50 protein-coding genes and 3 pseudogenes (1 of these 53 running past the window's edge) are annotated in these 56056 nt (G+C 66.6%); 31 read left to right on the plus strand and 22 right to left on the minus strand.

The window, feature by feature from the left end:
• Window positions 1-714: the 3' portion of a bifunctional diaminohydroxyphosphoribosylaminopyrimidine deaminase/5-amino-6-(5-phosphoribosylamino)uracil reductase RibD gene (ribD, locus tag LU671_RS18400; protein ID WP_232856477.1), read on the plus strand. The gene continues 201 nt to the left of window position 1, outside the view; the window shows 714 of its 915 coding nt (coding positions 202-915); the start codon falls outside the window, past its left edge; its stop codon occupies window positions 712-714.
• 250 nt (window positions 715-964) lie between these two features.
• On the opposite strand, the gene LU671_RS18405 is transcribed toward ribD, so the two are convergent.
• Window positions 965-1693: a class I SAM-dependent methyltransferase gene (locus LU671_RS18405; protein WP_203647083.1), complete on the minus strand. Its 729-nt coding sequence runs from the start codon at window positions 1691-1693 to the stop codon at window positions 965-967.
• A complete protein-coding gene (locus LU671_RS18410) occupies window positions 1690-3117 on the minus strand; it encodes an MFS transporter (RefSeq protein ID WP_232856478.1) in 1428 nt (475 codons plus the stop codon). Before LU671_RS18410 ends, LU671_RS18405 begins: the two co-directional genes overlap by 4 nt.
• Window positions 3118-3251: 134 nt before the next feature.
• On the opposite strand from LU671_RS18410, the gene LU671_RS18415 reads away from it, so the two are divergent.
• From LU671_RS18415 to LU671_RS18425, 3 genes and pseudogenes are all read left to right on the plus strand, one after another.
• Window positions 3252-3572: a heavy metal-binding domain-containing protein gene (locus LU671_RS18415; protein WP_050705861.1), complete on the plus strand. Its 321-nt coding sequence runs from the start codon at window positions 3252-3254 to the stop codon at window positions 3570-3572.
• Between the two features lie 140 nt (window positions 3573-3712).
• Window positions 3713-3901: a hypothetical protein gene (locus LU671_RS18420; RefSeq protein ID WP_028691681.1), complete on the plus strand. Its 189-nt coding sequence runs from the start codon at window positions 3713-3715 to the stop codon at window positions 3899-3901.
• 141 nt (window positions 3902-4042) lie between these two features.
• A pseudogene (locus LU671_RS18425) lies at window positions 4043-4138 on the plus strand (DUF1330 domain-containing protein); the annotation flags it as partial.
• Here LU671_RS18425 and LU671_RS18430 read toward each other — a convergent pair.
• Window positions 4139-5230, minus strand: coding sequence for a TerC family protein (locus LU671_RS18430; RefSeq protein ID WP_232856479.1), 1092 nt, complete (start codon window positions 5228-5230; stop codon window positions 4139-4141).
• A 420-nt stretch (window positions 5231-5650) separates the two neighbouring features.
• Window positions 5651-6542: pseudogene (locus tag LU671_RS18435) on the minus strand (bile acid:sodium symporter family protein); the annotation flags it as partial.
• Window positions 6543-6716: 174 nt separating this feature from the next.
• Here LU671_RS18435 and LU671_RS18440 point away from each other — a divergent pair.
• Window positions 6717-7595, plus strand: coding sequence for a Dyp-type peroxidase (locus LU671_RS18440; RefSeq protein WP_232856481.1), 879 nt, complete (start codon window positions 6717-6719; stop codon window positions 7593-7595).
• Window positions 7596-7716: 121 nt separating this feature from the next.
• On the opposite strand, the gene LU671_RS18445 is transcribed toward LU671_RS18440, so the two are convergent.
• The 6 genes from LU671_RS18445 to LU671_RS18470 all read right to left on the minus strand — a co-directional run bounded on the left by LU671_RS18445 (window position 7717) and on the right by LU671_RS18470 (window position 13768).
• Complete coding sequence (locus LU671_RS18445) at window positions 7717-9003, minus strand: alginate export family protein (RefSeq protein ID WP_232856515.1); 1287 nt, start codon at window positions 9001-9003, stop codon at window positions 7717-7719.
• Between the two features lie 168 nt (window positions 9004-9171).
• Entirely contained in the window at window positions 9172-9939 is a 768-nt protein-coding gene (locus tag LU671_RS18450; protein WP_232856482.1) for an SDR family oxidoreductase, read from the minus strand.
• Window positions 9936-10727, minus strand: a complete 792-nt coding sequence (locus tag LU671_RS18455; RefSeq protein ID WP_232856483.1) for an SDR family NAD(P)-dependent oxidoreductase — start codon at window positions 10725-10727, stop codon at window positions 9936-9938. Before LU671_RS18455 ends, LU671_RS18450 begins: the two co-directional genes overlap by 4 nt.
• Window positions 10724-11542 (minus strand): molybdenum cofactor biosynthesis F family protein, encoded by an 819-nt coding sequence (locus LU671_RS18460; RefSeq protein WP_232856484.1) that lies wholly within the window; start codon window positions 11540-11542, stop codon window positions 10724-10726. The genes LU671_RS18455 and LU671_RS18460 overlap by 4 nt, the downstream gene beginning before the upstream one ends.
• 76 nt (window positions 11543-11618) lie before the next feature.
• Window positions 11619-12278 (minus strand): helix-turn-helix transcriptional regulator, encoded by a 660-nt coding sequence (locus LU671_RS18465; RefSeq protein ID WP_232856485.1) that lies wholly within the window; start codon window positions 12276-12278, stop codon window positions 11619-11621.
• 2 nt (window positions 12279-12280) lie between these two features.
• Entirely contained in the window at window positions 12281-13768 is a 1488-nt protein-coding gene (locus tag LU671_RS18470) for an aldehyde dehydrogenase family protein (protein WP_232856486.1), read from the minus strand.
• A 325-nt stretch (window positions 13769-14093) separates the two neighbouring features.
• On the opposite strand from LU671_RS18470, the gene LU671_RS18475 reads away from it, so the two are divergent.
• From LU671_RS18475 to LU671_RS18505, 7 genes and pseudogenes are all read left to right on the plus strand, one after another.
• Entirely contained in the window at window positions 14094-15263 is a 1170-nt protein-coding gene (locus LU671_RS18475; protein WP_203647068.1) for a p-hydroxyphenylacetate 3-hydroxylase oxygenase component, read from the plus strand.
• A 120-nt stretch (window positions 15264-15383) separates the two neighbouring features.
• A pseudogene (locus tag LU671_RS18480) lies at window positions 15384-15890 on the plus strand (flavin reductase family protein); the annotation flags it as partial.
• 302 nt (window positions 15891-16192) lie between these two features.
• Window positions 16193-17539, plus strand: coding sequence for a hypothetical protein (locus tag LU671_RS18485; RefSeq protein ID WP_232856487.1), 1347 nt, complete (start codon window positions 16193-16195; stop codon window positions 17537-17539).
• A 26-nt stretch (window positions 17540-17565) separates the two neighbouring features.
• On the plus strand, window positions 17566-19800 hold the full coding sequence (locus tag LU671_RS18490) for an Ig-like domain-containing protein (protein WP_232856488.1): 2235 nt from the start codon (window positions 17566-17568) through the stop codon (window positions 19798-19800).
• Between the two features lie 13 nt (window positions 19801-19813).
• Window positions 19814-20284: a curlin gene (locus LU671_RS18495; protein ID WP_232856489.1), complete on the plus strand. Its 471-nt coding sequence runs from the start codon at window positions 19814-19816 to the stop codon at window positions 20282-20284.
• A gap of 30 nt (window positions 20285-20314) precedes the next feature.
• The gene (locus tag LU671_RS18500; protein WP_232856490.1) at window positions 20315-21760 is read left to right on the plus strand and encodes a curlin; all 1446 of its coding nucleotides are present in this window, start codon (window positions 20315-20317) and stop codon (window positions 21758-21760) included.
• Window positions 21761-21916: 156 nt separating this feature from the next.
• The gene (locus tag LU671_RS18505; protein WP_203647061.1) at window positions 21917-22645 is read left to right on the plus strand and encodes a DUF899 domain-containing protein; all 729 of its coding nucleotides are present in this window, start codon (window positions 21917-21919) and stop codon (window positions 22643-22645) included.
• A gap of 36 nt (window positions 22646-22681) precedes the next feature.
• Here LU671_RS18505 and LU671_RS18510 read toward each other — a convergent pair whose 3' ends face one another.
• Entirely contained in the window at window positions 22682-23563 is an 882-nt protein-coding gene (locus LU671_RS18510) for a LysR substrate-binding domain-containing protein (protein ID WP_203647059.1), read from the minus strand.
• 158 nt (window positions 23564-23721) lie between these two features.
• Between LU671_RS18510 and LU671_RS18515 the strand changes: the two genes are divergently transcribed.
• Complete coding sequence (locus tag LU671_RS18515) at window positions 23722-24366, plus strand: ankyrin repeat domain-containing protein (protein ID WP_203647056.1); 645 nt, start codon at window positions 23722-23724, stop codon at window positions 24364-24366.
• A gap of 48 nt (window positions 24367-24414) precedes the next feature.
• On the opposite strand, the gene LU671_RS18520 is transcribed toward LU671_RS18515, so the two are convergent.
• Complete coding sequence (locus tag LU671_RS18520) at window positions 24415-24987, minus strand: LuxR C-terminal-related transcriptional regulator (RefSeq protein ID WP_203647054.1); 573 nt, start codon at window positions 24985-24987, stop codon at window positions 24415-24417.
• 141 nt (window positions 24988-25128) lie between these two features.
• Here LU671_RS18520 and LU671_RS18525 point away from each other — a divergent pair, with 141 nt between their 5' ends.
• The 5 genes from LU671_RS18525 to LU671_RS18545 all read left to right on the plus strand — a co-directional run bounded on the left by LU671_RS18525 (window position 25129) and on the right by LU671_RS18545 (window position 30792).
• Window positions 25129-26307: an acetyl-CoA acetyltransferase gene (locus tag LU671_RS18525; protein ID WP_203647052.1), complete on the plus strand. Its 1179-nt coding sequence runs from the start codon at window positions 25129-25131 to the stop codon at window positions 26305-26307.
• Between the two features lie 2 nt (window positions 26308-26309).
• On the plus strand, window positions 26310-27851 hold the full coding sequence (locus LU671_RS18530) for a class I adenylate-forming enzyme family protein (RefSeq protein WP_232856491.1): 1542 nt from the start codon (window positions 26310-26312) through the stop codon (window positions 27849-27851).
• A gap of 42 nt (window positions 27852-27893) precedes the next feature.
• Entirely contained in the window at window positions 27894-29228 is a 1335-nt protein-coding gene (locus tag LU671_RS18535; RefSeq protein ID WP_203647050.1) for an MFS transporter, read from the plus strand.
• 288 nt (window positions 29229-29516) lie between these two features.
• Window positions 29517-29813: a DUF3144 domain-containing protein gene (locus tag LU671_RS18540; RefSeq protein ID WP_110737748.1), complete on the plus strand. Its 297-nt coding sequence runs from the start codon at window positions 29517-29519 to the stop codon at window positions 29811-29813.
• Between the two features lie 157 nt (window positions 29814-29970).
• Window positions 29971-30792 (plus strand): MipA/OmpV family protein, encoded by an 822-nt coding sequence (locus LU671_RS18545; protein WP_232856492.1) that lies wholly within the window; start codon window positions 29971-29973, stop codon window positions 30790-30792.
• Window position 30793: 1 nt separating this feature from the next.
• On the opposite strand, the gene LU671_RS18550 is transcribed toward LU671_RS18545, so the two are convergent.
• Window positions 30794-31258, minus strand: coding sequence for a VOC family protein (locus LU671_RS18550; RefSeq protein WP_232856493.1), 465 nt, complete (start codon window positions 31256-31258; stop codon window positions 30794-30796).
• A gap of 41 nt (window positions 31259-31299) precedes the next feature.
• The gene (locus LU671_RS18555; RefSeq protein WP_232856494.1) at window positions 31300-31482 is read right to left on the minus strand and encodes a DUF2986 domain-containing protein; all 183 of its coding nucleotides are present in this window, start codon (window positions 31480-31482) and stop codon (window positions 31300-31302) included.
• Window positions 31483-31636: 154 nt separating this feature from the next.
• Between LU671_RS18555 and LU671_RS18560 the strand changes: the two genes are divergently transcribed.
• The 5 genes from LU671_RS18560 to LU671_RS18580 all read left to right on the plus strand — a co-directional run bounded on the left by LU671_RS18560 (window position 31637) and on the right by LU671_RS18580 (window position 37849).
• Window positions 31637-32404: a ribonuclease T2 family protein gene (locus LU671_RS18560; RefSeq protein WP_203647039.1), complete on the plus strand. Its 768-nt coding sequence runs from the start codon at window positions 31637-31639 to the stop codon at window positions 32402-32404.
• Window positions 32405-32426: 22 nt separating this feature from the next.
• Window positions 32427-34118: a phospholipase D-like domain-containing protein gene (locus tag LU671_RS18565; protein WP_232856495.1), complete on the plus strand. Its 1692-nt coding sequence runs from the start codon at window positions 32427-32429 to the stop codon at window positions 34116-34118.
• Between the two features lie 358 nt (window positions 34119-34476).
• On the plus strand, window positions 34477-35112 hold the full coding sequence (locus LU671_RS18570) for a lytic polysaccharide monooxygenase auxiliary activity family 9 protein (protein WP_232856496.1): 636 nt from the start codon (window positions 34477-34479) through the stop codon (window positions 35110-35112).
• 37 nt (window positions 35113-35149) lie between these two features.
• Entirely contained in the window at window positions 35150-36196 is a 1047-nt protein-coding gene (locus LU671_RS18575) for a chitinase (RefSeq protein WP_203647036.1), read from the plus strand.
• 186 nt (window positions 36197-36382) lie between these two features.
• A complete protein-coding gene (locus LU671_RS18580) occupies window positions 36383-37849 on the plus strand; it encodes a DNA-3-methyladenine glycosylase 2 family protein (RefSeq protein WP_232856497.1) in 1467 nt (488 codons plus the stop codon).
• 28 nt (window positions 37850-37877) lie between these two features.
• Here the strand turns inward: LU671_RS18580 and LU671_RS18585 are convergent, their stop codons facing one another.
• A complete protein-coding gene (locus LU671_RS18585) occupies window positions 37878-38675 on the minus strand; it encodes a helix-turn-helix transcriptional regulator (protein ID WP_232856498.1) in 798 nt (265 codons plus the stop codon).
• A 300-nt stretch (window positions 38676-38975) separates the two neighbouring features.
• On the opposite strand from LU671_RS18585, the gene LU671_RS18590 reads away from it, so the two are divergent.
• Window positions 38976-40340, plus strand: a complete 1365-nt coding sequence (locus LU671_RS18590; protein WP_232856499.1) for an APC family permease — start codon at window positions 38976-38978, stop codon at window positions 40338-40340.
• 17 nt (window positions 40341-40357) lie between these two features.
• On the plus strand, window positions 40358-41467 hold the full coding sequence (locus LU671_RS18595; RefSeq protein ID WP_232856500.1) for a DmpA family aminopeptidase: 1110 nt from the start codon (window positions 40358-40360) through the stop codon (window positions 41465-41467).
• A 140-nt stretch (window positions 41468-41607) separates the two neighbouring features.
• Here LU671_RS18595 and LU671_RS18600 read toward each other — a convergent pair whose 3' ends face one another.
• On the minus strand, window positions 41608-42939 hold the full coding sequence (locus LU671_RS18600) for an MFS transporter (RefSeq protein WP_203647025.1): 1332 nt from the start codon (window positions 42937-42939) through the stop codon (window positions 41608-41610).
• Between the two features lie 154 nt (window positions 42940-43093).
• Between LU671_RS18600 and LU671_RS18605 the strand changes: the two genes are divergently transcribed.
• Both LU671_RS18605 and LU671_RS18610 read left to right on the plus strand, forming a co-directional pair.
• Complete coding sequence (locus tag LU671_RS18605; RefSeq protein WP_232856501.1) at window positions 43094-44197, plus strand: sugar diacid recognition domain-containing protein; 1104 nt, start codon at window positions 43094-43096, stop codon at window positions 44195-44197.
• A 101-nt stretch (window positions 44198-44298) separates the two neighbouring features.
• Window positions 44299-45438: a glycerate kinase gene (locus LU671_RS18610; RefSeq protein ID WP_232856502.1), complete on the plus strand. Its 1140-nt coding sequence runs from the start codon at window positions 44299-44301 to the stop codon at window positions 45436-45438.
• Between the two features lie 84 nt (window positions 45439-45522).
• Here the strand turns inward: LU671_RS18610 and LU671_RS18615 are convergent, their stop codons facing one another.
• Together LU671_RS18615 and LU671_RS18620 are read right to left on the minus strand one after the other, a co-directional pair.
• Complete coding sequence (locus tag LU671_RS18615) at window positions 45523-46413, minus strand: dihydrodipicolinate synthase family protein (protein WP_203647019.1); 891 nt, start codon at window positions 46411-46413, stop codon at window positions 45523-45525.
• Window positions 46414-46446: 33 nt separating this feature from the next.
• Window positions 46447-47229 (minus strand): aldolase, encoded by a 783-nt coding sequence (locus tag LU671_RS18620; protein ID WP_232856503.1) that lies wholly within the window; start codon window positions 47227-47229, stop codon window positions 46447-46449.
• 154 nt (window positions 47230-47383) lie between these two features.
• On the opposite strand from LU671_RS18620, the gene LU671_RS18625 reads away from it, so the two are divergent.
• Window positions 47384-47926, plus strand: coding sequence for a helix-turn-helix domain-containing protein (locus tag LU671_RS18625; protein WP_198743306.1), 543 nt, complete (start codon window positions 47384-47386; stop codon window positions 47924-47926).
• Window positions 47927-47936: 10 nt separating this feature from the next.
• Entirely contained in the window at window positions 47937-48713 is a 777-nt protein-coding gene (locus LU671_RS18630; protein WP_232856504.1) for an AraC family transcriptional regulator, read from the plus strand.
• Between the two features lie 227 nt (window positions 48714-48940).
• On the opposite strand, the gene LU671_RS18635 is transcribed toward LU671_RS18630, so the two are convergent.
• Window positions 48941-49522, minus strand: coding sequence for a LysE family translocator (locus LU671_RS18635; protein ID WP_232856505.1), 582 nt, complete (start codon window positions 49520-49522; stop codon window positions 48941-48943).
• Window positions 49523-49782: 260 nt separating this feature from the next.
• On the opposite strand from LU671_RS18635, the gene LU671_RS18640 reads away from it, so the two are divergent.
• Entirely contained in the window at window positions 49783-51354 is a 1572-nt protein-coding gene (locus tag LU671_RS18640) for a TerC family protein (RefSeq protein WP_232856506.1), read from the plus strand.
• Here the strand turns inward: LU671_RS18640 and rarD are convergent.
• Both rarD and LU671_RS18650 read right to left on the minus strand, forming a co-directional pair.
• Window positions 51317-52204 carry an EamA family transporter RarD gene (gene rarD, locus LU671_RS18645; protein ID WP_232856507.1) on the minus strand — a complete coding sequence of 296 codons (888 nt, stop codon included), beginning with the start codon at window positions 52202-52204 and terminating at the stop codon, window positions 51317-51319. The genes LU671_RS18640 and rarD overlap by 38 nt on opposite strands.
• 34 nt (window positions 52205-52238) lie before the next feature.
• Window positions 52239-53834, minus strand: coding sequence for an EAL domain-containing protein (locus LU671_RS18650; protein ID WP_232856508.1), 1596 nt, complete (start codon window positions 53832-53834; stop codon window positions 52239-52241).
• 314 nt (window positions 53835-54148) lie between these two features.
• Between LU671_RS18650 and hppD the strand changes: the two genes are divergently transcribed.
• Window positions 54149-55225, plus strand: a complete 1077-nt coding sequence (gene hppD, locus LU671_RS18655; protein ID WP_232856509.1) for a 4-hydroxyphenylpyruvate dioxygenase — start codon at window positions 54149-54151, stop codon at window positions 55223-55225.
• Window positions 55226-55318: 93 nt separating this feature from the next.
• On the opposite strand, the gene LU671_RS18660 is transcribed toward hppD, so the two are convergent.
• Complete coding sequence (locus LU671_RS18660) at window positions 55319-56005, minus strand: type 1 glutamine amidotransferase domain-containing protein (protein WP_203647007.1); 687 nt, start codon at window positions 56003-56005, stop codon at window positions 55319-55321.
• Between the last annotated feature and the right edge of the window lie 51 nt (window positions 56006-56056).

Raw genomic sequence — 56056 nt, forward strand, 5'->3', positions numbered from 1 at the left:
GCGACCGCCTATGTGACCCTGGAACCCTGTGGTCACCATGGGCGCACGCCGCCGTGCGCCGATGCCCTGGTGGCGGCGGGGGTGAGTCGGGTAGTCACGGCCAGCGGCGATGTCTCGCAGAGCATCGGCGCGGATCGCCTGCGTGGTGCGGGCATCGCGGTCGAGGCCTTGCCTTGCCCACGGGCACGGGCGCTCAATCGCGGGTTCTTCTCGCGCATCGAGCGCCAGCGCCCTTGGGTGCGGGTGTTGCGTCCGGCGGCGCTGGAGATCGGTGCGCTGGGCGAAGGCACGATGCTCAGCCATTGCGACGAGCAGACGCCCCTGGCGCACTGGCGGGGCAGGGCTTCGGCGTTGCTGACCACTTGTGACTGGGTGAAGGCCTGCGACACCTCGCTGGTGGCGCAGGTTGCCGGGCAAAGGGCCGAGCCGGTGGTGCCCTTGCGGGTGCTGCTTGACCAGGGGCTGGACTGCCCGGCTTCGGCCAAGGTGCTCGATGGGCGGGCGCCGACGTTGGTGCTGCATGGGGCGCAGGCGAGGCGGGACGGTCGGTATGCCCGTGCGCGTTGCCAGGAGCTGGAGGATCTGGGTGGCTTGCAGGTACTACAGGCGCTGCATGAACTCGACTGCAACGAAGTCCAGGTGGAGGCCGAGCCGGCCTGGTGCGAGGCCCTGGCGCGCCAGGGGCTGATGGATGAGTGGCTGGTCCAGGTCTAGCGCCCTGTGCTTTCCCTGTAGGAGCGGCCTTGTGCCGCGAAAGGGCTGCAAAGCAGCCCCGGCGATCGTGATCACATCACAGATCCTTGGGGCCTTATTGATTTAACTGCAATAGCGTGGGAGCGGGCTTGCCCCGCGATGCGATGTGTGGCACCGGCTTTGCCGGTGATCGCGGGGCAAGCCCGCTCCCACGCTGGTGATGCTTACAACTTTGTTCCCGCTGCGACAGGTGATCTGGGAAACGCGCAACCTAGCGACTGCAGATCAGCCCGACCTGCAGGCTGTTCTGCTCGAACAGGTCCCAATACCCAGGCGGATGCGCTTTCTTGCGGATCCCGCTGATCAGTGGGGCAATCCAGCGCACGTTGCGCAGGCCGACATCGTGGGCGGCCTGTTCGTAGACCGACTTTTGCCAGCGGTAATAGGTGAAGTCCGCAGGCGGTGTACTCATGAACTGGCCCCGGCAGCGCAGGCCGCCTTCCACCGGCTGTTCGTCCAGCACACGAATGCCGTACTCGGTGAAATTGCCCAGGGCCAGGTCGAAGGCGGGGTTCGCCGTGTAGGCGATCAGCTGTCCGTTCGGCTTGAGGTTAAGGGCGACACTCTCGAACATGCGCCGCAATTCCTCGACGCTGCCGGCGTAGTTGAACAGCCAGGCGGCGGTGACCTTGTCGAACTGGCCAATGCGGCCCATCTGCGCCACGTCGCGCACTTCGTAGGCGATGCCGTCGTTGGCCTGGCGCGCCTGGTAGATCATGCTCGGCGAGATATCCACGCCGTGTACCCGCGCCGCGCCCCAGTCCTTCAGGCGGCGGCTGAAGAAGCCATGGCCGCAGGCCAGGTCGAGAACTTCCTCGCCGGTCACTTCGCCGGCCATGTAGCGAAACGTGTCGACCTCGACCCCGCGCTGGCTGGCGTGGCTGGTGAAGTCTTCGAACTGCTCGCTGATCCGCTCGTAGACTTCCTTGGATTCCTTCATGGGCGCTCCTTGTTTTCAGAGGTGAGTCGCAGCGCCAACGGCAGCGCCAGCAGCGGCGCGCAGGCGAACACGGCGAACAGCCATAGCGCCGCCTGGCGCGCGCCTTGCTCGCCGCCGGGCTCGACCAGCCCGGCGCCGTTGGCGACCAGGCCGGCCAGGGCCGCGGCCAGGGCGGTGGCGTAGAGTTGCACGGTGGTGATCGAGGCCGAGGCGAGGTTTTCCTCGCCGGGGCGCGCTGCCTGCAGCACCCGGGTGAGCAGGTGCGGCCAGCCCAGGCCGATGCCCAGGCCGACGCCGGCCAGGGCCAGGGCGAACAGGGCCAGGCCCGGCGCGCTGGCGATCCAGGCCGGGGCGGGGGTCAGCACGGCCAGGGCCAGCAGCGCCACGGCCACCACCAGCGGCCCGCTGCGGATCTGCCAGGCGCCGCCATCGCGGTCGCGTCCGGCGCTGGCCAGGGCGCCAACCGTCCAGCCAGCGGCCATCACGGCGGTCAGGTAGCCGGCGGCCAGAGGGCCGAAGCCATGGATGCGCTGCAGGAAGTAAGGTACATAGATTTCGGTGGTGATGGCCGCCACCAGCAGGCACATCATGGCGAACAGCGCGCCCATCGGTTGCCTGAGGCTGTAGGCCCCGGTGGGCAACAGGTGATGGCGCGCCCGCGGATCGCGGCGGGCGATCAGCGCGGCGAGGGCCAGGCCCACGACGATGCCGGCCAGGTTGATCCACAAGGTATCGGCCAGGCTGGCTGCACAGATCGCCAGCACCGAGGCCACCAGGCAGGCGATCAGCCCGTAGGCCGGGCGCGCGCCATTGTCGTCCACGGCCTGGCGCGCCGGCAGGCGCAGGCAGACGATCAGCGCCAGGGCGCCAGCCACCGGCAGCAGCGACCAGAACGCCCAGCGCCAGTGTCCACCTTCGGCGAACACCCCGCCCACGGCCGGGCCGCACAGCGTGGCCACGCCCCACATCGCCGAGACCAGGGCCATGGCGCGGGGCCACAGGCGGCTGTCGAACACCAGGTGGATCAGCGCATAGCTCAGGGCGAACAGGATGCCGCCACCCAGGCCCTGCACGCTGCGTCCAAGCAGCAGCATCGGCATGCTCGCGGCCTGGGCGCAGAGCAGCGAGCCGATGGTGAACACCAGCAGCGCCAGCAGGTAGGCGACTCGCGGCCCACTGCGGGCCAGCAGGCGGGTGGAGAGGGTGGAACCGATGATCGAGGCGACCACGAACAAGGTGGTGTTCCAGGCATAGAAGGCCAACCCGCCGATCTCTTCGATCACGGTCGGCAGCAGGGTGGTGACGATGTAGACATTGATGGCATGCAGGGCGACGCCGCCGGCCAGGGCGATCGAGCGCAGCGCGTTGCCGCCGCTGAGCAGTTCGCTCCAGCGCGCCGGGGGCTGTTCGGGGATTGCGGTCATGTACGCTCCTTGCGTGGTCCTGCGCTGGGAGTCTAGGAGTCGGAAAATCATTATTCAAGGTTTTGCTTGTGTAATTTGGCGGTGATGTTTTTGCTAGGATCGTGCTCTTTTGTCTTGTTCCAGGAGCGTCACCCATGATCATCAGCACCACCAGCCAGCTCGACGGCCGTCCGATTGCCGAGTACCTCGGCGTGGTCAGCGCCGAATCGGTGCAGGGGATCAACTTCGTGCGCGATTTCTTCGCACGCTTTCGCGACTTCTTCGGCGGCCGCTCACAAACCCTGGAGGGCGCGCTGAAGCTGGCCCGCGAGCAGGCCACCGAGGAACTCATGGCGCGGGCACGGCAGTTGCAAGCCGATGCGCTGGTGGGCGTGGACTTCGAGATCAGCATGCCGTCGGTACAGGGCGGCATGGTCGTGGTGTTCGCCACCGGCACGGCGGTACGTCTGAAGTAAGGCCAGTTGCCACTGGTCGGACCAGGAAATTTTGTCCGACTGGTCTGCAAATGACCGGCTAGTCTCACTTCAACGGACCGCCGCTTCACTAGGCAGGCGTATTGCCTGCCGGCACGGTCGCCATTGGAGGGAGACAGGGCATGAGCGAATCCTATTTCGAAGACCTGAACGATGCGTTTCCGATCAACAGCCAGGTGCGCTGTGGCCAGGCAGCCGTGCGCCTGGGCTTTGCCAACATGACCCTGGACGAGTCGGAACAACTGCAACCGGCGCACCTGCAGCGGGCCAAGAAGGGGCGTTTCACGCCGCGTGTCCCGTCGAAGAAGTAAATCCGCGCTGAATCCCCATCGCGGCGCCCACAGGTCCTGTGGGCGCCGTCGCGTTCAATGGGCCCCGGCGCCCTTGCTCAGGTCGCTCTTCGTGGTTGGCCAGGATCACCCCCCCCCGGCGACCTTCTGCAGTGCCGCGGGGCCCGCTACCGGTCGGACCTGTACCAGGATGCCTGCCGCCATTGCCAGGGCGTGGCGCTGGCGCAGGTGATCATCGTCGAGGGGCTCGCCCCCTGATCAGACCCGCAGGTGCGGGTCTTTCTTTTCCGGGTTTTCGCCGGCAGGGCGTGGAGTCGCCGGCTTGTCCGTGGTGGGCAGCGGCGTGTCCTGCACGGCGTCGGTATCGGCGGGTGGCGACTGGTCACGGGTGCGCAGCAGTGACAACAGCACTCCGCCCAGCAGCAATCCGAACGTCACCCCCAGCGATATCCCGGCCGGCACCTTGCCCACCAGCCCGTGCCAGAAGATCTTGCAGCCGATGAAGATCAGCACCAGCGCCAGCGCGTACTTGAGGTAGACGAAGCGGTGCATCAGCGCCGCCAGGGCGAAGTACAGCGAACGCAGGCCAAGGATGGCGAAGATGTTCGAGGTGTAGACGATGAACGGGTCCTGGGTGATGGCGAAGATCGCCGGCACGCTGTCGACGGCGAACACCAGGTCGGCCAGCTCGATCAAGACCAGGGCGAGGAACAGCGGCGTGGCATAGCGGGTCGCCCGCGTCGCCCCGGGCGGCGTGAGCTGGACGAAGAAGTGCCGGCCATGCAGCTGGTCGGTGACGCGCATGTGCCGGCGCACGAAGCGCAGCACCGGGTTGTTGGCCAGGTCCGGGTGGGCGTCGTCCTTTGACAGGGCCATCTTCACCCCGGTGAACAGCAGGAAGGCGCCGAACAGGTACAGCACCCAGGCGAAGTGCTGCACCAGCGCGGCGCCCACGCCGATCATGATCGCCCGCAGCACCACCACCCCGAGGATGCCCCAGAACAGCACCCGATGCTGGTAGCGGCGGGGGATGGCGAAGAAACTGAAGATCATCGCCATGACGAACACGTTGTCCATCGACAGCGACTGCTCGACCAGGAAACCGGTGTAGAACTCCAGCGCCGGCTGCGCGCCCAGCTCATGCCAGACCCACAGGCCGAACAGCACGCCGACGCTGAAGTAGCCCGAGTACAGCAACAGGCTTTCGCGCATCTCGATCTCGCGGTCCTGGCGGTGCAGCACACCCAGGTCGAGAACCAGCAAGGCGATGACGATGGTGATGAAGACCAGCCACAACCAGGCGCTGGTGCCGAGAAAAGGCGTGAAGAGGAAATGCTGCAGAGCCGTCATGAGCCCCTCCTTGATTGTCGACGTTGCAAGGCAACAGTGATTCCGACATGGCGGCGCAAACCGTCAGAGGGGCCCGGCATCACATGCTTCTGAGCCTAGTCGCGATCGCCGGGCTTGCGAATGGCAGGCTGTTACATTTCTTTGCCTGAATCCAATGGTTGCGAAGTATCCGCCGACCGGGGCGCCAACATCGAGGCGTGGTGAGTATCCCGAGTCCGACCCGAAACGGGGCTCGGAATGCTCATGTACGCCAGTGCATTGCGCTTGCTTCCCCTTTTCGCCTAGTTTGGCCTCGCGCAGACACATTTCGTACTTAGGCGCAGCCCTTTCAAGGTGTTCGCCGTAACCCTTACAGCGAACACTTGGTAGCCCTGATGCGGTCAATAGCCCTCGAGCCCAAACACCTTGAAAGACCTGGTACTCAGGCGCAGTCGCTGACGGTGCCGGCGGCCTTGTGCCCTCGGCTCACCCACCAGCCAAACCCCGCCGCCGTGAAGAACATGATCAGGCTGTAGATCGCCGCCGGCACCGCCATGGTCGCGTTGTTGAGCAGCGTCGGGCTCAGGGCCAGGGCGATGGCCAGGGTGCCGTTGTGGATGCCGATCTCCATGCCGATGGCGATCGCCTGGCGCTTCGGAATGCTCAGCAGGCGCGGCACCCAGTAGCCCACCGCGAGGCTGAGCAGGTTGAACAGCAGCGCGGCGCCCCCGACGATCGGCGCGTACTCGACCACGGTCTGCCAGTCCTTGGCCAGGGCCAGGACGATGGTGAAGGCCAGGAACAGCGCCGCGACGATCTTCATTGGTTTTTCCATGCGCGCGGCGAAGCGCGGCGTCCAGTGGCGAATCAGCATGCCCAGCGCCACCGGCAGCAGGACGATGGCGAACACCTGCATGACCTTGGCGAACTGCAGCGGGATGGCCTGGTCCGATTCCATGAACCAGACCAGCGACAGGTTCACCAGCAGCGGCATGGTGAGGATGGCGATCAGCGAGTTGACCGCGGTCAGGGTGATGTTCAGCGCCACGTCGCCATGGGCCAGGTGGCTGAACAGGTTGGCGGTGGTGCCGCCCGGAGAGGCGGCCAGCAGCATCAGGCCCACCGCCAGTGCCGATTCGAGGCCGAAACCGTTGGCGATCAGGAAGCACACCAGCGGCAGCAGCAGGATCTGGCAGATCAGGCCGATCACCACCGGCTTGGGGTACTTCACCACCCGGGCGAAGTCGGCCAGGGTCAGCGACAGGCCCAGGCCGAGCATGATGATACCCAGGGCCAGCGGCAGAAGGGCGGTGAGCAGCGGGGAGGCGGTCATGGGCGGTCTCTCGGGCGAAGGATTCCGAGGAGTGTAGGTGGTGGCGCAACGATAGCTAATCGCAACTGGCCTACCTTGGTAACCGATTGTTACCGGGGCGAGCGGCCCTGTGTCGCGTTGCGGTGCATCGCACGGCGCAGTAGCATTCGACCTTTTGCCGAGGATTCGCCTGTCATGCCGTTCCAGCCAGGTCTGCTTGCCACTCCGGTGCCGGCCCATGCCCGCCACCTGTTCTTCGCCCTCGACTCGCTCGAGGCCTTGCCCGCCGTCCTCGACCAGCTGTTGCCGCAGGTCGATGGGCAGAGCCTGATCCTGGGCGTCGGCGCGCCGCTGGCCAAGGCCCTGGGCCGCGAAGTGCCGGGCCTGCGCAGCTTCCCGCAACTGGACGCGGTGGTGGAGAACCCGGCGACCCAGCACGCCCTGTGGCTGTGGCTGCGCGGCGCCGAACGCGGCGAGCTGTTCCTGCGCGCCCAGGCCCTGCAGCAGGCGCTGGCGCCGGCCCTGCGCCTGGTCGACAGCGTCGACGGTTTCCTGCACCGCGGCGGCCACGACCTGACCGGCTACGAAGACGGCACCGAGAACCCGGTGGACGAAGACGCCGTCGCCGCGGGCATCGTGCCGGGCGAGGCGCCTGGCCTGGCGGGCTCCAGCTTTGCCGCGTTCCAGCTGTGGAAGCACGACCTGGAGTACTTCAAGTCGCTGCCCCAGGCTGAACAGGACAACATCATCGGTCGCCGCCTGAGCGACAACGAAGAACTCGACGATGCGCCCGAGTCGGCCCACGTCAAGCGTACCGCCCAGGAAAGCTTCGCGCCGGAGGCGTTCGTGGTGCGTCGTTCGGTGGCCTGGACCGATGAACGTGGCGCCGGCCTGGCGTTCGTCGCCCTGGGCTTCTCGCTGGATGCCTTCGAGGTGCAGCTGCGGCGCATGAGCGGGCTCGAGGATGGCGTGATCGATGGCCTGTACCGCTTCAGCCGGCCGTTGACGGGGGGGTACTACTGGTGCCCGCCGTTGGCTGAAGTCGGTGCCGACCTGCGCCTTCTGCTGGGCTGATGGATCCAGGGGCTGCTGCGCAGCCCTTTCGCGGCACAAGGCCGCTCCTACAGCAGAATGCGCGTCCCTGTAGGAGCGGCCTTGTGCCGCGAACGGGGCGCAGGGCGCCCCCGGTACCCCTTCAGAACGGCACAGCCACCGTCAACTGACTATAAATATTGGTTCCGCTCCCCACCTGGTTGCCGCCATTGCTTTGATCCTTGCGCGGCTTGAACAGCCCCAGCAGCGGGGTGACGATCAGGTGCTCGTTGACTGCCCACTCCACATACAGGTCCAACTCCTGGGCATCCAGGTTCAGGGTGTCGCGGGTGCGCACGGTGTCGAAGTCGAAGAACAGCGCGCCGAGGGTGAGATCGTCCCGTGGCGTGGCCTTCAGGCCCACATGGTGGATGCCGCTGTTGGTGTTGAACGGCCCGGCATAGTTGCCGGCGACCTCGCCCTGGATCCAGGTGCCGTAGCCGCTGGACAGGCCGGTGAACAGCAGGTCCCAGCCCGCCGAATAGCGGGTGTAGCGGTAGGTCAGCTGCGGTGCCCAGGGGGCTTCGGCGAAGGTGTAGGCGGCCTCGGCGTACCAGGCGGTCTCGCGGCCGCCGCGCTTGTCCTGCCAGGCATACTCGAAGGCGAAGCGGGTGTTTTCCAGCCCGACGCCACCTTCGCCGCGCAGGCTGTACACATCCATGCCCTCACGGGCCTTCTGGAACTCGCTGGCCCACTGGTCGGTCACGTCGATGCCGTGGATATAGGTCAGGCCCAGGGTGCCCAGGTCATGGGTGTAGTCCAGGGTGCCGGCCGCCAGCTCGGTTTCGGCCTGGGCACGGTTGTCGGACTTGAGCCACAGCACGCTGCCATGCAGCCCCTGCTTGCCGCCCAGGCGCAGCACCGCGGTGCGGTCGAAGGCGTGGCGCGCGCCCAGGTAGAAGCCGCCGCCGCGATTGAGCTGGCCGTCGGCCGGGCCCTTGCCCAGGTTGGGGCCGTCGTCGTTGATCAGGAAGCCGCTGCCCAGGCGGATCACCTGGCGCCCGCCGGACAGGTCAACGCCATCCTTGCCCAGCAACGGGAACAGATCACCCGAGCGCCAGCCCAGGTAGGCGTCCTCGATCTTGGTGGTGCGTTCGGAGCCGTCCTGGTTGCCGCCGGCGTCGCCGTCGCCCCAGGCGCCGGAGCTGACCCAGTTGAAGGCGCCGTACAGGCTGCCGTTGCCGCCCAGGCCCTGGTCGCCGCTGAGGCCGTACTTGATGAAACCCTCGCGCCAGGTCGAGCCGCCGGGAGTGCCGTCGTAGTTGTGGCGGCTGTTGAACATGCCCCAGACCGCGAGCAGGTCGGCATTCAGGTGGCTGTCGTCGGCGGCGTGCAGCTCGTAGGCCGGGCTGGCCGGGCCATGGACCAGCAGGGCCAGGGCCGCGGCCATTGCGGTGCGACGTGGGGTGAGACGCATGGATCGATCCTCGTTTGTTGTGTGCGGTCTTGGGTGCCGCGTTGTTGTGGAGGCAGTGTCGAAAGGCGACGGGCTATTAGCGCGTGGAACGCTGGCGGCGGTCTTGCCCGTGGCTGCCAGCGGTCTTGCATATCACCGCCATCACAGGCTCGCGGCGCTCTCCGGCAAGGTCGCGCCGCCGTCGACCACCAGGGTCTGGCCGGTGATGTAGCAGGCGGCGTCAGAGGCGAGGAACAGCATCGCCGCGGCGATATCGGCCGGCTCGCCCAGTCGCCCCAGGGGCACGCCGGCGGCGATCCGGGCGTTCAGGGTGGTATCGCCGAGGTTGTCCATGGCCGGCGTGCGCACCATCCCCGGCTCCACGCCGTTGACCCGCACGTTGAATGGCGCCAGTTCCAGCGCGGCATTGCGAATGAAGCCATTGACCCCGGCCTTGGACGCCGCGTAATGGCTCAGGCCCGGGTAGGCCACCCGGGGCCCGGTCACCGACGAGGTGGCCAGCACGCATCCGCCACCCTGGCGGCGGAACAGGGGCAGGGCGCCCTGGACAAGCCAGAACAATGCGCCCAGGTTCACCGCCAGGGTGCGCTGCAACAGGGCCGGGTCGATCTCGGTGAGTGGGGTGAGTGGAAAGTAGGCGGCGTTGTGCACCAGCACGTCCAGGCGTTGCAGTCCGGCCAGCGAGGCGCGGATCGCGCCGGGGTCGGCCAAGTCGAGGACCTCCCCACGAACCTCGTGCCCCAACGCCACCTGGTCCTCGACCAGGCGCTGCAACGCCTGCGGGTCGAGGTCCAGCGCCAGCACCCGGGCGCCGTCACGGGCGAAACCCTCGACGATGGCCTGGCCGATGCCGCCTGCCGCGCCGGTGACCAGCACCGTGCGGCCTTTGAAGTCGTAGCGCGCGTTCATGCCGATGGCTCCAGGCGGGTGTAGGCCAGGGTCGGCACGTCGACCACGGTCGAACCGCCATCGGCGGTGATCACCGCGCCGGTGACGATGCTGGCTTCGGCGCCGACCAGGAACTGGCACACGGCGGCAATCTCGTCGCTGCTGGCCGGGCGGCGCAGCGGCACGTCGGCGGTGACCCGCCGGTAGGCGGCGTCGAGGTCTTCCTGGTAGTGATCCATCAATGGCTGCATCTCCTGATCCGCCATGGGCGTGCGCACCCAGCCTGGGCAGACGCAGTTGACCCGCACGCCGAATGGCCCGTAGTCACGGGCCAGCGAGCGGGTCAGGCCGACCAGGGCATGCTTGGCGGTGGTGTAGCCGCAGACCTCGGGGCCGGCCGCCAGCGAGGCGATGGAGCCCAGCAGCACCAGGCTGCCGCGCCGCTCGCGCAGCAACGGCAGGCAGGCCCGGGCAGTGTGGAAGGCGCTGTCGAGGTTGCCGCGCAGGGCCTCGCGCCAGGCGGCGTCGCTGGTCTGCTCGGCCGGTCCCAGGCCATGGCCGCCGGCGCAGGCGATTACCGCGTCGAGGCCGCCGAAACGGGTGCGCACCTGCTCGATGAAGCCGGCCCAGGCAGCGCTGTCGGCGGCGTCGCCGGCCAGCACCAGGCCATCGCACAGCTGCGCGACGCGCTGCAGCGCTTCGCGGCGGCGGCCCACCAGCGCTACCTGCCAGCCCTGGCCGGCCAGGCGCAGGGCGCAGGCTTCACCGATGCCGCTGCCGGCCCCGGTGATCAGCACGCTGCGGCTCACTGCGCATACTCCGTGCGGTTGAGCACCCGGCAGTGGGACGACACCGGGAAATTGGCCAGCGCATCGAAGCCGCCGCCCTGGTAGCCGAAAATCTTGCCGTCGCTGCGGTGGTGCGCCAGGTCGATCATCACCAGGCCCAGGGTGGGCACGATCTTCTCGCACCAGACGAACAGGTACAGCTGCTCGGCGATCTTGTAGTAGTACGCCCGGTCGGTGTCGCACAGGCCCTGCTCGACGCCCTTGAGGCACTGCCAGCTGTAGTAGTTGGCGTTGAGGTAGATGTGCTCGTACTCCTCGGTGGGGCTGTAGCGGTAGTGGTTGCGCAGGCCGACCAGCTCGGTGGTCGGCGCGTGGGGGCAGGCGCCGGCCTGCCAGGGGCGGTCGAGGCTGCCGTGCAGGAAGCTGGCCTCGACGCCGGTCAGCGCTTCGCCGGCCAGGGCCAGGGCGTACAGGCCGCGCTGGGTGCGGGCCTGGTCGGGCAAGCGGCCGAGCACGGCGGTGAAGGCGTGCTCGAGGGTGTCGAGCACCAGCGACACCGACCAGGCCTGGCCGGCCTCGTGCTTGATGAAGTCGACCAGGTAGATGCCGGGGCGCACCGAGGTGGCCCGGTAGCCGGCGCTGCCGTTGCTGTGGCCGTCCGCCGCGCGCCAGTGCAGGCGCTCGCTGTCGAAGCGGTGTTCGATGACCCAGCCATTGGCGAAGTGCAGGGTGAGCGTGCGCCCGGACAGGTCGGCCAGTTGCGGCAGGATGAAGGCCTCGGGCGCGAAGCCGTCGGCGAGCGCGCCCACGGTGATCCAGTCGGCGGTGTTGGGCATGGCGGTGACTCCTGTGGTTGGGGTGGCCACAGGGTGCAACGGTGTGACGGGCGGCGGTATCAACCGGAAGGTTGAGTCACAGGTAGAGGCTGGTCACCAGCTCGGTGCGGTTGCGCACGCCGAGCTTGCGGAACAGGTTGATCAGGTGGGTCTTCACCGTCGGCAGGCCGACGCCCAGGGCGCGGGCGATCAGTTTGTTGCTGCTGCCCTGGCGCAGCAGCTCGGCGATCTGCCGTTCCCGTGGCGTCAGTTCGACGGGCGCGGGCGCGCTCGCCAGCGGCTGGCTGGTCACGGCGAGTTGCATCAGCCCGTGCAGGGGCAGCAGGCGTTCGAGTTCGTCGCTGCGGAACTCACCGAGGCTGGCACAGCGCAACAGCGAGACGCCGGCCACGGGGCGGCCATCGGCCTGGGCGATGATCTCCACCACGTCCACCACCTGATGCTGCGCGAGGAAACGCCGGTAGGTCTGGCCCTGGGCTTCGGGCAGGCAGGCCAGGCCCTGGCGCAGCGACACCACCGGTTGGCCGATGGCCAGGCAGCGCTCGGGCTGCAGCGGGTCGAAGGCCCGGTAGTGCTCGAGGTAGCGGGCATGCATCGGTGCCTGCAGGTCCTGCAACAGGAAGTCGCAGGCCTGCTGCCCGGCATCGATGCGGTAGAACGCCGCCAGCGAGGCCGGCACCTGCTGGCTGAAGGCCTGCAGGCAGTAGCGGCCCAGGTCGTAGTTGGCGTGGGTCATGGTCAGTAGCGGATCATCACCGACTTCAGCTCGGTGAAGTCGTCGATGAAGGCCGAGCCGAACTCGCGGCCAATACCCGAGGCCTTGATGCCGCCGAACGGCACCGCCGGGTCGAGCAGGGTGTGCATGTTGACCCACAGGGTCCCGGCCTGGATCTCCGGGATCAGGCGCATGGCCTTGCCCAGGTCGTTGGTCCACAGGCTCGCGCTCAGACCGTAGGGCGAGGCGTTCATCAGGTGGATCAGTTCGTCCTCATGGTCGTAGGGCAGGAAGGTCGCCACCGGGCCGAAGGTTTCCTGGTTGAGCAGGGTGTCGCCCGCGTTGTTGGCGAGGATGACCGTGGGTTCGACGAAGCAGCCTGGGCCGTCGCCGAGGCGTCCGCCATGGACGATGCGGTTGCCCTCGGCACGGGCAGTGGCGAACAGCTCGCCGAGCTTCTGCTGGTGCGGTTTGTTGGCCACCGGGCCGAACTGGGTGGCTTCGTCCAGGGGTGAGCCGATCTTCAACTGGCCCAGGCGCTGGGACAGGGCTTCGAGCAGCGGGTCGAGGCGCGAGCGATGGACGTAGAAGCGCTCGCCGGCGGCGCAGATCTGCCCGGAGTGCAGGAAGCCGGCCTCGATGATGCCGTCCACCGCCTTGTCGACGGCGACATCGGGCAGGAACGCCACCGCGTTCTTGCCGCCCAGCTCCAGGGTCGCCCGGGTCAGCTTGGCGCCCATGGCCGCCTGGCCGACGGCGATGCCGGTGGGCACGGAGCCGGTGAACGACACCTTGTCGGTGCCGGGGTGCTCGACCAGCGCCTTGCCCACCAGGCCGCCGCCAGTCAGCACATTGAGCGCGCCCGGCGGCAGGCCGGCCTGGCTGGCCAGCTCGGCGATGCGCAGCAGGGTCAGCGGGGTGAATTCGCTGGGCTTGAGCACGATGCTGCAGCCGGTGGTCAGGGCCGAGGCCAGTTTCCACAGAGCAATCATGGTGGCGAAGTTCCACGGCACGATGCCCACCACCACGCCCACCGGCTCGCGCAGGGTGAAGGCGCTGTAGCGCTCGCCGGCGAAGGAGGGCAGGGATGGGGTGATGGTCTGGCCGGTGATCTTGGTGGCCCAGCCGGCGTAATAGCGCAGGAAGTGCGCGGCCTGCTCCACCTCGAAGGCGCGGGCGATGCCGATCAGCTTGCCCGACTGCAGGGTTTCCAGCTGGGCCAGTTCCTCGCGGTTGGCCTCCAGCAGGTCGGCCAGGCGGAACAACACCGCGGCGCGGGCGGCGGGGCTGGTGCGCGACCAGCTGGCAAAGCCCTGGCGGGACGATTCGACGGCGCGCTCGACATCGGCCAGGTTGGCATCGGCGACCTGGGCGATGGCTTCGCCGTTGGCCGGGTTGTGCACGGTGATGCGGGCGCTGGATTGGCTGGCGACCGATGCGCCATGGATGTACAGACCGTGGTCGCGGGCCAGGAAGGCGCTGACGCTGGGGAGGAGGGGGATATCGCTCATGGCAGGGCTCCGGGTAATGGCGAGATGCGTTGATCCAGGCGCTGCGCTGCTTGGCACCGGCTGTGCCGGTGATCGCGGGGCAAGCCCGCTCCTACAGGGATCTGTGGCGCTGGTTTGTTGCAGGTTACGACGCGCAGCCCTGTGCTTCTTGTCTGCCCGTGCCGCCCCCATGACCCTGCCTGCCAGGCGCCACGAAAAGTGCAATCCGAGGTGCGGAAGTTGCATTTTCCACCTCGCCCACGGCTCCCATACTGACCCGGCATTCATCAGCGAGCGGCCCCTTCCAGGCAGCGTTCGCCAGGGTCCAATAACAATGAGCCAGACCATGAAAAAGCCAAACTCCCTGCTCGAAGACCTCAAGCCCCTGTTGCCGGCCATCGCCGCCCGCGCCGACCAGGCCGAGCGCGAGCGCAGCGTGCCCGCCGAGAACATCGCCGCGCTCAAGGCCATCGGCCTGCACAAGGCCTTCCTGCCCAGGCATTACGGCGGCCTGGAAATCAGCCTGCCGCAGTTCGCCGAGTGCATCGCCGCATTGGCCGGCGCCTGCGCCAGCACCGCTTGGGCGATGAGCCTGCTGTGCACCCACAGCCATCAGCTGGCGATGTTCCCGGCACGCTTGCAGGACGAGATCTGGGGCCGCGACCCGGACGCCACCGCCAGCAGCAGCATCGCGCCGTTCGGCCGTACCGAGGAGGTCGAGGGCGGCGTGCTGTTCAGCGGCGAGATGGGCTGGAGCAGCGGCTGCGACCACGCCGAGTGGGCGATCATGGGCTTTCGCCGGGGCAACCCCGAGGGCGGCCAGGACTACTGCTTCGCCGTGCTGCCGCGCAGCGACTACCAGATCCGCGACGACTGGTTCGCCGCCGGCATGCGCGCCAGTGGCAGCCGCACGCTGATCGTCGAGCGTGCCTTCGTGCCCGAACACCGCATCCAGAAGGCCAGGGACATGATGGAGGGCCAGTCGGCGGGCTTCGGGCTGTACCCGGACAGTGCGATCTACTTCAACCCGTACCGGCCGTACTTCGCCAGCGGGTTCTCCACGGTCAGCCTGGGCATCGCCGAGCGCATGCTCGAGGTCTTCAGGGACAAGACCCGCAACCGCGTGCGCGCCTACACCGGCGCCGCCGTCGGCGCGGCCACCCCGGCGCTGATGCGCCTGGCCGAGTCCACCCACCAGGTCGCCGCGGCGCGGGCGTTGCTGGAAAAGAGCTGGGAGCAGATCGCCGAGTACAGCGCCCGGCACCAATACCCGACCCGCACCGAGCTTACCTACTGGCGCACCAACCAGGGCTACGCGGTCAAGCTGTGCATCCAGGCCGTGGATCGGCTGATGGAGGCGGCCGGCGGCGGCGCCTGGTTCGACGGCAACGAGCTGCAGCGGCTGTTCCGCGATGCGCACATGACCGGCGCGCATGCCTACACCGACTACGACGTCTGCGCGCAGATCCTCGGGCGCGAGCTGATGGGGCTGGAGCCGGACCCGGCGATGACCTGATCTGCAACCGATAAACATGGACGGAACAACGTGGGAGCGGGCTTGCCCCGCGATAGCGCTCGACCAGACAAGCCCGCGCCCGCAAACCGACCCAGCCCGATAACAATGACGGAGCCTTGCATGTCCACTCCCTTCGATAGCCGCGCCTTCCGCCGCGCCCTGGGCAACTTCGCCACCGGCGTCACCGTGATCACCGCCGCCGACGCCTCCGGGCGCAAGGTCGGCGTCACCGCCAACAGCTTCAACTCGGTATCCCTCGATCCGCCGCTGGTGCTCTGGAGCATCGACAAACGCTCAGGCAGCCATGCGGTGTTCGAGGCCGCCGGGCACTTCGCGGTGAACGTGCTGGCCGCCGACCAGATCGACCTGTCCAACACCTTTGCCCGCCCCAGCGAAGACCGCTTCGCCGGAATCGAACACGAGACCGGAGAGGGTGGGGCGCCCTTGCTGCCAGGCTGCGCGGCGCGTTTTCGCTGCGAGAAGTTCCAGCAGATCGATGGCGGCGATCACTGGATCCTCCTCGGCCGGGTGCTGGCCTTCGACGACCTGGGCGGCTCGCCGCTGCTCTATCACCAGGGTGCGTACTCCAGGGTCCTGCCGCACACGCTGATGGAACGTCGTACCGAGAGGTAGCGTATTCAAGGCGTTCGATGCACGCCTTGTAACGCCGGCCAGATCGAGCACCACGCGCACAGCGCTCGATCTGACCGGCGCACAATCCCTTGCGGTGAATACCTCGCCACCCTGGCCCCATTCCCCAATGCTGGGTCCACCCGCCCATCTGCAACACTTCGCCGGATACCGGTCAGGCACGCTGGAACCCTTGATCCAGAGCCATTTCTCAAGGCCATGGGAAACCTGGCACAACAGTTGCCGATGCCTCTGCAGACGCCCCAACCCATGGGCCCGTTTGCAGGAGGAAGCAACTCATGCACCGACCGACTCCCCACCCGCTGGCCGTGGCGATCTTCGCCGGCCTGCTCCAGCTACCGGCCCAGGCTGCGCTGTATGCGGTCGACAGCGGCCCGTATACCCTGCCCACCGGCAAGTTCCCCGCCTGGTACCAGGACAGCCATGGCCGAGTGCTCGACCTGTGCCTGTCCAAGGCGGTGAGCTCACGGGTCGCCGGCGCCCCCGGCGCGCCGTCGTACATGTGCACGCTGCTGCCCACACCCGGCGTGTTCGACGATACCCAACCGATCGTCTTCCCCAGCAACTTCCCCGACGAGGCCTTCTGGTTCACCGCCGACGCCGCCATCGTCGATGCCGCCCGCGGCATCGACCTGAGCTTTGGCTCGGCCATCGAGGCTGCTTTCGCCGCCGAGGAGCCGGTGGATGGCGACCAGGTCAGCTTCGCCCGGGTGCGCATCCGCGTCGATGTGCCGGTGGCCGGCACCTACACCATCACCCATCCCTACGGCGTCGACGTGTTCGACGTGCCGGCGGGCGGGCGCCGGGCGATCAACATGACCCGCGACATCGGCATCGGCTCTCCCGGCGACTACAGCGGCGCGCTCAAAGGCGACGTCGGGCCGTTCCTGCGCAGTGTCAACGGCCCCTACACCGAAACCAACCCGGGCACCGGCGCCAGCGAACGCTACATCGGCGACCCGAACCTGGAAGAGCCGGTCACCGGCAGCCCGTTCAACACCAACTTCGTGCGCATCGAGGGCCCCAACGGCATCGACCTGCGCACCGAGCTGTTCGCCATCTCCGGCAAGCTGTCCACGGTCAACCGCCCGACGCCGTTGATCCCGCAGCGCAGCACCTACTCGCGGCACACCGTCAACGGTGACCTGCGGGCCCAGCAGGATGTATTCGTCATGGCGCCGCCGGCGCCGGCCACGGTCACCCTGACCAGCCAGACGCCGAGCCTGGCTCTGGGCGAGGCCAACGGCACCGGCGCCTGGTACGGCCAGTCGGCGCTCAACCCGACCCTGCCGCTGACCCTGCAGGTGACCGCCGACAACAGCCTGGCCATCGCCACCAGCACGCCGACCAGCGCCGCCATGCCGCTGACCGACCTGGTGACCATCAGCCGCGCCGAATACAGCCTGGCCAGCGGCCAGCTGACCCTGGTCGCCAGCAGCAGCGACGAGACCAGTCCGCCCGCACTCACCGCCCGCACCGGCAACGGTGCGCTGATCGGCAACCTGAGCGGCAACGGCGCGGTCAAGTCCCTGACCACCGGGCTGTCACCCATCCCGCCAGCGCAGGTGCAAGTCACCAGCAGCCACGGCGGCAGCGACAACGAAGACGTGGTGCTGGTGCCATGAACAGACACCGCCTTCAAGGAGGCCGCATGAATACTTGGTCGCGTCGGGCGCTGTGCGCCGCCGGTTTCACCCTTACCGTCAGCAGCGCGGCCTGGGCTGCGCTGAGCGAGGTCGATCCCGGCCCCTACACCTTCGCCACCGGGGGCTACCCGATGTGGTACAAGGACGCCAACAACCTTGCCCTGGAGCTGTGCCAGTCACGCGCCACCAGCTCGCGGGCACCGGGTGCGCCGGGCGCCCCGGCCTACATGTGCACGCTGCTGCCCGAGCCCGGGGTCTACGACGACGCCCTGCCGCTGGTGTTCCCGGACAACTGGCCGCCGGAGATGTTCTGGTTCCTGGCCGAGACCGAGATCCCGCAGGTGGGCAACAGCGGCTACGAGCTGGAAGTCTATGTCGCCGGCCTCGAGGCGGCCTTCGCCGCCGAGAACCCGGTCAACGGCGACCAGCAGAGCTTTGCCCGCATTCGCATCCGCGCCTCGGTGCCGCGCACCGGCACCTACACCATCACCCACCCGTTCGGGGTCGAGACAGTCAACGTGACCACCGCCGGCCGACGGGCGATCAACATCACCCGCGACATCGGCATCGGCGCGCCGGGCAACTTCAGCGGCGCCCTGAACGGTAACCTCGGCCCGTTCCTGCGCGGCGTCGGCGGCCCGTACACCGAGGTCAACCCGGACACCGGTGCCACCGAGACTTTCGTCGGCGACCCGAACATCACCGAGGCGGTGACCGGCAGCCCGAACAACACCAACTTCGTGCGCATCCAGGGTCCGGCGGGCACCATCCAGACCAACGTCTTCACCGTCTCCGGCAAGGTCCTCGACCAGCGCCAGCAGACCCCGGTGACGCTGCAGCGCGCCACCTACCAGCGCAACGCCGCCGGCACCCGCGTCGAGGTCTTCGCCAAGGCGCCGAACAGCGCCAGCCTGTGCCTGCGCAACGGCCTGGCGCTGATCGGCTCGCCGCCCTCGCCGTGCCAGTTCAGCATGCTCGCCGACAACAACGGGCTGTTCTTCAGCCAGCAACTGAGCCAGGCCGTGCCACCGTCGGTGGTGGTGGTCACCGCCAGCAGCCCGGCCGGCACCACGCGGCCGACGGCGCTTTCGAGCAAGCTCAGCGATGTGGTCAAGGTCGCCACCGCACGCTACGACTGGAGCGCCAAGCGCCTGCTGGTCGAGGCTCGCTCCAGCGATGAAGTGGTGGTGCCCGACCTGCTGGTTCAGGGCTTCGGGCGCATGTCCAAGTCCGGCGTGCAGCAGAGCCTGACGGTCAACGACCTGGCCCAGCCACCCGCCAGCATCACCGTCAAGTCGGCCCACGGCGGTATCGACGTGGAGCCGGTGGTGGTGGTCGGCAATGCCCCGGTGCCCACCGAGAACCAGGCCCCCGTGGCCCAGGCCGACAGCGCCAGCACTAGTGTCGGGGTGCCGATCACCCTCAACCTGCTGGCCAACGACAGCGACCCGGACGGCAACGTGCCACTGAGCATCACCGACCTCACCCAGCCGGGCACCGGCCTGGGCGGCGTGGTACTCAACGGCACCACCGCGGTGACCTACACCCCGCCGGCCGGCGCCACCGCGCCAGTGGTGGCGACCTTCAGCTACCGCGCCCAGGACGCCAAGGGCCTGAAGTCGACCCCGGCCACGGTGACCGTCAACGTCGCGCCGAACCGTCCACCGAGCGCGGTGGCCGACAGCGTCGCCACCCTCGGCGTGCCGCTGACCATCAACGCCCTGGCCAACGACACCGACCCGGAAGGCAACCTGCCTCTGACCATCGCCAGCGTTACCCAGCCGACCCCGGCCGGGCGCGGCACGGTCAGCACCGACGGCAACGTGATCACCTACACGCCGCCGGCCACGGTGAGCGCGGCCTTCAGCACCAGCTTCAGCTACATCGCCCGTGACTCGATCGGCGCCACCTCGACGCCCGGCACGGTCACCGTGCAGGTGTCGCCACGGCCGGCCCAGGAAACCTTCGCGGTCACCGCGGCGACGGTCACGGCGCGCTCGAACAACCGCTTCAACTGGGATATCAGCGGCACATCCTCGGTGACCACCGGCAACACCATCACCGTGCGCGTGACCACCACCACCGGCGTGCAGACCCTCGGTACCACCACCGTGCCGGTCACCGGCCGCTGGCGCCTGACGGTGAGCAACAGCACGACCTTGGTGCCCACCGCCGCGCCGACCGCCACGGTGACCAGCAGCCAGGGCACCACGCGCACGGTCAACGTGGTGGTGCAGTAAACGGAGGGATGCCATGAACGCCCTGTACCCACTGCTGCTGAGCCTGGCCCTGACCGGCCAGGCCCTGGCCGACGACCTGATGGACAACGCCGACCTCGACGTCGGCAGCGACCTCGGCGAGCCGCTGGTGCTGCGCCTGCTGCCGACCGCTGCCGGCCAGGTTGCGGTGATCGAGCAGCTGGGCACGGGCAACCGCGCCGCCCTCGACCAGAACGGCCAGGCCCTGCTGGGCCGGATCGTCCAGGCCGGGAGCGCGCAGGAGGCGTACATCCTGCAGGAAGGCAGCGACCTGACGGCCGCGATCAGCCAGCAGGGCCAGGGCAACAACGCCACGATCCGCCAGAACGGCAGCGACAACAGCGCCGCCATCGAGCAGATCGGCAACCACAACAGCGCCACCATCGACCAGCGCGGCACGGGGCTGAACAGCACCGTGACCCAGGCCGGCAACGGCCAGCAGGTCCATGTCAGCCAATACCGCTAGGCCCAACACGACAGATCTGGAGGCAACACCATGCACAAGCTCGCCCCCCTGAGCGCTGCCATCGTCCTGGCCCTTGCCGGCCAGGCCATGGCCGACGACAGCATCTCGACCCAGTCCCAGCAGGGCAACCAGAACATCGCCGAGGTCAAGCAGAGCCAGGCGCCGTTCGCCTCGGCCACGCAGAACCAGACCGGCCACGACCATAACCACATGGCGCTGCAGGACAACAGCACCAGCCATATCCAGCAGAGCGCCACCGGCTCGTTCAACGCCGGTTACGCCGAGCAGTTGTACGAGAACGGCAGCCAGATCACCCAGCAGTCCGGCGGCAGCCTCAACGACGCCTTCGCCAGCCAGTCGGTGGGCGAGAACAACGAGTCCCTGCAGATCCAGCTGGGCAGCGGCAACCGCTCGGTCATCTGGCAGGACACCCAACTGGGCAGCCAGGCCACCACCTTGCAGTCAGGCCATGGCAACGACGCCACGGTCGAGCAGCTGTTCGGCGGCAGCAACAACAAGAGCGTGATCATGCAGGGCGGCACCGGCAACCAGGCGGCCGCCGAGCACATGACTCACCAGGACGGCGATATCGCGATCTACCAGGAGGGCAGGCAGAACTGGGCCTATGGCGACCAGCGCGACGGCCTGGGCGGCACCATCGGCATCGACCAGTACGGCACCGGCAACTCGGTGGAGGTGTGGCAGGACAACCAGGCCGCCAGCCAGGCCAGCGTGTACCAGAATGGTCAGGCCAACGAAGGCTACATCGACCAGAGCTTCGGCCAGGGCAACAGCGCAGGCCTCAGCCAGACCGGTCGCGGCAATGCCAGCTGGTCGGACCAGTACGAGACCAGCCAGGCGGTGACCAGTATTTCCCAAGTAGGCAACAACAACCTGCATTTCACCTACCAGACCGGCGACAACCACAGCCTGACCATCAGCACGGCGGGCAATGCCAACAAGATCATGGCCAGCAACTGGAAGGGCGAAAAATCCGGTGGGCAGTTCGGCGTCGGCCAACAGGCGCAGATCAACCAGACCGGGAATGGCAACGGCGTCAACATCACCCAGGAAGGCAACGCCCAGGTCGCGCGGCTGGACCAGAACGGCAACCGCAACCAGATGGAAACCCGCCAGGCCGACAGCAACAACGAGCTGTACTTCGAGCAGAACGGCAGCGACAACCTGCTCATCGCCGACCAGCGCGGCACCGCCAACTACGCCGAAGGCCTGGCCGCCGGCAATGGCGGCAGCATCACCCTCGACCAGTCGGGCAGTGGCAACCAGAGCTACACCTACCAGCTGTACGGCAATGGCAACGAGGCCACCATCAAGCAGACCGACGTGGCCAACCTTGCCTACGTGACCCAGGGTGGCAACGGCAACCAGGCGTTCGTCGACCAGAGTGGCGCAAGCCAGACCGCCACCATCACCCAGTATGGCAATGCCAACTCGGCGACTGTAACCCAGCAGTGACAGGCTCCCCCCTTGAACCGCGGTGTTTGCTCTCCCTGGCGCCGCGGTTCCTTTTTCCCGCTTTGCGTGACCATCCGTCGGTAACGGCACAAGGCCTGTCGAAACATTCGCTACCTGTTCGACCACCTGGTGAACCCCCAGCGTGGAGTCACGCCCATGAGCCATCCCATCCCCAAGCATGCCGTGGTCACGCGCAGCCAGTGGCTTGCCGCCCGCCAGCAGCTCTGGCTGCACGAGAAAGCCTTCACCCATCAACGCGATGAACTCGCCGCCGCCCGCCGCGCCCTGCCCTGGGTGCGGGTGGAACAGGACTATCGATTCCACGGCCCGCACGGCGAGCTGGGCCTGACCGAGCTGTTCGCCGGTCGCAGCCAGTTGCTGGTCTATCACTTCATGTTCGCCGAAGGCTGGAACGAAGGCTGTCCGGGCTGTTCGTTCCTTGCCGACCACTTCGACGGTGCCAACCTGCACCTGGCCCACCATGACGTGTCCCTGGTGGCGGTGTCGCGGGCACCCTATGCCGAGTTCCAGGCGTTCCGCCAGCGCATGGGCTGGCGCTTCCCGTGGTACTCCTCGCATGGCAGCCCCTTCAACCAGGACTTCGGGGTCAGTGTCGCCACCGACGGCAGCGCCCAGTACAACTACGAACCCTATACCGGCAACGAGGCGGAGCTGCCCGGGCTGAGCGCGTTCTACCGGGAGGCCGACGGCAACCTGTACCACACCTATTCCACCTATGCCCGGGGGCTGGACATCCTGGTCAACGCCTACAACTTCCTCGACCTGGCGCCCCTGGGGCGCAACGAGGAAGGGACGATGGACTGGGTGCGGCATCATGATCGCTATGAGGACGCCCAGGACAAACCCCACTGTTGTGGGGACTGAGAGAGTGCCATCGCGGGGCAAGTCGCGATGGCCGTATCAGATCGCCCGCAGCGCCAGCAACTCCGTCAGCACCTCGGCCAGCGCCTTGACCATCACGTCCGCCGTCGGCCGATGCACGATCACGATCTCGTAGCTGTCCACTTCAGGCAGCCCTTGCTCGGCACCCAATACCCGGTGCTCGGCCAGCGCCGCGCGTGGAGGAAGCAGGCTGATGCCCATGCCGTCGGCCACCGCTGCCTGGATCCCGCTGAGGCTGGAGCTGGTGAAGCTGATGCGCCAGCGCCGGCCCATGCCTTCGATCGCATTGATCATGTCGTCGCGGTACAGCCCGCGTGGCGGGAAGGTCACCAGCGGAATCGGATCGAGTTCGAAGGACGGTGTGCGTACGCTGTCGATCCACTGCAACCGCTCCGGCCAGCAGGCCACGCCCTCGCGACTGTTGCGCCGCTGCTTGAGCAGCACCAGGTCGAGCTCGCCGTTGTCGTAGGCCTGGCTGAGGTCGCGGCACAGGCCGCTGGTAACCTCCAGCTTGACCTGCGGATGGCGCCGGCTGAACGCGGACAGCGCGTTGGTGGTGCGTCCGCCGACGAAATCCTCCGGCACCCCCAGGCGCACGGTGACGCCGACCATGGCCCCGGCCAGGGCTTCGAGCATCTGGTCGTTCAAGGCCAGCATGTGCCGGGCATAGCCGAGCAAGGTCTGCCCGGCATCGGTGGGCAGCACGTCGCGGTTGCCGCGCACCAGCAGGCGATGACCGACCATGTCTTCGAGGCGGCGAACCTTCTGGCTGATGGTCGACTGGGTGGAGTGCAGCCGTGCGGCGGCGGTGGTGAAACTGCCGCAGTCGGCCACCACGACGATGGCGCGCAGCAGGTCGAGGTCGAACAGGGCCCTATTCGGCTTTACGCTGGAAGACATCTTGGTATTCAGCTTCTGAATGACAAGCCTGACTTCTACCATGGGAACCGCTACCCGGCAACATGCGCAAATACACTGGGTTGCATCCAGATAATTCACTTCTGCTACAACGATCAGGGCCCTACATTGGAGCTTCGTCGCACAAGGAACCGATGCCCATGCGCCTGCCGTTCGCCGCCTTGCTGTTGAGCCTGAGCCTTGCCACCCATGCCGAGACCACGACCATGAACACCGCCTTGCTCGATGCCGCCCAACGGGGTGATGCGCCAGTCGTGCGCCAGTTGCTGGAGCAGGGCGCACCGCCGGACACCCGCGACGAGCAGGGCCAGACCGCGCTCTTGGTGGCGACCCACGCCAACCAGGTGGATGTGGCCAAGGTGCTGATCGAGGCCGGGGCCGACGTCAACGCCAAGGACAATATCAACGACAGCCCCTACCTGTATGCCGGCGCCCGCGGGCTGAACGACATCCTGCGCCTGACCCTGGCCCATGGCGCCGACCTGAGGAGTACCAACCGCTACGGCGGCACCGCGCTGATCCCGGCGGCCGAGCGCGGCCATGTCGAGACCGTGCAGCTGCTGATCGATGCCGGCGTCGACGTGAACCATCTCAACCGCCTGCACTGGACCGCGCTGCTCGAGGCGGTGATCCTCGGCGATGGCGGCCCGCGGCATGTGGAGATCGTGCGCCGGCTGCTGGCGGCCGGGGCGGATCCACGGATCGCCGACAAGGATGGCGTGACCGCGCTGGAGCATGCCCGCCAGCGCGGATACCAGGAGATGGTGGCCCTGCTGCAAAGGTAGGGTCCGTTCAGGCAAGCGACCTGTTTGCGGGTTGCTGATGACCCGCAATCAACTGATGAAAATGATCTTCGACACCAACTCCGCGCTGTTCTTCGCCTGCAATTTTTTCATCAGCCGTGCCCGATGCACTTCCACTGTCCGATGCGAGATCCCCAACCGCCGCGCCACCTCCTTGCAGGTCAGCCCATTGACGATATGCAACGAAATCTCCCGCTCGCGTGGCGTCAGTTGCACCGTCGGCGCCGGCTGCCGGTCGAGCCGTTCGAAATGCCAGATCATCAGCTTGAACGGATCCTCCACCGTCAGCGTGAAGCCCTGGGCCCGGGCCCAGAACACCTCGCCATTGCGGTGCTGCATGAAGCGTTCGTCGGAGTAGAAGGCGCCCAGCCCGTTGCGCAGCCAGTGCTCGCTGCGCTCGCCGATGCTCTGGTAATCAGCGTGGGAAGGGTAGAGCAGCAAGGTCAGATGCCCGCGCAGTTCTTCACGGGTATAGCCGAACAGCCGGGAGAAGGCCTCGTTGCAGTCAAGCATGCGCCGGTGGCCGGTGATCAGTTGCGGCGCCGGTGAAACCTGGAACGCCAGGCGTTCGAGGTCCGGGGAGGCGTGGGTGGGTACGGTCATCAGGCTTCCTGCCTTGGTGCTTGTGGTGGTGTCCCGTACGGCTCACTACTTACTCGCGTACGTAGTTGCCCCAACTAGCGTGGGATTCGGGTACTGCCACATTGTATGCAATACCCGCTTCAAGGACAGAAGAAAACCACCATGCTCCACGATTCCATCTCCATCGTCGCCGCCGCGCACAGTCCCTTCGGCCGCCTGGATGGCCTGAACCTCGAGGACCTGATCGTCCAGGTCACCCGCGATGCCCTGCAGGACGCGGCCATCGACGCCGCCGAGATCGACGCGCTGTTCCTCGGCCACTTCAACTCGGGCCTGGTGGCCGACGGCTTCCCGGCCTCGCTGATGCTGCAGGCCGACCCGCAACTGCGCTTCAAGCCCGCCACCCGCTGCGAAAACGCCTGCGCCTCGGGCTCGGCGGCGATCCAGGCCGGGATCAACGCGATCCGCAGCGGCGCCGCCGAGCTGGTGCTGGTGGTCGGCGCGGAGAAAATGACCGGCAACAGCACGGTCGAGGTCACCCGGGCGCTGGCCGGCGCTGGCTACCAGAACGACCTGGCGGAAGCCGGGCTTAGCTTCGCCCAGCTGTTCGGCCAGGTAGCGCAGCAGTACACCGAGCGCTACCACAGCCCGTTGGCGTCGATGGCGGCCATCGCCGTGAAGAACCACGCCAACGCCATGGCCAACCCGCTGGCGCAGATGCACCGGGTGATGGACTTCGAGCACTGCAACCAGGTGTCGCCAAGCAACCCGCTGATCGCCGCGCCCCTGCGCCTGACCGACTGCTCGCTGATCAGCGACGGCGCGGCGGCGATCGTCCTGGCCTCGCCCGAGCGCGCCCGCTCGATGCGCCGCCAGGTGGCGATCCGCTCGATGGTCCAGGTCAACGACTTCCTGCCGCTGTCGCGTCGCGACATGCTGGCCTTCGAGGGGCCGCAACGGGCGATCCACGGGGCGTTGCGCGAGGCGGGGGTGACCCTGAACGACCTGAGCTTCGCCGAGGTGCACGACTGCTTTACCATCGCCGAACTGCTGATCTACGAGGCCATGGGCCTGGCGCCAAGGGGCGAGGGGCACCGGGCGCTGGACGATGGCATCGTGCGCCAGGGCGGACGGCTGCCGGTGAACCTGTCCGGCGGGCTCAAGGCCAAGGGCCATCCGGTGGGCGCCACCGGGGTGTCGATGCATGCCCTGGGCTTCGCCCAGTTGACCGGCAAGCCCATCGGCCTGGGCGTGCCCAACGCCGAGTTCGGCCTGCTGTTCAACATGGGCGGCATGGCGGTGGCCAACTATGCCAGCGTGTTGCAAGCGGTCAGGGTCTGAGGATGAACATCGCCCATTGGCTGCAGGATGCAGCCCAGCGCTGGCCCGAGCGTCCGGCGCTGTTCGACGGGGAGCGTCAGGTGGCCGATTACCGGATGTTCGCCGCCCAGGTGCGGGCACGGGCACTGGAACTGCGTGACGTGCATGGCATCGAACCGGGCGACCGGGTGGCGCTGCTGATGAAGAACAGCTGCGTCTACCTGGAACTGCTCTACGCCATCTGGTGGAGCGGGGCGGTGGCGGTGCCGATCAACAGCAAGCTGCACGCCCTGGAAGCGGCCTGGATTGCCGGCAATGCCGGGGCGCGCCTGATCTATACCGACGAGGGCGAGCTCTTCGACAGCGCGACCCTGCCAGTCGGCTGCCGTGAGCTGGCTGCGCCTGTCCTGGCCGCGCCCGGCGCGCTCGACAGCGATCAACTGGCGCAGCCGCACCCGCGTCAGGACAGCGACCTGGCCTGGCTGTTCTACACCTCCGGCACCACGGGGCGTTCCAAGGGCGTGATGCTGTCCCATGGCAACCTGGTCGCCATGTCGCTGTGCTACCCGCTGGACGTCGACCCGGTAACCGCCGTCGATGCCGTGGTCTACGCCGCGCCGATGTCCCATGGCGCCGGGCTGTACAACTTCGTCCACGTGCGCTGCGGCGCCCGGCACGTGGTGCCGCTGTCCCGGGGCTTCCAGGCCGTCGAGCTGTTCGGCCTAGCGCAGACCCTGGGACAGGTCAGCCTGTTCGCCGCGCCGACCATGGTCAAGCGCATGGTCGAGCAGGCCCGCCAACAGGGTTATGACGGCGCGGGCATCAAGACCATCGTCTACGGCGGTGGCCCGATGTACCTGGCGGACCTCAGCGAGGCCCTGGACACCTTCGGCCCGCGCCTGGTGCAGATCTACGGCCAGGGCGAATGCCCGATGACCATCAGCGCGCTGTCGCGTGAGGTCATCGCCGACCGTGAGCACCCCGACTGGCCCGCCATCGCCGCCTCGGTGGGGCGGGCCCAGGCCTGTGTCGAGGTGCGTGTGGTGGACGGCGCGGGCCAGCCGCTGGCGGCCGGCGAACCCGGCGAGATCAGCGTGCGCGGGCCGGTGGTGATGCAGGGTTACTGGAATGATCCGCAGGCCACCCGGGAGGCCCTGGTGGACGGCTGGCTGCGCACCGGCGACATCGGCTACCTCGACGAGCGCGGCTACCTGAGCCTGACCGACCGCAGCAAGGATGTAATCATCTCCGGCGGCAGCAACATCTACCCGCGCGAAGTCGAGGAAGTGCTGATCCAGCATCCCGAGGTGTTCGAGGCCTGCGTGGTGGGGGAGGCCGACGCCGAGTGGGGCGAGTCGGTGGTGGCCTTCGTCGTGCCGCGCACACCGGGCAGCCTCGATGCCCAGGTGCTCAACCAATGGTTCCTGGCGCGCATGGCCTCGTTCAAGAAACCGAAGAAGTACCTGTTCTGCGCCGAGCTGCCGAAGAACAGCTACGGCAAGATTCTCAAGACCCAGCTGCGCCAGTGGCTGCAGAACCCCGACGGGGCGTTCGCCAGCCACTGACCCGCATCTTTCATGGAAAGCACCACGACAGGAGTTCCCGACATGGGCATGTCACCCGGCAACACCCAGCGCCAGCGGCGCCGGGCCTTTATCGGCGCCACCACCGGCCACTTGATCGAGTGGTACGACTACGGCGTCTACGGCTTCCTGGCCTTGTACATCGGCAAGGCCTTCTTCGTTTCCGACGACCCCACCAGCAGCCTGCTGGCGAGCTTCGCGGCCTTTGCCCTGAGCTTCTTCATCCGCCCGCTGGGCGGCTTGTTCTTCGGCCCGCTGGCGGACAAGATCGGCCGTCGCCGCACGCTGATCACGGTGCTGGTGATGATGGCCGGCTCCACCTTCCTGCTCGGTCTGCTGCCGACCTACGCCAGCATCGGCATCGCCGCGCCGGTGATCCTGGTACTGATCCGCTGCGTGCAGGGCTTCTCTGCCGGCGGTGAGATCGGCACCATCACCAGCTTCATTTCCGAATACGCCGGCCCCGGTCGACGCGGCTTCGCCACCTGCTGGCTGATGGTCACCGCAGTGCTCGGCCTGCTGCTGGGCGGCGCCGTGGCCAATGGCATGACCTGGGCGCTGGGCGCCGAACTGATGCAGGACTGGGGCTGGCGCATCCCGTTCCTGATCGCAGGTCCCCTGGGCTTCATCTCACTGTACATTCGCCTCAAGCTCGAGGACAGTCCCGAGTTCCTCGCCCTGGTGGAAGCCGGGCAGACCTCCAAGGCGCCGCTGCGCGAGGTATGGCAGTGGAAGCGCTCGATCGCCCTGGTGTTCTTCATCATCACCCTGCACAGCTCGATCTTCTACCTGGTGCTGACTTTCGCCTCGACCTACATGTCCAACACGCTGAAGTTCGACAGCGGCACCACCTTGCTCTACGTGTTCGTCGCCAGCCTGTCGGCGGCGCTGGTGATGCCATTGGGCGGCGCCTTCACCGACCGCTATGGGCGCAAGCCGTTCCTGATGGTGATCGGCACCCTGGCGACCCTGGCCATGTACTGGTTCTTCAAGACCGCGCCCGGCGCCACCCCGGCCACCCTGTTCTGGCCGCTGATGGCGGTGGCGATCCTGTTCGGGCTGTACGCTTCGTCGACCTACGCGTTGATGAGCGAACTGCTGCCGACGCGGATCCGCTCCACCGGCATCGCCATGGCCTACAACATCCCGGTGGCGGTGTTCGGCGGCAGCGCGCCGTTGATCTCTACCTGGCTGATCAAGGTGACCGGGGATATCACCGCGCCGTGGTACTTCTACGTGGGCACCGGTGTGGCGTCGCTGGTGGCGCTGGTGGTGCTGCGCAAGGAGGATTTCGTCGCCTGTGGCCACGATGCGCGGCAGTCTGTTGATCCGAGCCCTTTGAACCTGCGCTCGGTTTAAGGCGAATGGACCTCTGTGGGAGCGGGTTCACCCGCGAAGCAGGCGGCGCGGTGGATGGCACCGGCTCTGCCGGTGATCGCGGCGGTGCGGCGGTCCGATAAACCCGCTCCCACAGGCAGGGATTTCGAGCCTTGTATCCGGGGCAGGACAGCATTCTGTTACAGTCGCCGCCTCAATCTATCGGTCTGGGGATGCAGGCCGCACCCAACTGTGCGCGCCTGATGAGCCGGCTGTTCACTGTTCAGGCCAAGACGGCCTGAGACAAACATCTCCAATAGGTATACCGCCATGGCACAAGCCACCGACCAGGCCTTCTACGACCGCGCTGATGCGCATATCGAGCTGGCCAACCAGCAGATCGAGAAGCTCGAAGACCTCGGCAAGGTCAGCGCTTCGATGACCTTCGCCGCCAGTCGCTTCAACGCCTGGATGACGGCGCGCAGCTTCAAGTCAGCGCAGGAGATGGCCGCGGCGCGGGAGGAGTTGTTGAAGTACTTCTGCGAGCAGTACCGGATGATGCTCGAGGACAACCTCGACGAGCATATCCAGCACTTCGACCGCTATGTGCTGGGCCAGGACAGCTGAGGCCTACCCGGAAAATTCAGCCATCTTCACACGACCTTGACAATCGCTGGAAGGAACATTGACAGACCCTCGCTAGAGTGCGCGCCAGTTGAAATGCGCCGGGCAATCCCGGTGCGTTTCCCGCAGTGTCGAAAACCTTATCCAGCGAGTCATGATCATGTTCGAATCAACGTCCATCAGGAAGATACTGGGCACTTCGCTTGCCCTCAACGCGGCGCTTGCCTGCAGCCAGGCCAGTGCCCAGGAAAAGACTGCGCCGGACATCATCTGGGGCGACGAGACCCAGGTCACCGCAGGCTTCGCCCTGCATGCCGCGCCGCGCTACATGGGCGCGAAGGGCAGCCAGGGCCACCTGTTGCCATCGGTGACCCTCCAGCGCGGCATCTTCTTCGCCGACAGCCTCAAGGGCGTGGGCGTCCAGCACCAGTTCGACAGCGGCTTCAGCGCCAGTCTCTCGCTCGGCTACGACTTCGGCCGTGCCGACGGTGACAGCAAGTACCGCGCTGGCTCGGACGATTTGAAAGGCATGGGGGCGGTAGGGGGAGCGACGGTGGTCAACATCGACCTGGCCCAGCAGGTCCTGCCCTGGCTGGCGGTCACCGCCGGCGCCGAGTTGCGCACCGGTGGCTACAAGCGCGGCAACAGCTACCAGTTCGGCCTGCTGAACACGCTGCACCAGAGCGACGCCGACACGGTGACCCTGGGCCTCAATGCGCATGCGGGGCAGGCCAAGTACAACCAGACCTACTTCGGCGTCACTGCCCAGCAAAGCGACAACACCGATTTCGACCGATTCAAGGCGGACAAGGGCATCCATGCCTACTCGGGCGAGCTGTCGTGGATGCACCGGTTCGACCCGCACTGGTCGACCATCGCCAGCGTGAATGTGATGCACTACACCGACCAGGTCCGCCACAGCCCGATCATTCGCCAGGACACGCCGGTCACCTCGACCGTCGGGGTGCAGTACGCATTCTGATTCAGGCTTGCGGGAGGAAGGCATCCTCGATGAAGGTTTCGAGCGCCTGTGCCTCGATGATCTCGATCGAGAAATGCCCGAAACGCTTCGGCAGCCAGATGATGCGGGCACCGGCAGGCGACTGCAGGTGCTCGCGCGCCAGCGGCTTGCCGTTCTCGTCCTCGGGCTGGATGCCGTTGGCCGTCAATTGGTCATAGGCCTGTTCGATGTCCGGCGTGGAGTAGCAATGGCGGTAGATCATCCCTTCGCCATGGCTGTCGAGCAGGTCCTTGAGGTTGCCCGCCAGCGGCTGCACCAGCATGAAACGCTCCTGGCCGATCCGGGCGATGGCGTAGTGCACATGCAGGCCGCCGCGCTCCCAGACGAGCGTGCGCGAGATCTCGGCGCCCAGCACCTGGGCGTAGTAGGTACAAGCGGCCTGCAGATCGGCGACCAGCACATCCACGTGGCTGAATTTCAGGTCCATCGCATCGCTCGCTCTATCGGCAGGTGTTGTCATTATCAGGCTCAGGGCTGTGCGGGGGAGGTGCTGTCTGCCGTGGCCTGCTCGGCGCCCAGGCTGGCTTCGGCCGCCAGTATCAGCCGGTCGGCCTTGGAGATGTAGGTGTTGCGGTTTTTCGGCGCCAGTTTGGCGCTGGCCTTCTTGGCGTGGGCTTTCAACAGCTGGTTGATCTTTTTACGACGGTTCATGTTTTTTCGCTTCATTGGCGCCTGGTGGTACGGCAGGGACGAACGATACAACAAAGCGCCACTGACGAATCGTCATATTCGCGCTACACCATCACCTGACGGGTTTGTACGAGCGACAGGCACGGAGCCTGTCGAACCCGACAAGGAGGTCATCATGCAAGGATCACCACGGCATTGCGCTTGGGTCAGAACGCTGCTCTGGGGCTGGCTGGCCGCCGCCTCACCGATCTTCGCCGAGGAAATCTGCGCGTTGCCCGACGCCGTCGAGCCCGCGCCGGTGCGCCCGGTGGACTACGTCAACAAGGACCTGCCCACCGACTACCTGGCGCTGGTGCTGTCCTGGTCGCCGGAACACTGCGAGAGCCAGCGCAACAAGCCCAAGGCGCAACGGGACAAGCATGCCTTCCAGTGCTTCTCGGGCAATCGTTTCGAATGGGTGGTGCATGGCCTGTGGCCGCAGAACCGTTATGCCAAGTCCAATCAGGACCATCCTCGCAACTGCCAGAGCGTCGGCTCGCTGCCGGCGCCACTGGTCAGGCAGCACCTGTGCATGATGCCGGGGCCGGACCTGATGCAGAACGAATGGCAGGCCCACGGCACCTGTGGCTGGTCGTCCGCCAACCGCTACTTCGCCGATATCCAGCGGGTGTACGACACGCTGCGCCGTCCCGACACGCAAGCCATGCTCGGCAGCAACCCTGGCCCCAATCAACTGGTTAACGCCAAGGTCAGCGACATCAAGCAGGCCTTCCTGGCCCGCAACCCTGCATTGCCGGCACAGAGCCTGCGGGTCTCGGTGGGTTCGGGCAACCGTCTGAAGGAGCTTTGGGTGTGCCTGGACAAGCAGCTCGCTGCGATCCCGTGCCCGAGCGGCGGGACCCCCGACAATCAGCAGATCAAGGTCAGGACGCCGTTCCAGTAACCGGCCTGCAAGGAGTGCACCCATGCGAGCATCCGCCACTGGCGACTATCTGCGGGTACGGGCCATCGCCGGCACCCATGTCGTGTTCCTGGCCTGGGACTTCGTCACGCCGCCGAGCCTCGAGACCCTGGTCGGCGAGCAGAACCTGCTGGGCTTTGCCGTACACCGTCGGTACTTCGACGCGGCCGGCAAGCTGCGGACCCAATACTATCTGCGCGGCCTCAAGCGCTTCGCCGACAAGGACAAGGGGCTGCCACCGGGCACGCTGGTACCGACCAGCGAGCATCCGATCCAGAGTTTCCTGTGGGCCGACTACACCGTCGCGCCCGAAGGGGAGTACGCCTACACGGTGCAGCCGGTATTCGGCGAACCCAGGAACCTGCGCATCGACGACGCCCGGGGCGTCGCGGTGCGCGTGCGCTGTGAGCCCACGCTTGCGCCGGGCGGCGAGGGCCTGAGGCACGATATCCATTTCAACCGCGGCGTGATCGGCTCCCAGGCTTATGCCAGGGAATTCGATAACGTCGCTCCCGATCCCGATGCGCCGGCCTTCAAGCCGATGAAATGGCTTTCGCGGGGCCTGTACGAGGCCCTGCTCGACTTCATCGGGCGCGGCGGCGCGAAAGGCATGGGCCTGCGCGCGGCATTCTACGAGTTCCAGTACCTGCCGGTCGCCCAGGCCCTGCGCGAGGCCGCCCGTGAAGGCGACGTGCAGGTCGTCTTCGATGCCCAGAGCAAGTACAAGGCGAACAACCTGGCCACCATCGAGCAGGCCGGCCTGCAGGCCTGGGTGCATCCGCGCACGGTCAGCGAAGGCATCCGCCACAACAAGTTCATCGTGCTGCTCAAGGATGGCCAGCCGGTCAGCGTCTGGACCGGCTCGACCAATATCTCGGCTGGCGGGATCTTCGGCCACTCCAATGTCGGCCATGTTGTCCACGACCCCATCATCGCCCGGCAATACCTGGACTACTGGACGCGGCTGCAACAGAACATGACCCCAGCCAGGCTGCGTGCGCCCAATACCCAGGCTACCCCGCTGCCCGCCTTGCCGTTGCAGCCGGGCACCTACCCGCTGTTCAGTCCCCGCGAGCGCAAGGAAACGCCCCAGGCGCAGAAGACCTTGCAGTGGTACGCGGACCTGGCCGGCGCAGCCCGTCAGCTGGTGTGTTTTACCGCCGCGTTCGAGATCGCTCGGGAGTTCCAGGAGGTGCTCCAGGCGCAGAACGACGTGCTGCGCTACGTGATCAAGGACGACCCGCTCAGGAAGACCGAGAACATCGGCACCGACGGTGACGTGATCTTTGCCGCCGGCAGCTTCCTGGGCGAGGACAACCCGCTGACCAACGCGCTCAAGGAGCGTGACAACCCGCTGAACAGCAACGACTACGTGCATACCAAGTACCTGCTGGTCGACCCCCTGGGCGAGCAGCCCACGGTGGTGACCGGGTCGGCGAACTTCAGCGCCGCCTCCCAGGAGAAGAACGACGAGAACATGCTGGTGATCCACGGCGATACCCGGGTGGCGGACATCTACTTCGGCGAGTTCATGCGCCTGTTCGATCACCACTATGCGCGCTACCTGGCGGCGAAGTACCAGGCCCGGCCCGGGAGCACCGGCAACTACCTCAAGCCGCAGGCCGGGCAATGGCTGCCCGCGCACCTGGATCCGGCGAACTACCGGTCGAAGCGGCGGCGCTATCTGGTCGGCTGACAGCCCCACAGGCCATGCGCAATCCCTTGTAGGAGCGGCCTTGTGCCGCGAAAGGGCTGCGAAGCAGCCCCAGGATCTCAGTGTTGATGCAAAGATCGCTGGGGCCGCTGCGCGCCCCTTTCGCGGCACAAGGCCGCTCCTACAGGGCCATGTGCCGCTTGGGTACGTAGGTGATTTACTCCAGGGAAGGTAGGATAACTATAGTGGTACTGTATGAATATCCAGTATTCATTGGGGTTTCTTCCAGCGCCCGGCTTCGGTGCGCAAAATCGCCCCGTGGACATTAAATCCAGCTCCGTTAGTTTGAAGGCCTCTCCTTCGGAAAGGGAGAGTTCTCAAATCAAATGGAGCTATGAACATGAACCAACCACAAACCCAGAACCCACTTCGCCACGGCCGCGTCACTTCCCCGGCCTCCCGCGGCGCCGTCGCCATCGACCTCGGCGTGCTCAGCGGCTGGCAGGTCGACGAAATGGAAGGCGGCAAGAACTTCCCGGCCCTGGCGGCCGGCCCGTTCCCCGCACCGTTCCAGTCGGACAACCCGAGCGTCGCCCCGCCCGCCGACGGCTACATCCTCAGCGGTGGCAAGACCGACGCCCGTGACTGCGTCAACTTCACCGACGAGGAGATGAGCAAGAAGCTCAACCGCGCCTTCACCTGGCCGCTGGTCAACGTCGACCCCGGGCAGCTGTTCAAGGTGACCTGGCGCTACACCGCGCCGCACACCACCCGCGGCTACCGCTGGCTGATCACCAAGGACGGCTGGGATCCGAAACAGCGCATCAGCCGTGCGCAGCTGGAGGACAAGCCGTTCGCCGAGGACTTCTACCCGCAGGTGCCGTACTACAGCCATGCCGGCGAGCTGAAGGCCAAGGTCGACCACGAAGTGAAGCTGCCGGCCAACAAGAAGGGCCGTCATGTGATCGTCCTGATGTGGATCGTCGCCAACACCGGCAACGCCTTCTATCAGGCCTTCGACGTCGACTTCAAGTAAGTCCGCGGATCTTCCACACGTTCTAAAGGATTGGAACATGTCAAAGATTGATTTTACCCAACTGAAGGCCGCGCGCGACGACGCCGCCTCGCGCATGCCCAGCCTCGAGGGCAAGAAGATCCTCATGGGCTACTGGCACAACTGGCCGGCGGGCCCTGCGGACGGCTACCAGCGCGGGCAGTTCGCCAACATGAGCCTGGAGGAGGTGCCGCGCGACTACAACGTGGTGGCCGTGGCATTCATGAAGGGCAGCGGCATTCCGACCTTCAAGCCGTACAACCTGTCCGATGCCGAGTTCCGCCGCCAGGTCGGCGTGCTCAACAGCCAGGGCAGGGCGGTGCTGATGTCGCTGGGCGGTGCCGATGCGCATATCGCGCTGAACCCGGGCCACGAACAGCCGCTGGCCAATGAAATCATCCGCCTGGTGGAAACCTACGGTTTCGACGGGCTGGACATCGATCTTGAACAGAGCGCGATCGACTTCGCCGCCAACAAGACCGTCCTGCCCGCCGCGCTGAAGCTGGTGAAGGATCACTATGCCGCCGAGGGCAAGCATTTCATCATCAGCATGGCACCGGAGTTCCCCTACCTGACCAGCGCCGGGCGCTACGTCGACTACCTCAAGGCACTGGAGGGCTACTACGACTTCATCGCCCCGCAGTTCTACAACCAGGGTGGCGACGGGTTGTGGGTGCAGGAGGCCAACAACGGCAGGGGCGCCTGGATCGCCCAGAACAACGATGCGCTCAAAGAGGACTTCCTCTTCTACCTGACCGAAAGCCTGGTCAGCGGCACCCGCGGCTTCACCCGGATTCCGGCCGACAAGTTCGTCATCGGCCTGCCGGCCAACGTCGATGCCGCCGCCACCGGCTATGTGGTCAACCCGACGGCGGTGACCAACGCGTTCAAGCGCCTGTACGCCAAGGGCGTGTCGATCAAGGGCCTGATGACCTGGTCGGTCAACTGGGACAACGGGGTCAACAAGGACCACGTGCCCTACAACCAGGAGTTCAGCCGACGCTACGGGCCGCTGATCAACGGCACCAAGGCGCCCGCACGCACCCGCAAGGCACCGACCGCCTGATCGAACCTGCATCGGGCAGACGTGCCTGATGCCCGGCAGTCGAGGCCTGCCGACGTGATCGATCGATGAGAATCCGATGCCGCAAGGCATCGGATTTTTTGTCGTCTGCAGGACAGGGGAAACCCTGCAAGCCATATGTCCGAAAATGGCGAGCCTCAAGCGAATCCAGGGCATAGGATGTCGCTCATGACCAACCTAATCGATTCTCCCGAAAGCGATGCCTGCTACCTGGCCTTGAAGGCGCACGATGCGCGCTTCGATGGCGCCTTCTTCGCCGCGGTCACCAGCACCGGCATCTATTGCCGGCCGGTGTGCCGGGTCAAGACGCCACGGCGTGACAACCTGCAGTTCTACCGGCATGCCGCCCAGGCCGAGGCGGCGGGTTTCAGGCCGTGCCTGCGCTGCCGCCCTGAGCTGGCGCCGCGTGCGGTGGCGTGGAGCACCGAGGATGCCTCGCGCATCCTGGCCGTGCAGGCGGCGCGCATGCTGGACGAGCCGCAGAACGTACGTACGATGGTCGATATCGCCCGGCACCTGGGGGTGAGCGACCGCCATCTGCGACGCATCTTCGAGGCGCATTTCGGGGTTTCGCCGCTGCAGTACCTGCAGACACGTCGGCTGCTGGCGGCCAAGCAACTGATCGCCGACACGCAGCTGCCGATGACCCAGGTGGCGTTGGCCAGTGGCTTTGGCAGTGTGCGGCGCTTCAACGATGCGTTCTCCCAGCACTATGGCCTGAATCCCAGTACGTTGCGTCGCGCCCGCTCGACCGCCAATGGGCAAGGGGTGAGCGTTCGCCTGGGCTGGCGCCCGCCCTATGACGTGGAGGCGATGCTGGGCTTCCTGCGCCTGCGCGCCATCCCGGGCCTGGAATGGGTGGAGGGCCGGCAGTACATGCGCACCCTGCGCCTTGTGCAGGGCCAGCAGGCGTGCAGCGGCTGGCTGAGTGTGAGCCTTGACGACCAGCGTGCCCAGGCGCAGGTGACCATCAGTGACAGCCTGGCAGGCGTTTTGCCCACGCTGATCAACCGCGTGCGGGCCGCGTTCGACCTGGATGCCGACCCGGTGGCGGTCCACAGTGTGTTGCAGGCGACGTTCCCGGCGAGCGAAGGCATGCGTGTGCCCGGTACGCTGGACGGTTTCGAGCTGGCGGTGCGTGCCGTGCTTGGCCAACAGATCACCGTGGCCGCTGCGCGCACGCTGGGCGCGCGCCTTGTCGCGGCTTTTGGCGAGTCTATCCAGACGCCCGTTGCAGCGCTGGACCGTCTGTTTCCCACACCGACCAGCCTGGCGGCGGCCAGTGGTGACGCCCTTGGCCGACTGGGCATCACGCGCCAGCGCCAGGCCGCCCTCAAGGGCTTGGCCGAGGCCGTGGGGGAGGGGCGCCTGCTGCTGAGCCCCGGTGTCGATGTCGCGGCCACTTGCGCCCAGTTGCGGGACTTGCCCGGCATCGGCGACTGGACGGCCCAGTACATCGCCTTGCGCGCGTTGCGCTGGCCCGATGCGTTTCCGGCGGGTGACGTGGCACTGCAGAAGGCGCTGGGGGTGAACAGCGCCAAGGCCGCGACACAGGCTGCGCAGGGTTGGCGGCCCTGGCGTGGCTATGCCGTGCTGCGTGCCTGGCAGGGGCTGGCAGATCCGGCGCGTCCGTGAGCGTCTTGGCAAACGCTGTGCGGCGGGCTCAGGGATCCTGCGGATCATGCCCCAGCGATTGCAGGAACAACGAGAACAACTCCGGTTGCGACGAGATATCCAGCTTGGCATAGAGATGCCGACGATGGACCTTGATGGTTTCCGGGGAAATGGCCAGGCGCTCGGCCATGGCCTTGGATGAATAGCCGCGCAGGATCAGCCGGGCGATCTCCAGCTCGCGCTCGGACAACACCTTGGCGCCGAACAGGCTCATGGCGTCGCGCACCTGATGGGCCATGCCTGCCACGGGCGTCGGGCGCAGGCTCTGCTGCAGCCAGTGCTGGGCCATCAGCGCAACCACCCACGGGCAGACCACCGCCAGCAATCCATGGCTGGCGCTGTCGAACCGCTCGCGGCGTCCCAGCGACAGCGACAGGGCGCCACTGTCCCCCAACTGCACGATGAACTGCACCTCGTCTTCCAGCACATGGTCGTGGAAGTACTTGAGGTAGTACTCGCTCTGGCGGAACTGGTCCGGTGCCACTTCCTCGAGCCTGTGCAGACCGTCGCCGATGCGCTCCTGGCAGGCCTGGTAGAACGGGTCGAGCTGGTACAGGCCGCTCAGGTACAGGGCCATGGCCTCGGGGTTGCCTTCACCCCGGGCATCGAAGATCTCCAGCGCCCGGGGCAGGCCGGCGCGGGGGTAGAACATCGCCAGGGCATTGTCGAACGCCAGCCACTGCTGCAGCAGCAGGATCAGCTGGCGCCAGAAACGCGGCTGGCCGATCTGCTCGACGGTGCGGGCCAGGCCTGCGTGAGTGCTGGCTTCGGTGAACAGGTTGTGCATGAGACCCCATTGCTGGCGACTGTTACTAGTCAGTTGGCTGGAATGAGGGGGGCGTGGGAGCGGGCTTGCCCCGCGATATTGCAGGGTTGCCTGACGCTACGCCATCGCGGGACCAGCCCGCTCCCACAAAATTCGACCTGCGATTGCGCAGTCTTGTGAGGTTTCCCGCTCCCCGTCAAGAGGCGTACCCCCTTTAGGTAATTGGCCCGGTCGCTGCGCCAGCCTACAGTCCAGCCCAGGTCCAGCGGCCGCGTGACCGGTTTTCCCCTCACAACCAATAACAACCAGAGGAAAAACGCCATGAGCTCCAGCGCAGCGCCCACGGGCGCACTCCAGCAACGGCTGGGGGTGTTCGACGTGGTCGCCATCACCGTGTCGGCGGTGACCCCGGCCAGTTCCGTGTTCGTCATCGCCCCCTTCGCCATCCAGCAGGCCGGCAGCGGCGCCTTTCTCTCGTTCATCATGGCCGCGGCCCTGGCGCTGATGTTCGCCTGGTGCTACGCCGAGCTGGGGCGTGCCCACAGCTCCGCCGGTGGTGAATACGTGTACGCCAAGCGGGTGTTCGGCGGGCTGGCCGGCTACGCCACCTTCCTCACCGTGCTGGCCTCGATGCTGTTCATCCCGCCGGTACTCGCCGCCGGTGCCGCCACCTACCTGAACAACGCCCTGGGTACCACGTTCGACACCCAGGCGGTGGCCCTGGTGATCGTGGTGTCGAGCTATGCGCTGGGCATCCTCAATATTCGCCTGAACGCCTGGATCACCGGATTGTTCCTGTTCTGCGAAGTCGCCGCGCTGCTGGTGATCGTGACCCTGGGTTTCGGCAACGCCAGCCAGCCGGTGGCGAGCCTGCTGCAACCGCAGATGCTCGAGCAGGGCAGCCTGGTCGTCGCGCCCTGGGCGCTGGTGCTGGGCGCGGTGGGCATGGCCCTGTTCGCCTTCAACGGCTACGGTGGCGCGGTGCTGCTGGCCGAGGACATGAAGGACCGTGGTCGCACCGTGCACCGGGCCGTGCTGTGGTCGCTGGCGGTGGTAGTGGCGATCGAGGTGATACCACTGGCGGCGCTGCTGATCGGCGCGCCGTCGTTGCAGGCGATGCTGGCCAGCGGCGACCCGATCGGCTACCTGCTCACCGCCCACGGCAACCAGACCCTGGCGCGGCTGGTCAGCGCCGGGATCTTCCTCTCGGTGTTCAACGCCATTGTCGCCATTGTCATTCAGGTCGGCCGGGTGGTGTACAGCAGCGGCCGCGATGCGATCTGGACGCCAACCCTCAACCGCGCCTTCACGCTGATCCACCCGCGCTGGGAATCGCCGTGGCTGGCGACCCTGTTCCTGGCCGTGCCGTCGGCGCTGCTGAGCCTGTCCGGTAGCCTGGAGCAACTGACTTCGTTCACCGTGCTGCTGTTGTTGCTGATCTACCTGGTGGTGGCGGCCTGCGCGCTGTGCAGCCGGGTGCTGCGCCGCGACCGCGAACACCCGTACCGCATGCCGCTGTGGCCATTGCCAGCCCTGCTGGCGGTCAGCGGCGCCGGTTGGCTGCTGGTGACCTTGCTGCGCGAGGCATCGCTGCGCGACCTGTTGATCATTCTCGGGCTGCTGGCCGTGTCGATGGTGTTGTACAGCACCCACGGCCGCCTCAGCCCGACTTTCCAGAAATTGTGAGCATCCAAGGAGTACACATGCGTGCGCGTCAACTGGGCATCACCCTCGGCCACGGCACCCCGGGCCCGTTCAATGCCATCACCGACGTTCCAGGGGTACGGGTCGGCCACAGCACCCTGATCGACGAGCAACGCCCGGCGCCGATCCGCACCGGGGTGACCCTGATCGAGCCGCGCGCGGGCGCGGCCCGTCAGCAGCCGTGCTTCGCCGGCTGCCACGTGCTCAACGGCAACGGCGACGCCACGGGGCTGGAGTGGATCCGCGAGGCCGGGCTGCTGACCACGTCGATCGCCATCACCAACACCCACAGCGTCGGCGTGGTGCGCGACGCGCTGATCGGCGCCGAGCGCGAGCGTCTGCCGGACGACGCGGTGTACTGGTGCATGCCGGTGGTGATGGAAACCTACGATGGCCTGCTCAATGACATCTGGGGCCAGCACGTGACGCCGGCGCAGGTGCGCCAGGCGCAGCAGGCCGCGGAGTCAGGCCCGGTGCAGGAAGGCCCGGTGGGCGGTGGCACGGGGATGATCTGCCACGAGTTCAAGGGCGGCATCGGCACCGCCTCGCGGCGCCTGGAGGACGGGCAGGGGGGCTGGACGGTCGGTGTCCTGGTCCAGGCCAACCATGGCCAGCGACGCGAGCTGCGGGTCGACGGCTATCCGGTGGGGCGCCAGCTGGGTCACCTGCCGTCGCCCTTCGCCGAGGCCGAGGCGGGCACGCCGGGGATGGGCTCGATCGTGGTGGTGATCGCCACCGACGCGCCGTTGCTGCCGCACCAGTGCCAGCGCCTGGCGCAGCGGGCGTCGATCGGCATCGCCCGCACCGGTGGCGGTACCGAGGACTCCAGCGGCGATATCTTCCTGGCGTTTTCCACCGGCAACCAGGGATTGCCGCCCGCTGACTACGGGCGCAAGGGGCTGGCCCAGTGCACAGGCGTGCAAATGCTCAACAACGACCATATCTCGGGGTTGTTCATGGCGGCGGCGGAGGCGGTGGAGGAGGCGATCGTCAATGCCTTGCTGGCGGGGCGGACGATGCAGGGCAAGGGTGGGTTGGTGGTGCCGGCGCTGGAGGGGGATACGCTGCTGACGGCGTTGCACGAGGCGGGGTGGAAGCCTCGTAACTAACGCATTTCCCTGTAGGAGCGGCCTTGTGCCGCGAAAGGGCTGCGCAGCAGCCCCGGCAACTCATGCGTCGACGCTGAGATCCTGGGGCTGCTTTGCAGCCCTTTCGCGGCACAAGGCCGCTCCTACATAGGGCGTTAACGTTACGAGCGGGCACCTGCCAAGGCAGCACTACCACCCCGCGAAACCCGCAACGCCACCAGGCTGCCGACCACGATCAACCCCGCCAGCGCATACAGCGCCGCATCGGTCGACCCGGTCTGGTCCTTGATGAAGCCCACCAGGTAAGGGCTGAGGAAACCGGCCATCTGCCCCACCGAGTTGATGATCGCCAGGCCCGCCACGGCGGTGCCGGCGGTCAGCAGCGCGGTGGGCATCGGCCAGAACATCGGCAGGCCGGTCAGCGCGCCCATGGTGGCGATGGACAGGCCGAGGATGGCGATGGGCGGATTGCCGGCGAAGTTCACCGCGATCAGCAGGCCCAGGGCGCCCATCAGCATCGGCACCACAAGGTGCCAGCGGCGCTCGTTACGCAGGTCCGCCGAACGGCCGACCAGGATCATGAACACTCCGGCCAGCAGGTACGGAATGGCGCTCAGCCAGCCGATCAGCAGCGGGTTGTCGAAGCCCATGTTCTTGATGATCGACGGCAGCCAGAAGTTGATGGCGTAGACGCCGCTCTGGATACAGAAGTAGACGAAACCGAAGGTCCAGATCAGCGGGTTGGTCAGCACCGACAGCACGCTGTCACCGCGGGTGGCCGGCTTGCTGGCGGCGTCGGCCTTGAGGTCCGCCTCGATCAGCTGGCACTCGGCCGGGCTCAGCCACTTGGCAGTCTGGTAGCCGTCGCTGAGCAGCACGATGGCCAGCGCGCCGAGCACCACGGTGGGCAGCCCCTGGATCAGGAACATCCACTGCCAGCCGGCCAGGCCATGCTGGCCGGCGGCAAAGTGCTCGAGGATCCAGCCGGAGAAGGGTCCGCCGAGCAGGCCGGACACCGGGATCGCCGACATGAACAGGGCCATGATGCGGCCGCGGCGGTCCGCCGGGAACCAGCGCGAGAGGTACAGCACCACGCCGGGGAAGAAGCCCGCCTCGGCGGCGCCGGTGAGCAGGCGCAGGGCATAGAACTCGGTGGGGGTGGTGACGAACAGCAGGCAGGTGGACAGGCTGCCCCAGGCGATCATCATCAGCGCGATCCAGCGCCGCGGGCCGAAGCGGTTGAGCGCCAGGTTGCTGGGCAGGCCGCAGAGCACGTAGCCGATGAAGAAGATGCCGGCGCCGAGGCCGTATACGGTTTCGCTGAATTTCAGCGCGTCGAGCATCTGCAGCTTGGCGAAGCCGACGTTGACGCGGTCCAGGTAGTTGAACAGGTAGCAGATGAAAATGAACGGGATCAGCCGCAGGGTAATGCGCCGGTACAGCGCGTTGCGGGTGATCTCGATGCCTTGGTCAGGGGCGGGGCTGTGTGCCATGATCGGGTTCTCTGTTGTTATGGTTGTCACCGCGTCGCCTGTGCCGGCGCTCGCCTTGAGCAGTCTCGGGGAGTGTAGCGCGGCTGTCTTTGTGCTTTTGCACAGTGTCAGGTGCAGGCTGCTGTGCCGTCGACCAATGCCGAAGGACCCTTACATGTTCGAGCTGGACCACGACCTGGCCCAGGACATCGTCAACCGGGCGATGGCCATCCTGCCGTGCAACGTCAATGTGATGGACAGCCAGGGCCTGATCCTCGGCAGTGGCGAGCCCGAGCGCATCAATACCCGTCACGAAGGCGCGCAACTGGTGCTGGCCAACGGCCGCATCGTCGAGCTGGACGGGGAGGCGGCCAAGTGTCTGAAGGGCGTGCAGCCCGGCGTCAACCTGCCGCTGATGCTCGATGGCCGGCTGATCGGCGTTCTGGGGCTGACCGGTGATCCGCAGCAACTGCGCACCTACGGGGAACTGGTGCGCATGACCGCCGAGATGCTGCTGGCCCAGCGTCACCTGCAGGTGGAGCAGCAATGGCGCCGCCAGCGCTGCGACGACCTGCTGGCGCTGCTGCTGGGCGGCAGCGGTGAGTCACCGCGCCTGGTCGACGAGGCCCAGCAACTGGGGCTCAAGCCCAACCTGCCACGGATCCCTTGTCTGTTCGAGCTGCGCGCCGGGCCGCCGGCCGAAGCCCTGTCGGCCTGGCTGATGAGCCGTTACCCGGACAGCTGGTGCGTCAGCCCCGCGCGCCAGTCGCTGCTATGGTGCCGCCCGGCGGGCGTGGTGCTGGACGAGCCGCGCCTGTTCGAGCGCCTGCAGCGCCATGGTTGGGACGTCGAACGCCTGGCCCTGGGCAGCCCGGCGCAGAGCCTGGAGCAGTTGCGCCGTGGTTATCGGCGGGTTCGCGACCTGCAGGCCTACGGCCGTGAAGTGCTGCCTGACGAGCGTCTGCTGAGCCTGGAGCGCTACCGCTTGCCGGCTTTGCTCTGGCGGCATCGCAACGACGATGCCCTGGATGAGCTGCTCGAACCGTTGCAGCGCATCCGCGCCAAGGACGCCAGTGGCCAGTTGCTGCTCACCCTGCGTGCCTGGTGCGCCCATGACGGGCAGAGCCAGGCCTGCGCCGAGGCCCTGGGAATCCATCGCAACAGCCTGCGCTATCGGCTGGAGCGGATCGCCGAGCTGGGGGAGGTGGACCCGTTGCGGATGGAGGGGATGCTGAGCCTGTATTTGGGGTTGCAGTTGTTGCCGGCAAAGGGGCTGTAGAGGCATCCGCCCAATCAACGCCCCTGGGTTTTGTGCATCCGACCGAGGCTGGCGTGGCGTACACCTGTCAGCATGCGCGACAACAGGACAGGAGAATCCCCATGAAGATCGTCATCGCCCCCGACTCGTTCAAGGACAGCCTCGATGCTGCCGGTGTCGCCCGCGCCATCGCCGCCGGCCTGGCCGAAGTCTGGCCGGCGTCCGAGCGCATCGAATGCCCGATGGCCGATGGCGGCGAAGGCACCATGGAGGCGATCGTCGCCGCCAGCCATGGCGAACTGCGTCGCCAGGTGGTGCGCGGCCCGTTGGGCGAGACGGTCGAGGCGGGTTGGGGTTGGCTGGCCGAGAGCCGCACGGCGGTGATCGAGATGGCCCAGGCCAGTGGCATCCAGCTGGTGCCCAACGGCCAGCGCGACGCTTGTCGCAGCAGCACCTGGGGCACCGGCGAACTGGTGGCGGCGGCGTTGGCGGCCGGTGCCTCGCGCATCGTCCTGGCCATCGGCGGCAGTGCCACCAATGATGGCGGTAGCGGCATGTTGCGGGCGTTGGGCCTGCGCTTGCTGGATGCCCAGGGCGAACCGTTGGCCGAGGGCGGACTGGCCCTGGCGCAATTGGCGCGCATCGACGCCAGCGACCTGGACCCGCGCCTGGCGCAGGTCCAGGTGGAGGTTGCCGCCGATGTCGACAACCCGTTGTGCGGGGACAACGGTGCTTCGGCGATCTTCGGCCCGCAGAAGGGCGCCAGCCCCGAGCAGGTGCAGGCCCTGGACCAGGCCCTGGCACATTTCGCCGACCATTGCGCAGGCCTGCTGGGCACGGATGTGCGTGACCAGCCGGGCAGCGGCGCGGCCGGGGGCATGGGGTTTGCCGCCAAGGCGTTCATGGGCGCGCAGTTCCGCCCGGGCGTCGAGGTGGTCGCCGAGCTGGCCGGGCTCGATGGCCTGGTGCAGGGCGCGGACCTGGTGATCACCGGCGAAGGACGCTTCGATGCCCAGACCCTGCGCGGCAAGACGCCGCTTGGGGTGGCGCGCGTGGCCAGGCGACATGGTGTACCGGTGGTGGTTTTGGCGGGGACCCTGGGGGCCGGTTACGAGCAGTTGTACGCACAGGGCATCGACGCCGCCTTTGCCTTGGCCAGCGGACCGATGACCTTGGAGCAGGCCTGTGACCAAGCCGAGACGCTGCTGAAGGCGCGGGCCGGGGATGTGGCGCGGTTGTGGCAGGTGGCGCGCCAGCGCTGATCAGAACACCGTCCGGGTCGGGGCGGTGTTCTCAAGTGTGTAGATGACCTGTGGGAGTGGCCCCCCACAGGCACGTTGACGATGTCAGCCCTGATACAAGGCGTCGAGCAGCGCCTTCAGCTGGTCGCGGCCCTGGGCATCCAGCCCGAACACCGGCCGGCGCGGCTCGCCCACCGGCAACCCGGTCATCTCCAGGCCAGCCTTGATGGTCGCCGGCAAACCTCCCTTGAGAATGAAGTCAAGCAACGGCAGTTGGCGGTAGAACAGCGCCTTGGCCTGTTCCAGCTCACCGTTCTGCACCGCCTGGTACAGCCGCAGGTTCAGTTCGGGAATCAGGTTGGCCGCCGCCGTGCACCAGCCCGTGGCGCCCGCCACGAAGGCTTCCAGCGCCAGCGGGTTGCAACCGTTGTAGAACGGTACCTGGCCTTCACCGAGCAGTTGCAGCTTGTGCATGCGCTGGATGTCGCCGGTGCTCTCCTTGACCATGGTCACGTTGTCCACCTCGCGGACGATGCGCAGGATCAGCTCCACCGGCATGTCGGTGCCGCTGGTGGCCGGGTTGTTGTAGAGCATGATCGGCAGGTCGATGGCCGCGCCGATGGCGCGGTAGTGCTGGACGATCTCGGCTTCGCTGAGTTTCCAGTAGGCCGCCGGCAGCACCATTACCGCGTCGGCGCCGTGCTGCTGGGCGAAGCGGGCGCGGCGCACGGCGCCGGCGGTGGTCAGGTCGGAGACGCTGACGATGCTCGGCACGCGCTTGCCGATGCGCTCCAGGCTGTACTGGGCGACCTGCTGCCATTCGCCGTCGCTCAGGTAGGCGCCTTCGCCGGTGCTGCCCAGCGGCGCGATGGCGTGGACGTCGCCGTCGATCAGGCGGTCGATGGAGCGGCCCAGGGCCGGCAGGTCAAGCTGTTCACCGTCCTGGGTGAACGGGGTGATGGTGTAGCCGATGATGCCGTGGAATCGAGTGGTCATGGTGTGTGGCTCCGCAAGCAAGGCAAGATGGGGTCAGGCGAGGCAATCGGCGTGCTGGCGCAGCGCCTGCCGGGCGTAATAGTTGAAGGCGGCGCCGTGGCGCTTGGGCCGGTCGATCCAGTCGTGGGCGTCGCGGCCGAGCTCCGGGGCGATCGGCTTGATGGTGCCGGCGGCCATCGCCAGCAGTTGCAGGCGCGCGGCGCGCTCGATCAGCTGGGCGTAGACGCAGGCCTGCTCGATGCTGGTGCCGGTGGACAGCTGGCCGTGGTGCGAGAGCAGGATGGCGCGCTTGTCGCCCAGGGCGGCGCTGATGATCTCGCCTTCCTCATTGCCCACCGGCACGCCCGGCCAGGCCTCGAGGAACGCGCAGTCCTCGTACAGCGGGCACAGGTCCATGTGCGAGACCTGCAGCGGCACTTCGAGCATGGAAAGCGCGGCGACGTGGGTGGGGTGGGTGTGGATGATGCAGTTGACGTCGGGGCGGGCGCGGTACACCCAGCTGTGGAAGCGGTTGGCCGGGTTGGGCATGCCCTGGCCTTCGAGCACTTCGAGGTCTTCGTTGACCAGCAGCAGGTTGCCGGCGGTGATTTCGTCGAAGCCCAGGCCCAGTTGCTGAGTGTAGAAGGTGCCCGGCTGCGGACCGCGGGCGCTGATCTGCCCGGCCAGGCCCGAGTCGTGGCCGTTATCGAAGAGAATTCGGCAGGTCAGGGCCAGCTTTTCGCGCACAGTCCACGTATTATCGGCAAGCGAGCCTTGCATCTGTGTCAGTGCCTTTTGCACCAGCTGGTTTTTGCTGAGGGTAAGGGTATTGGCCATGGGGAGCTTTCCTCTGTGGCGTGATGACGGATGTCAGGGCTGGCTCGCCCCCGAGCTTTGGACGGTGAGGGGGCGAGCCATCAGATGACACAAATAATCCTATATGACACAAAGTGTCATAAGCAAGTGCGTTTGTTCGGGAAACCCGCGTCACATGTCTATCCGACTGAAACTGCTGAGAAAGAAACTGGGCATCACCCTTGAGCAACTGGCCGACAAGTCCGGCATGACCAAGAGTTACCTGTCCAAGGTCGAGCGCGGCCTCAACACGCCGTCGATCGCCGCCGCGCTGAAGCTGGCGCGGGCGCTGAACGTCAATGTCGAGGAGCTGTTCGACGGCGAGCACGACGGCCAGGCGCGCTACAGCCTGGTGCGCCGCGGCGAGCGCCAGGCGCTGGTGGGTGGTGGCGAGGGGCCGGGATATGCGGTGCTGACCTCCCAGGTTGGCCAGCGCAGCCTGCTGCCGTTCCTGATCCAGCCACCGACCGCGTTCAGCGACCCGACTTTCAAGGAGCACGAAGGCGAGGAGTTCCTGTTCGTCCACGAGGGCCAGGTGGAGGTGGACTTCATGAGCGAACGGGTGTTGCTGGAGGCGGGCGATGCCCTGCATTTCAATGCCCAGACCCCGCACCGCCTGCGTTCGGTCGGCGAGCGCCAGGCGCAGTTGCTGGTGGTGGTGCAGGGCGGCGAGGGGTGAGGGCGGGGCGATGATCGAGGTCTCGCGGTTCTGGCGTGATCCGGCATTGCCCTTTGTCGAAGCCCGGCGCGTGGGGGACGGCCGCCAGGTGTGCTATGCGGCCCATTCCCACGAGAGTTTCTCCATCGGCGTGATTACCGGTGGGCGCAGCACCTACCTGACCGGCAACGCCCGGCATGAGGTGGCGGCGGGGAGCACGGTGCTGATGAACCCGGGCGTGGTGCACACCTGCAACCCGATCCAGGGCGAGCCCTGGTCGTACCTGATACTGTTCGTCGACATGCCCTGGCTGCTGGCGCGTGGCTTCGCGCTGCCCTCGGCGACCTTGAGCACATCGGCGGTGCTGTACGGGCAGTTGCTGGCGCTGTTCGCCGGGTTGTTCGAGCCCGGCAACGAGGGTCGGGAGGCGCAGCTGGAGGCGTTCTTCAGGGGCTTGGCGCAGGTGCTGGAGGCGGACGCGAGCGGCCAGCCACCACGCCATCCACGTCTTGAGCTGGCCGCCGCGTTCATCCGTGCCCATCGCCTCGACCCGCTGACGCTGGAGGACATCTGCGCTGCGGCGGGGCTGTCACGGGCCTACCTGATCCGCGCGTTCGGCAAGCGCTTCGGCCTGACGCCCCATGGCTACCTGCTCGACCAGCGGGTGCAGCACGCCCGGGCGCAACTACGGGCCGGCAGGCCGATTGCCGAGGTTGCGCTGGAGGCGGGGTTCGCCGACCAGGCGCACCTGCAGCGGGCCTTCAAGCGCCACCTGGCGACCACGCCTGGGCATTATCGCAATGGCTGAATACCAGGCATGTCCCACCTGCGCGGGAGATCGCCCAACCCTTTGGGCTACGCTGTAGCGCAGAGAACAGAGTTGCAAGCATCACCAGCGTGGGAGCGGGCTTGCCCCGCGATGCGATGTATGGCACCGGCTTTGCCGGTGATCGCGGGGCAAGCCCGCTCCCACGCTATCTTTGTTGAACCCAAGTGTTGCGTTCATGTTCCATGTGAGCGGGCGGTCCAATAGCCTCACACCATCAGGTAAACCGCGCTCGCCACCAGCAACCCTGCCAGCACCCGATTGAGCAGGCGCATCCGCCACGGCTCGGCCAGGTACTGGCGGATCACGCTGCCGGCCCAGGCCCAGCTGGCCACGCAGACGAAGCAGATCGGCCCGTAGATCCAGGTGAATAGCCACAGCAACTGCTGCTCGCCGCCGGTAAAGGCGCCGATCCCGGCCACCGCCGCCAGCCAGGCCTTGGGGCTCAGCCACTGCATGGCCGCGCCGTGCCAGGCGCTGGGCGCTCGCCGGTTGTCGTCGGCACCCAGTCCGCCATCGTCACTGGCCAGTTTCCAGGCCATGTACAGCAGAAACAGCACGCCACCCCAGTGCAGCAACCGCCCCAGCAACGGCCAGCGCAGCAACAGCTCATGCACGCCCAGCCCCACCAGCACCAGCAGCAGACAGAAACCCAGGGTGGCGCCGGCGGCATGCCCGATGCTGGCCCGCAAGCCATGGCGTGCGCCGCTGCCGAGGGCAACGATGTTGACCGGGCCGGGGGAGATGGAGGCAGCCAGGGCAAAGGCTGCCATGGACAATGTCAGGCTCATTGGAGGTTTCCATGCAGGAGGAGGGTGTGGCTATCCTGGCTAAGACCGTGACGGGCGTATTGAACAAAAATGCCCTGCCGCACCTGTTACAGCTTTTGTAATAGTTTTGCGCTATCAGAGAAATCTGCTTCGATTGTAGGATCGACATCCCTATTTTCTATCAAGGTCTATATGAGCACCTTCGCGGAGCCCCCCAGTCCCTGGCCGTCCCGGCCTTCCTTCCCCCGTCCTCGTGACGCGGCCCCTGTGAGTACCCGCTAATGGAATGGCTAGCCGACCCCACGGCCTGGCTGGGCCTGTTGACGCTTATTGTCCTCGAGCTGGTGCTGGGTATCGACAACCTGGTGTTCATCGCCATTCTTGCCGACAAACTGCCGCCGCACCAGCGCGACCGCGCCCGGGTGATCGGCCTGTCGTTGGCGCTGATCATGCGCCTGGGCCTTTTGGCCAGCATCTCGTGGATGGTGACCCTCACCGCGCCGCTGATCGAGGTGTTCGGCAAGACCTTCTCCGGCCGTGACCTGATCATGCTGTTCGGTGGCGTGTTCCTGCTGTTCAAGGCCACCATGGAACTGCACGAACGCCTCGAGGGTCATGTCGCCCAGAGCGGCGGCGTGACCCGTCACGCGGCGTTCTGGCCGATCGTCGCGCAGATCGTGGTGCTCGACGCGGTGTTCTCGCTGGACGCGGTGATCACCGCCGTGGGCATGGTCGAACAGCTGTCGGTGATGATGATCGCGGTGATCTTCTCCATCGGTATCATGATTGTCGCCAGCAAGCCGCTGACCCGCTTCGTCAACGAACACCCGACAGTGATCATGCTGTGCCTGGGCTTCCTGATGATGATCGGCTTCAGCCTCACCGCCGAAGGCCTGGGCTTCCATATTCCCAAGGGCTACCTGTACGCGGCCATCGGCTTCTCGCTGTTGATCGAGCTGTTCAACCAGCTGGCCCGCGCCCGTCGCAAGCGCAGCCTGCATCAGCACCGGCCATTGCGTGAGCGTACGGCCCACGCGGTGCTGCGCCTGATGGGTGGGCGCCGGGTCGAGGCCGACGAGGTGGGCGAGGAGATCGCCGACCTGGTGGCCGGTGGTGACGAGCAGGTGGTCTTCGACCGTCGTGAGCGGGTGATGATCAGTGGCGTGCTCAACTTGGCCGAGCGGCCGATCCGCACGGTGATGACGGTGCGGGCCAAGGTCGATGCCATCGACCTGTCGCAGCCGGCCGAGGCGATCACCCAGATGCTGGTCAACTCGTCGTACTCGCGCCTGCCGCTGATCCGCGACGGGCGTATCGAGGAACCGCTGGGCTACGTGCACAAGAAGGAGCTGCTCAAGGAACTGCTGGGCGGTAACCAGCCGGCGCTGGAACATCTGGCCCGGGCGCCGTTGAACCTGCTGGAGAGCTTCAGCATCCTCAACGCCCTGGAGCAGATGCGCGCCCAGTCCACCCACATCGCCTTCGTGGTCAACGAATTCGGTGACTTCACCGGGGTGCTGACCATGACCGACATCCTCGAGTCGATTGCCGGCGAGCTGCCGGACGCGAGCGAGGTGGAGGGACCGGGCGTGGTCGAGGAGGCGGGTGGTTTCGTGGTCAGTGGCGCCCTGAACCTGGCCCAGGTCCAGGCGCGCACAGGCTTCGCCGCCCGTGCCACCGAGGACTACCAGACCCTGGCGGGCCTGGTGATGAGCCTGCTGGACCGCCTGCCGGTGGTGGGTGATCACCTGGCCTGGAACGGCTGGACCATGACCGTGGTGGCGGTGGAGGAGCGTCGGGTGCGCCAGGTGCGCCTTACACCGAACGCCGACGCTGACGCAGCAGGTGCTTGATGCCTTCGAGCACCAGCACCAGCACGGCGCCCCAGATCGGCAGGTAGGTCAGCCACTGGTCGGGGCCGATGGTCTCGCCCAGCAGCAGGGCCACGCCCACCAGCAGCACCGGCTCGACGTAGCTGAGCAGGCCGAACAGGCTGAACGGCAACAGACGGCTGGCCAGCACGTAGGCGATCAGGGCACAGGCGCTGATCGCCCCGAGCAGCGGGATCAGCCCGTACAGGCCCGGGTGCTCGGCCAGGTCCGCCGCCGACAGCGGGCCCTGGATCACGAAGTACAGGGCCCACGGCAGCAGCAGGCACATGTCGCACCACAGGCCGCCCAGGTGGTCGGTGCGGCAGCGCCGTCTGAGGACGAAGTAGATCGGGTAGCCGATCATCACCAGCAGGGTTTCCCAGGCGAAGCTGCCGTGCTGGTACAGCTCGTGGCCAACCCCGAGCACGGCGAAGCTCACCGCGACCTTCTGCAGGCGCGACAGGCGTTCGCCGTACACCAGCCGCCCGGTCAGCACCATGGCCAGTGGCAGCAGGAAGTAGCCCATCGACACTTCCAGGCTGCGCCCGTGCAGAGGCGCCCAGAGGAACAGCCACAACTGCACGCCCATCAGCCACGAAGTGCCGACCATGCCGAGCAGCAGCAGCGGTGCGCGGCGCACCCGCCCGAGCAGCTCGCCGACCCGTTTCCAGTCTTTCGAGACCAGCATGAACAGCGTCAGGCAGGGCAGGGTCAGCAGGGTGCGCCAGCCGAAGATCTCCTCGCCGTCCAGGGGCTTGAGGAAGGAGGTATAGAAGTACATCACGGCGAACAGACAGGACGCCATGACCGACGAAAGAATGCCTTTTGACACGAATGCCTCGGAAAACGGGAAGTGAGCGGGCGGATCAGCCGCGCATGATCTCAGGGCCATTGCCCGGCGGCAACTGCGGGCTACCTGGCTGGGCGGCCAGGGCCAGCAGCAGTTCGTCGGCGGGCATCGGCCGGGCGAACAGGTAGCCCTGCTGGAAATCCACGTCGTGGCGTGCCAGGTAGTCGCGCTGTACCTCGGTCTCCACGCCTTCGGCGACGATGCCCAGGCCCAGCTTGGCCGAGAGTTCGATGATGGTGTCGAGGATATGCTGGGACAGGGCGTCGCCGCCGATCATGGCGACGAAGCTCTGGTCGATCTTCAGGTAGTGGACCTGGAATTGGCGCAGGTAGTTGAGGCTGGACTGGCCGGTGCCGAAGTCGTCCAGGGCGATCATCACGCCCATGTCGTGCAGCTTCTCGAACAGTTCCAACGTCACCGGAGTCGGCTCGATCAGCTTGCGTTCGGTCAGCTCCAGGGTCAGTACCACGCGCTTGGGCGGGAAGTGCTGGAGGAAGGTCTGGCAGTCGTCGAGCAGGCCCAGGTCGCGGCAATGGTCGGCGGTGATGTTGATGCCGACATGGAAACCGTCCTCCAGCAGCGCCGCATGCGGGGCCAGGGCTTGGGCGGTGTGCAGCATCAGGGCCCGGGTCATGGCGACGATCTGGCCGCTGTGCTCGGCGTAGGGAATGAACAGGTCGGGGCGCACCAGCCCTTCGCGAGGGTGCTGCCAGCGCATCAGCACCTCGACACCGGCCCAGCGGTAATCCCCCTTGCGTACCACCGGCTGGAAGTACGGCAAGAACTCGTCGGCATCCAGGGCCCGGTCCAGCTCGCCCCGCGATGAGCTGGCGCGGCGGATCTGCCAGCGGCAGGCGGCGCCGGCCGCCACGCCCAGCATCAGCAGCAGGCCCAGCAGGGCGGGGTAGCGCGAGCGCATCAACGCGGCCTGCTTGCCTTCTTCGTAGCCAGCGTGCACATCGAACGGATAACGGGTGGAGGCATACTGCGCGGCGGCGGTGGCCGCGAGCGGCGGCTTGCCGTCGTGAACCTGGCCATCGCTGCCCATCCAGTGATGGCCGACATGCACCTTTACCAGGTTGTCGGCGCCGATCAGGTGCAGCGCGGTGAGCAGGTGGCGGCCATCCACAGTGGTGATCGCGCCACGGTCGCCACGACCTTCCTGGCTGACCCGGTAGACCAGCAGGGCCTGTCCCGGGGTGACCGAGTTGCCATTCATCAGCCACAGTTGGCCATTGGTGTAGTCCTTGGCGTCCACCGGTTCGTCGAAGTCGCCGAACAGCGAGGTGCAGTACAGCCGGTCGTGGTCGAACAGGTTGGTCGAGCGCACGAAGGCGTTGCGCGTCACCTCGATGCGCAGGGCCAACTGCACCTCGTCGCAGGGTAGTCCGGCCTTGGGCAGCAGGTGATGGGCGGCGCTGGACAGGCTGTCGAGGATTGCTTCGACATGGCCGCCCACTTCGCGGGCCGTGGCCTGGCTGCTGGCTTGCAGTTCCTGTTCGGTCTGCCAGCGCATCACCGCCAGCCCGCACAGCAGCGGCAGCACGCCGACACCCCAGGGCAGCAGGGCGCGCCAACTCCAGCGGGCGGCGCGTTTGGCGGTCAGGGGCATGTGCGGGCGGACCTTCTGCAAGGCGATGGGGTGCTGCTGAGAATAGCCGTTTGTCGGAACAACCTGCGAACTAAAGCGCGACAAACAAATTTACGCACTGTAGAATCGGGTTACGAATACAACAATAAGGTTCTCCGCCTCCCGGGGAATCAAGCCCGCCGAGAATGGGTCCATATGACATACCATGGGTTCAAGCTGATCATTGGTGACTTCCTGGCCCGCAGCGTGCGCGGGATCCCCTGTTCACCACCACGCCATCTCCACATCCAAAGCCTGTAATCAACCGTTTTTCGCTTATAGATGAGGACACCCACATGGCAGATATCTTCGACAACCCGATGGGCCTGGAAGGCTTCGAATTCATCGAGCTCGCTTCGCCGGCTCCTGGCGTGCTGGAGCCGGTATTCCAGATTCTCGGCTTCACCAAGGTGGCCAGCCACCGCTCCAAGGACGTGCACCTGTATCGCCAGGGCGGCATCAACCTGATCCTCAACAACGAGCCCAAGAGCATCGCCTCGTACTTCGCCGCCGAGCACGGCCCGTCGGTGTGCGGCATGGCCTTCCGCGTGCGCAACGCCCATGAAGCCTACGCCCGCGCCCTGGAGCTGGGCGCCCAGCCGGTGGAAATCGAAACCGGCCCGATGGAACTGCGCCTGCCGGCGATCAAGGGTATCGGTGGCGCGCCGCTGTACCTGATCGACCGCTACGAGGAAGGCAGCTCGATCTACGATATCGACTTCAAGTTCATCGAAGGCGTGGACCGCAACCCGGTCGGCGCGGGCCTGAAGATCATTGACCACCTGACCCACAACGTCTATCGCGGACGCATGGCCTACTGGGCCAACTTCTATGAAAAGCTGTTCAACTTCCGCGAAATCCGCTACTTCGACATCAAGGGCGAGTACACCGGCCTGACCTCCAAGGCGATGACCGCGCCGGACGGCATGATCCGCATTCCGCTCAACGAGGAATCGTCGAAAGGGGCCGGACAGATCGAAGAGTTCCTGATGCAGTTCAACGGCGAAGGCATCCAGCACGTGGCCTTCCTCACCGACGACCTGCTCAAGACCTGGGACGCGCTCAAGGGCTTGGGCATGCGCTTCATGACCCCGCCGCCACAGACCTACTACGAGATGCTCGAGGAGCGCCTGCCGGGTCACGGCGAACCGGTCGACCAGCTGCAGGCCCGCGGCATCCTGCTCGATGGCGCCTCCGCGCCGGGCGACAAGCGCCTGCTGCTGCAGATCTTCTCGGAAACCCTGCTGGGCCCGGTGTTCTTCGAGTTCATCCAGCGCAAGGGTGATGACGGCTTCGGCGAAGGCAACTTCAAGGCGCTGTTCGAGTCGATCGAGCGTGACCAGGTGCGTCGCGGTGTGCTGAGCGTCGAATAACGCGCTTTGCCTGCAAGATCCATCGCGGGGCCAGCCCGCTCCCACGCCATGACGGTGTGGGAGCGGGCTGGCCCCGCGATGTTTTTGTGGCGGCTACCGGTTGCGCAAGTAGTGAATGACCGCGTCGGCCACCCCGGCGGTGGATGCTGGATTCTGCCCGGTGATCAGGCTGTCGTCCGCGACTACGAAGGACGCCCATGCATCGTCCGTACAGCTGTACTCGCCACCGCGGGCGACAAGTTCGTTTTCGGTCAGGAACGGTACCACCTTGTCCAGCTCGGCCAACTTCTCTTCGGTATTGGAGAAGCCGGTCACCCTACGTCCCTTGAGCAGTAGGCTGTTGTCGCTGAGCTTGATATTGAGCAGGCCCACCACGCCATGGCAGACCGCAGCGACCGCACCACCGCTTTCGTAGATGCGCCGTGCCAGCTCTTGCAGCGGTTGGTTGTCGGGGAAATCCCACATCACACCATGCCCGCCGGTGTAGTAGATCCCGCTGTACTGCTCTGCCTTGACCTGGCCAGGGCTAAGCGTGGCGCCCAGGCGATTCATGAAGGTCTTGTCGTTGTACCACTGCCAGTCCAGCTCCGGCGCCACGCGCAGGCTGTGCGGATCGATCGGCACATAGCCGCCCGCCGGGCTGACATAGTCGACGGAAAAACCCGCCTGCTGCACTTTGTCGATGAAGTGCACGGCCTCGCCCAGCCACAGTCCTGTGGCGCGCGGGATGGTGGGGTATTTGGCGGTATTGGTCAGCACGACCAGGAGCTTCTTGTTCATGTGTGCATGCCCGTCGAATCCATGGGAAAACGGTTGGCCAGCAAGATCCAA

The sequence above is a fragment of the Pseudomonas sp. NMI760_13 genome (assembly GCF_021283245.1).
In the GTDB taxonomy this organism is placed as follows: Bacteria; Pseudomonadota; Gammaproteobacteria; order Pseudomonadales; family Pseudomonadaceae; genus Aquipseudomonas; species Aquipseudomonas peradeniyensis.

Excerpts from the sequence above, each read along its gene's own strand:
- LU671_RS18405 (WP_203647083.1), bottom strand. The coding sequence starts at position 1,693 with ATGAAGGAATCCAAGGAAGTCTACGAGCGGATCAGCGAGCAGTTCGAA.
- LU671_RS18410 (WP_232856478.1), bottom strand. The coding sequence starts at position 3,117 with ATGACCGCAATCCCCGAACAGCCCCCGGCGCGCTGGAGCGAACTGCTC.
- LU671_RS18415 (WP_050705861.1), top strand. The coding sequence starts at position 3,252 with ATGATCATCAGCACCACCAGCCAGCTCGACGGCCGTCCGATTGCCGAG.
- LU671_RS18420 (WP_028691681.1), top strand. The coding sequence starts at position 3,713 with ATGAGCGAATCCTATTTCGAAGACCTGAACGATGCGTTTCCGATCAAC.
- LU671_RS18430 (WP_232856479.1), bottom strand. The coding sequence starts at position 5,230 with ATGACGGCTCTGCAGCATTTCCTCTTCACGCCTTTTCTCGGCACCAGC.
- LU671_RS18440 (WP_232856481.1), top strand. The coding sequence starts at position 6,717 with ATGCCGTTCCAGCCAGGTCTGCTTGCCACTCCGGTGCCGGCCCATGCC.
- LU671_RS18445 (WP_232856515.1), bottom strand. The coding sequence starts at position 9,003 with ATGGCCGCGGCCCTGGCCCTGCTGGTCCATGGCCCGGCCAGCCCGGCC.
- LU671_RS18450 (WP_232856482.1), bottom strand. The coding sequence starts at position 9,939 with ATGAACGCGCGCTACGACTTCAAAGGCCGCACGGTGCTGGTCACCGGC.
- LU671_RS18460 (WP_232856484.1), bottom strand. The coding sequence starts at position 11,542 with ATGCCCAACACCGCCGACTGGATCACCGTGGGCGCGCTCGCCGACGGC.
- LU671_RS18465 (WP_232856485.1), bottom strand. The coding sequence starts at position 12,278 with ATGACCCACGCCAACTACGACCTGGGCCGCTACTGCCTGCAGGCCTTC.
- LU671_RS18470 (WP_232856486.1), bottom strand. The coding sequence starts at position 13,768 with ATGAGCGATATCCCCCTCCTCCCCAGCGTCAGCGCCTTCCTGGCCCGC.
- LU671_RS18475 (WP_203647068.1), top strand. The coding sequence starts at position 14,094 with ATGAAAAAGCCAAACTCCCTGCTCGAAGACCTCAAGCCCCTGTTGCCG.
- LU671_RS18485 (WP_232856487.1), top strand. The coding sequence starts at position 16,193 with ATGCACCGACCGACTCCCCACCCGCTGGCCGTGGCGATCTTCGCCGGC.
- LU671_RS18490 (WP_232856488.1), top strand. The coding sequence starts at position 17,566 with ATGAATACTTGGTCGCGTCGGGCGCTGTGCGCCGCCGGTTTCACCCTT.
- LU671_RS18495 (WP_232856489.1), top strand. The coding sequence starts at position 19,814 with ATGAACGCCCTGTACCCACTGCTGCTGAGCCTGGCCCTGACCGGCCAG.
- LU671_RS18500 (WP_232856490.1), top strand. The coding sequence starts at position 20,315 with ATGCACAAGCTCGCCCCCCTGAGCGCTGCCATCGTCCTGGCCCTTGCC.
- LU671_RS18505 (WP_203647061.1), top strand. The coding sequence starts at position 21,917 with ATGAGCCATCCCATCCCCAAGCATGCCGTGGTCACGCGCAGCCAGTGG.
- LU671_RS18510 (WP_203647059.1), bottom strand. The coding sequence starts at position 23,563 with ATGTCTTCCAGCGTAAAGCCGAATAGGGCCCTGTTCGACCTCGACCTG.
- LU671_RS18515 (WP_203647056.1), top strand. The coding sequence starts at position 23,722 with ATGCGCCTGCCGTTCGCCGCCTTGCTGTTGAGCCTGAGCCTTGCCACC.
- LU671_RS18520 (WP_203647054.1), bottom strand. The coding sequence starts at position 24,987 with ATGACCGTACCCACCCACGCCTCCCCGGACCTCGAACGCCTGGCGTTC.
- LU671_RS18525 (WP_203647052.1), top strand. The coding sequence starts at position 25,129 with ATGCTCCACGATTCCATCTCCATCGTCGCCGCCGCGCACAGTCCCTTC.
- LU671_RS18530 (WP_232856491.1), top strand. The coding sequence starts at position 26,310 with ATGAACATCGCCCATTGGCTGCAGGATGCAGCCCAGCGCTGGCCCGAG.
- LU671_RS18535 (WP_203647050.1), top strand. The coding sequence starts at position 27,894 with ATGGGCATGTCACCCGGCAACACCCAGCGCCAGCGGCGCCGGGCCTTT.
- LU671_RS18540 (WP_110737748.1), top strand. The coding sequence starts at position 29,517 with ATGGCACAAGCCACCGACCAGGCCTTCTACGACCGCGCTGATGCGCAT.
- LU671_RS18545 (WP_232856492.1), top strand. The coding sequence starts at position 29,971 with ATGTTCGAATCAACGTCCATCAGGAAGATACTGGGCACTTCGCTTGCC.
- LU671_RS18550 (WP_232856493.1), bottom strand. The coding sequence starts at position 31,258 with ATGGACCTGAAATTCAGCCACGTGGATGTGCTGGTCGCCGATCTGCAG.
- LU671_RS18555 (WP_232856494.1), bottom strand. The coding sequence starts at position 31,482 with ATGAACCGTCGTAAAAAGATCAACCAGCTGTTGAAAGCCCACGCCAAG.
- LU671_RS18560 (WP_203647039.1), top strand. The coding sequence starts at position 31,637 with ATGCAAGGATCACCACGGCATTGCGCTTGGGTCAGAACGCTGCTCTGG.
- LU671_RS18565 (WP_232856495.1), top strand. The coding sequence starts at position 32,427 with ATGCGAGCATCCGCCACTGGCGACTATCTGCGGGTACGGGCCATCGCC.
- LU671_RS18570 (WP_232856496.1), top strand. The coding sequence starts at position 34,477 with ATGAACCAACCACAAACCCAGAACCCACTTCGCCACGGCCGCGTCACT.
- LU671_RS18575 (WP_203647036.1), top strand. The coding sequence starts at position 35,150 with ATGTCAAAGATTGATTTTACCCAACTGAAGGCCGCGCGCGACGACGCC.
- LU671_RS18580 (WP_232856497.1), top strand. The coding sequence starts at position 36,383 with ATGACCAACCTAATCGATTCTCCCGAAAGCGATGCCTGCTACCTGGCC.
- LU671_RS18585 (WP_232856498.1), bottom strand. The coding sequence starts at position 38,675 with ATGCACAACCTGTTCACCGAAGCCAGCACTCACGCAGGCCTGGCCCGC.
- LU671_RS18590 (WP_232856499.1), top strand. The coding sequence starts at position 38,976 with ATGAGCTCCAGCGCAGCGCCCACGGGCGCACTCCAGCAACGGCTGGGG.
- LU671_RS18595 (WP_232856500.1), top strand. The coding sequence starts at position 40,358 with ATGCGTGCGCGTCAACTGGGCATCACCCTCGGCCACGGCACCCCGGGC.
- LU671_RS18600 (WP_203647025.1), bottom strand. The coding sequence starts at position 42,939 with ATGGCACACAGCCCCGCCCCTGACCAAGGCATCGAGATCACCCGCAAC.
- LU671_RS18605 (WP_232856501.1), top strand. The coding sequence starts at position 43,094 with ATGTTCGAGCTGGACCACGACCTGGCCCAGGACATCGTCAACCGGGCG.
- LU671_RS18610 (WP_232856502.1), top strand. The coding sequence starts at position 44,299 with ATGAAGATCGTCATCGCCCCCGACTCGTTCAAGGACAGCCTCGATGCT.
- LU671_RS18615 (WP_203647019.1), bottom strand. The coding sequence starts at position 46,413 with ATGACCACTCGATTCCACGGCATCATCGGCTACACCATCACCCCGTTC.
- LU671_RS18620 (WP_232856503.1), bottom strand. The coding sequence starts at position 47,229 with ATGGCCAATACCCTTACCCTCAGCAAAAACCAGCTGGTGCAAAAGGCA.
- LU671_RS18625 (WP_198743306.1), top strand. The coding sequence starts at position 47,384 with ATGTCTATCCGACTGAAACTGCTGAGAAAGAAACTGGGCATCACCCTT.
- LU671_RS18630 (WP_232856504.1), top strand. The coding sequence starts at position 47,937 with ATGATCGAGGTCTCGCGGTTCTGGCGTGATCCGGCATTGCCCTTTGTC.
- LU671_RS18635 (WP_232856505.1), bottom strand. The coding sequence starts at position 49,522 with ATGAGCCTGACATTGTCCATGGCAGCCTTTGCCCTGGCTGCCTCCATC.
- LU671_RS18640 (WP_232856506.1), top strand. The coding sequence starts at position 49,783 with ATGGAATGGCTAGCCGACCCCACGGCCTGGCTGGGCCTGTTGACGCTT.
- LU671_RS18650 (WP_232856508.1), bottom strand. The coding sequence starts at position 53,834 with ATGCCCCTGACCGCCAAACGCGCCGCCCGCTGGAGTTGGCGCGCCCTG.
- hppD (WP_232856509.1), top strand. The coding sequence starts at position 54,149 with ATGGCAGATATCTTCGACAACCCGATGGGCCTGGAAGGCTTCGAATTC.
- LU671_RS18660 (WP_203647007.1), bottom strand. The coding sequence starts at position 56,005 with ATGAACAAGAAGCTCCTGGTCGTGCTGACCAATACCGCCAAATACCCC.